This is a genomic window from Rhizobium sp. 18055 (assembly GCF_902706285.1).
Classification (GTDB): domain Bacteria; phylum Pseudomonadota; class Alphaproteobacteria; order Rhizobiales; family Rhizobiaceae; genus Rhizobium.
Genome location: NZ_CACSKD010000013.1, coordinates 113,669 through 171,137, shown reverse-complemented (window position 1 = coordinate 171,137; position 57,469 = coordinate 113,669). Strand labels below are relative to the sequence as shown.

Below are 57,469 nucleotides of genomic sequence, written 5' to 3'. Positions count from 1 at the left end.
CAACATGGCGCGGCGCTTCAATTCGCCGCCTAGCCTGTAGCGCGTGACCAGATCAACGACGAGACGGCGGGTTTCAGGGTAGCGGGGCGGCGTGGTTCCGTCGCTGTAGAACCGTACCTTATCCACGGCCAGCCACTCGCGGTTGTCGGCAGGAATGATGCGGACAACACCGGCCCCGCTGATCGAGCAGATTGCGCGGTATTCGCGATCAAACAAGATCATGTCACCGTTGGCGGGATCGCGGCCGAAACCGTACGGGAGCACGCGCCAGCCTGTCCTTGCCATGTCCTCATTTTCCCAAACCGTGCTCGTGTGCTTCTGTCGCATGACCGGTAAGGAAGTGATCAGGAAAGTTTCGCGCTCGCGGATCGTGTTGAACGCCTTCACAAGAACGAAATGTTCAGGGGTCGGGGTTCCGGCCTTCCATTTCCTAAAGGTGTATCGGTTCGTCATTCACTTGTGTCTTTCATGTTGCGGCCCTTGTCCCCGTCACTCGGGCCGGGTAGTCTTCGTTTGCTTTCGTGTTTGAAACGCCGGGTGTTCGCTAGCGCCCGGCGTTTCTTTTCGCGCGTCATGCAGCCGTCTTTGCTGCAATCATGGCTTCCACGTCCGCCACCCTAAAGCGCAGATCGCGGCCAATATTTACCGGCTTCAAGTCGCCCCTTTTAATCAGCTTAAAAACAGTCGATTTGCCGACGCCCAAAGCGTGCTGCAATTCGTTGCGGTCGATCAGGAGCTTAACCATTTTGGTTCCTTCCATCTGTGTTGGTCTGTTAGGGTCTGTTGAAGAACATATCGGCTTGGCGGGCGCTGAATGCAAACTCTAAAATTAGTGGTTTACCAATTAAATCAATATGTTGCGACAACCGCAACAACAGAGAGGGAGACGGAAGACCAACGCTTCGCCATCTGCTAGGAATTACGCCGACGCCTACCCGGCCAACATGACGGCCCAGCGGTTCACAACCGGGTCAGGACCGGCCACAGCGGCCGGGGACGGGGCAGGGGCAGCAATGAATGCTTCAATGTCGGAAGTCCGCCAGAACGTCAGGTTGCCGACTTTGAGCGGGGCGGGGAACCGCCCGGCCTTCACCCACCGCCAGATTGCGACGCGGGACACCGGCACCAGTTCAACGACGGCGTGGATATCGAGAAGTTTGGACATGAAAAAAGCCTTTCAGGGTTGCGGTCCCGAAAGGCTCTAAGGCTCGAAGGTTGTTTCAATCGATTACACGGCGTTGCTGGCCGTTGCTTCGTCATCCTGATCGGCCGCCGTGGCGGTCTGGTCGCCATTGCAATAGGCTTCCCAAGCGGTCATGAGGACGCGCCGACGCTCTAGGGCGGTGCCGCGCCGATAGGCTTGCTCGACCTTGTTGCCGACCGTGTGAGACAAGGCGGCCTCTGCGACTTCACGCGGCGTTTCCGTCTCGTCACCGCACCAATCGCGGAACGTGGAGCGGAACCCGTGCACTGTCACGCCGTAGCCAGCGCGCTTGACGGCGAGCAGCATGGACCTGTCAGAGAGCGGATGGCCACGCTTGCGACCGGGGAACACATATTCTCCCGGCAGGACGGCGAGAGCCTTGGCAGCTTCGAGGATTTCAATCGCCCTATCGCACAGCGGCACAGTATGTTCGCGGTTGGTCTTCCTCATCAGTTCGGCGGGTATCGTCCAAGTCTTGGTAGTCAGATCCATTTCCGACCATTTTGCCTCATACACCCGGCCAGATCGTGAGGCGGTCAGCACCGCAAATTCAAGGGCAAGCGATACCATTCCCGGCCTCTTGCGAAGCGCCGCCACAAATGCAGGAATATCAGTGTAATGCAGCGCGGCATGGTGTCGAGTTTCCGCCTTCTTTTCGCTGACGAAGCGTATGGACATGCCGTTGTGCCATTTCGCCGGATTATTGGACTGCCGATACTCCCGGTCAATCGCGACGGCCAAAACGTATTCAATGCGATTGCATAGCCGCCTAGCCGTCTCAGGGGTGCGCTCCCATATCGGCCTAAGAGTAGTTTCGATATCCGCCCGCGTGATTCCGTTTACCAGCTTCCTACGGAGCACCTTGCAATACTCATCGCCCAGAGTTGTGCGCCATTGTTTGATATGCTTATCATTTTTGAACCGCTTTCCAGCGAGTAGGTCAATCACTTCGTCAGCCAGCTTGCCGAATGTCGGAACCACTACAACGGAGCGCCGGGCCTCGATCGGGTTGACGCCGGAAGCCAGCACGGCGCGCGCGTCGGCGGCCTTCTGCCGAGCGTCGGCAAGTGAAACGATATCCAGCTTAACACCCTTGGGAACATCAACCGGGGCGAATGCGCCAAGCCCCATTTCCTTCGGCTTTCCCTGCCATCGGAACATGAACACCCATTGCCGCCGTCCGTCCTCAAGAACCTTGAGATACAGGCCGCCGCCGTCACTATGGCGGCCCTTCGTTGCGAGTGCTTCGACCGTCTTAGCCGCAAGCTTATTCAGTTGCTCTGCCACGTCATTTCCTTGCCGATTGATCCTAGCGCTGATCCTATCAGGGCGCGTGGTCTGTCGCAATCCGTGATAATCCGTGGCGATCAAAAAGACAGGAAATGTGTTGCGAAACAAGCAACAAGCAAGGATGAGGCAGACTGCCGCGAACCGTGTTGGACTATATGACGGCGGAGGGTTTCTCCGCCGTTATTGCGCTGCTTGTCACGATGTGCCTCCGTCGTTCTGGTGTCTTCGAATAGTATTGTTGCTCCAGTCCCGCTTTCGTGTTTTGGTCTCATTTCTTCGCAACTGGGCCAAGCTGCATGCAAGCGCCACAAAATCCGATAACAGCCGAGCTGGCCGAACGGCATGTCGAGCGATTGGCGGCGACCGAGGCTGCCGTCGAGCCGGTGTTTACGCTTCCCTCGCAATATCCGTCCGGTCACCATGTGGCGCTGCACCGGCATAGCCGCGCGCAGTTCGCCTATGCGCGCACCGGGGTCATCATGGTGTCGTCACGGCAGGGCCGCTGGATGGTGCCACCGGAGCATGCGCTGTGGATCCCGGCCGGGCTCGATCATTCGGTCGATATGCTCGGAGAGGTGACAATGCTGTCCGCCTATATCAGTTCGGAGGCGCTGACCACGCTGCCGCAGGTGATCCGGGTGGTGGCGCTGACCGAACTGGCACGTGCTCTGATCGTTGAGGCCGTGTCTCCGGCCGGCGACAGTGGCCATTCGAGACGGCGCAGGCTGATCGTGGCGCTGTTGCTGGAAGAAATCTCGCAGCTTCCGGATCGGCCGCTGGGGCTGCCGATCCCGTCGGACGTCAGGCTTGCGGCGCTGTGCCGTGCGTTTCTGGCGAACCCGACGGCACGCCTGTTGATCGACGACTGGGCGGCGCGGTTGAATATGAGCCGGCGTGCGTTCACCCGCGCCTTTCGTCGCGAAACGGGCATCAGCCTCTCGACATGGCGCCAGCAGGCGGCGCTGTTTACGGCACTGCCGCGGCTGGCGGCGGGCGAACCGGTCACAACAGTGGCCTTCGATCTCGGTTACGAAAGCGTCGCCGCCTTCACCACCATGTTCAAGCGCATGCTCGGCGCGGCCCCACGGGCCTATTTCCGTGCGCCGGATGCTGCCTGAAATCACTCGCTAATTTCAGTGTCTGAGCCCCTGCGGCAGGATCTTGCCGGGGTTGTCACACGCCCGACACCGCAGGGCTGCATAACTGTGCAAAACATTCGTTTGACATTCGTATTTGTTTCGCTTTAACTGAATCTACTTTCGCAATTGCGTTGTCTTGTTGCGTTGCGGCATGTCTAGGGGCTGGGGGATAACGTGAGCGGTCAGATTCACGATCTTTTCATTATCGGTGGTGGCATCAATGGCTGCGGGATTGCGCGTGACGCGATCGGTCGCGGCTATTCTGTTGCGCTGGCCGAGATGAATGATTTTGCCTCCGGCACGTCGTCAGGCGCGACCAAGCTCATTCACGGCGGCCTGCGCTATCTCGAGCATTACGAATTCCGGCTGGTGCGCGAATCGCTGATGGAGCGCGAGATTCTCTGGGCGATGGCGCCGCATATCATCTGGCCGATGCGGTTCGTGCTGCCTTACCACAAGGGCGGCATCCGGCCGGCCTGGATGATCCGGCTCGGACTGTTCCTCTACGACCATCTCGGCGGCCGCAAGCTACTGCCGGCGACCAAGGTGCTCGACATGCGCCGCGATCCGGCCGGAAAGCCGCTGAAGTCGCTATTTACCAAGGCATTCGAATATTCCGACGGCTGGGTCGATGATGCCCGCATGGTGGTGCTGAACGCACGCGACGCATCCGATCGCGGCGCGCTGATCATGCCGCGGACCAAAGTGGTTTCGGCGCGGCGCGACAATGGTGTCTGGTCGATCGAAACCGTCGATACGGTGACGGGGCAGGCGGGGCACTACCAGGCACGCATGCTTGTCAATGCTGCCGGTCCGTGGGTCGATCACGTCATCCGCGCTGCCTTCGGGCAGAACGAGGCGCGGCACGTGCGCCTCGTTCAGGGCAGTCACATCATCGTCCGCAAGAAGTTCAACGATCCCCGCGCGTATTTCTTCCAAAACCCCGACAATCGCATCATCTTCGCGATCCCCTACGAGCAGGATTTTACGCTGATCGGCACCACCGATCGCGACTACACCGCCGATCCGAAGGATGTGAAGATCTCCGACGAGGAGACCACCTATCTCTGCAAGGCGGCGAGCGAGTATTTCAAGGAACCGGTGGTTCCCCAGGATATCGTCTGGACCTATTCGGCAGTCCGGCCGCTGTTCGATGATGGCGCCTCGAAGGCGCAGGAAGCGACCCGCGACTACGTCTTGAAGATGGAAGGCGAGGGCGAAGGGGCTCCGCTGCTCAACGTCTTCGGCGGCAAGCTGACCACCTATCGCCGGCTTTCCGAGCATGCGCTGCAGAAGATCGGCGCTGCGATCGGCAACAAGGGTCCGGCATGGACGGCGAAGAGCCATCTGCCGGGCGGTGATTTCCCGGCGACGGGATACGAGGCCGAGGTCGGCAAGCTGAAGAGCAGCTATCCGTTCCTCGAAGAGACACATGCCCGTCGTCTGGTTCGCCGCTATGGCACCAGGGCTGCGGTGCTGCTGGGACAGGCGCGCAAGACAGAGGATCTTGGGCGCTGTTTCGGGAGCGATCTCCATGAGGTGGAGGTTCGCTATCTGATCGACCACGAATGGGCCAGGCACGCCGACGATGTGCTCTGGCGGAGAACGAAGGAGGGCTTGCGCCTGACCAAGGAGCAAGCAGCGCTATTGGAGGAGTACATGGCCGCACTACCGGCTCAGATGGCCGGATAGGATGCGGCATGTGGTCCCCGCTGTGAGGAGGCACGGGAACCGGAATGCTAGAATTGCTAGATGTCGCAAAGACGGTGGGCGGGGATGAACACATCCACGCGACCAATCTTGCGTTTGAACGAGGCACGCTGAATGTGCTGCTGGGGCCGACGCTCTCGGGCAAGACGTCGCTGATGCGACTGATGGCCGGGCTCGATCGTCCGACCAGCGGTTCCATCCATTTCGACGGCGTCGATGTCACCGGCATGCCGGTGCAGAAGCGCAATGTCGCGATGGTCTACCAGCAATTCATCAACTACCCTGCCTTTACCGTCTACGAGAACATTGCCTCGCCGATGCGGATTGCCGGCAAGGACGCGGCAACGATCGACCGCGAGGTGCGCAAGGCTGCCGAACTGCTGCGGCTGAGCCCCTATCTCGATCGCACACCACTCAATCTCTCCGGTGGACAGCAGCAGCGCACCGCACTTGCCCGCGCCCTGGTGAAGAACGCCAGCTTGGTACTGATGGACGAGCCGCTCGCCAATCTCGATTACAAACTGCGCGAGGAACTGCGCGCCGAGCTGCCGCGGATCTTTGCGCAATCAGGTGCCATCTTCGTCTATGCGACGACGGAGCCTTCGGAAGCGCTGCTGCTTGGCGGCAATACCGCGACGCTGTCGCAGGGCCGTATCACGCAGTTCGGGCCGACCATCGAGGTCTATCGCACGCCGCTCGATCTGACGACTGCCAAGACCTTTGCCGATCCGCCGCTTAATTTCATCGACGTCGTCAAGACCGGCAGCACCTTCCAGCGCCAAGGCGAGGCGGTCTTCGCGGTGCCGGCGCATCTTGGCAGCATGGCCGACGGACCGGTGACGGTTGCGTTTCACCCGCATCACCTCGGGCTTCAGGGGCAGACAGCGGGTGCGGCGAGGCTCAAGGCGCGCACGCAGCTGTCCGAAATCACCGGCTCGGAGAGCTTCGTCTATCTCGATTACGAGAGCACCCGCTGGGTGATGCTGGCGCATGGCATTCACGACATCGACCCGGATACCGACATCGAGATCTATCTCGATACCCGCCATCTGATGGCATTCGACACCGACGGGCGCGCCATTGCGTCCGGCGCCAAGGCTTGAGGGGCAGGGGCATGGCACGCATCACGCTAGACCACATCCGCCACGCCTACGGGCCGAACCCGACATCCGACAAGGACTACGCGCTGCGCGAAGTCGATCACGAATGGAACGATGGCGGCGCCTATGCGCTGCTCGGGCCATCGGGCTGCGGGAAGACGACGCTGCTGAATATCATCTCCGGGCTGCTGCAACCGTCGCATGGCCGCATCCTGTTTGACGGCAAGGATGTCACCAACCTTGCGACGCAGGCGCGCAATATCGCGCAGGTGTTCCAGTTTCCCGTCATCTACGACACGATGACCGTCTACGACAATCTGGCCTTCCCGCTGCGCAACCGCGGCGTGGCGGAGCCCGAGGTTGATCGGCGCGTTCGCGACATACTTGAGGTGATCGATCTTGCGCCGATGGCGCGGCGCAAGGCGCAGGGGTTGACCGCCGACCAGAAGCAGAAGATCTCGCTCGGCCGCGGGCTGGTGCGCAACGACGTCAACGCCATCCTGTTCGACGAGCCGTTGACGGTGATCGATCCGCATATGAAATGGGTGCTGCGCTCGCAGCTGAAGCGGCTGCACAAGCAGTTCGGTTTCACCATGGTCTATGTCACCCACGACCAGACCGAGGCGCTGACATTCGCCGACAAGGTGGTGGTGATGTACGAGGGCGAAATCGTGCAGATCGGCACGCCGGCCGAACTGTTCGAGCGGCCAAGCCACACCTTCGTCGGCTATTTCATCGGTTCGCCGGGGATGAACGTCATTCCGGCCAAGCTTGCCGGCAACAGCGTCACCGTCGGAACCGAGACGCTGGCGCTCGATTATGCGCCGAAAGCGGAAGCGGGTGCGAAGACCGAGCTCGGTATCCGGCCGGAATTCATCCGGATCGGGCGCGAGGGCATGCCTGTCACCATCAACCGGGTCGAGGATATCGGCCGGCAGAAGATCGTTCGCGCCACGTTTGCGGGTCAGCCGATCGCCATCGTGGTGACCGAGGATGCCGAAATCCCGTCAGATGCGCGCATTACGTTCGAGCCCGCAGCCATCAACATCTACGCCAATTCCTGGCGCGTCGGCAGGGAGGGCTGAGCCATGAACAAGACCTGGAACAACAAAGCCTGGTTTCTGGTGCTGCCGGTACTGGTGCTGGTCGCCTTCTCGGCGGTCATCCCGCTGATGACCGTCGTCAACTACTCGGTGCAGGACACTTTTGGAAACAACGAGTTCTTCTGGGCGGGTACCGACTGGTTCGTGCAGACGCTGCATTCCGACCGCTTCTGGTCAGCCTTGCAGCGGAACCTGGCCTTCTCGCTGATCATCCTGGCGATACAGATCCCGCTCGGTATCTTCATTGCGCTGAACATGCCGAAGAAGGGGCTCGGCGTGCCCGTCTGCCTGGTGCTGATGGCGCTGCCGCTGCTTATTCCGTGGAACGTCGTCGGCACCATCTGGCAGGTGTTCGGGCGTGTCGATATCGGGTTGCTCGGCCATACGCTGGAAGCGATCGGGCTCGACTACAACTATGTCCGCGATCCCCTCGATGCCTGGATCACGGTGATCGTCATGGACGTCTGGCACTGGACCAGCCTTGTCGTGCTGCTCTGCTATGCCGGCCTGGTGTCGATCCCCGACGCCTATTACCAGGCGGCGAAGATCGATGGGGCCTCGCGCTGGTCGGTGTTCCGCTACATCCAGCTGCCGAAGATGAAGCGGGTGCTGCTGATCGCCGTGCTGCTGCGCTTCATGGACAGCTTCATGATCTACACCGAACCCTTTGTCGTCACCGGCGGCGGGCCCGGCAATTCGACGACGTTCCTGTCGATCGACCTGGTGAAGATGGCCGTCGGCCAGTTCGACCTCGGTCCGGCGGCAGCGATGTCGATCATCTACTTCCTGATCATCCTGCTGCTCTCATGGATCTTCTACACCGTGATGACCATCGGCGACGAGAACGCGTGAGAAAGGAGAGGACAATGGCTCAATCGATGACACAAACGATGAAATACAAGCCGGCAGGCAACTTCTCCTGGGTGGTTTCGACCGTCTACATCATCTTCCTGCTGCTGCCGATCTATTGGCTTGTCAACATGAGCTTCAAGGAGAATGCCGAGATCACCGGGGCCTTCTCGCTCTGGCCGACCAACCCGACGCTCAGGAACTACACGATCATCTTCACCGATCCGTCGTGGTATAATGGCTATATCAACTCGATCACCTATGTGGCGATGAACACGGTGATCTCGGTGCTGGCGGCGCTGCCGGCTGCCTATGCCTTCTCGCGCTACCGGTTTCTCGGCGACAAACACCTGTTCTTCTGGCTGCTGACCAACCGGATGGCGCCGCCTGCGGTTTTCGCGCTGCCGTTCTTCCAGCTCTATTCGGCCTTCGGGCTGATCGACACGCATATCGCGGTGGCGCTTGCGCACTGCCTGTTCAACGTGCCGCTGGCGGTGTGGATACTCGAAGGCTTCATGTCCGGCGTGCCGAAGGAGATCGACGAGACGGCCTATATCGACGGCTACTCGTTCCCGCGCTTCTTCGTCCGCATCTTCATACCGCTGGTGGCATCCGGCGTCGGCGTCGCGGCCTTCTTCTGCTTCATGTTCTCATGGGTGGAGCTGCTGCTCGCCCGGACGCTGACGACGACGGCGGCCAAGCCGATCTCGGCGATCATGACGCGTACGGTATCAGCTTCGGGGATGGACTGGGGGGTGCTGGCGGCGGCCGGCGTGCTGACCATCATTCCGGGCGCGCTCGTCATCTATTTCGTCCGCAACTACATCGCCAAGGGCTTCGCGCTCGGTCGCGTCTGATAAGGGAGGATTACGCATGCATTTTTCCTGGATGGCGTGGACGCTGCCGACCGCATTGTTTTTCCTGACGATCCTCGTGCTTCTGATCGGCATGAGCGTCTGGGAGTATCTGGCGCCGGGCGGCTCCCCGCGTGTGGGGGTCTTGAGGTTCGAGACCACGCGCGGAGACCGTCTCTTCATATCGCTGCTGGGAGCAGCGTTCATTCATCTCGCATGGCTGGGTCTGATCGGACCCAACCTGTGGTGGGCTCTTGGCCTTGCCGTAGTCTACGCCATCGGCGTGTTCCGCTACGTCTAGGGTCAAGGAGATACAGATGGCCGGGGGTTACTGGCCGCCTGACGTGAAGACTGCAATCGCAAACCCTGGGAGGATATTATGCGAAGGCATCTACTAGCGACAACAGCAGGCATCCTGCTGGCCATGGCGGGTTCCGCCTATGCCGGCATGGACGAGGCTAAAACATTTCTGGACAAGGAAGTCGGCGAGCTCTCGACGCTTTCCCGTGCCGACCAGGAAAAGGAAATGCAGTGGTTCATCGATGCAGGCAAGCCTTTTGCCGGCATGGACATCAAGGTGGTTTCCGAAACGCTGACCACGCATGAATATGAATCGAAGGTTCTGGCACCGGCCTTCACGGCCATCACCGGCATCAAGATCACCCATGACCTGATCGGCGAAGGCGACGTCGTCGAAAAGCTGCAGACGCAGATGCAGTCCGGCGAGAACATCTACGACGCCTATGTCAACGATTCGGATCTGATCGGTACCCATTGGCGCTACCAGCAGGCCCGCTCGCTGACCGACTGGATGGAGAAGGAAGGCAAGGACGTCACCAATCCGGGCCTCGACATCAACGACTTCATCGGCACCAAGTTCACGACGGCACCGGACAAGAAGCTCTACCAGCTTCCCGACCAGCAGTTCGCGAACCTCTACTGGTTCCGGTACGACTGGTTCAATGATGAGAAGAACAAGGCCGACTTCAAGGCGAAGTACGGCTACGATCTTGGCGTCCCGGTCAACTGGTCGGCTTATGAGGATATCGCCGAATTCTTCACCGGCCGTGAAGTCAACGGCAAGAAGGTCTTCGGCCATATGGACTACGGCAAGAAGGACCCGTCACTCGGCTGGCGCTTCACCGACGCCTGGCTTTCGATGGCCGGCAATGGCGACAAGGGCCTGCCGAACGGTCTTCCCGTCGATGAGTGGGGCATCAAGGTCGACGAGAACTCGCGTCCCGTCGGCTCGTGCGTCGCGCGCGGCGGCGATACCAACGGCCCGGCTGCCGTCTATTCGATCCAGAAGTATCTGGATTGGTTGAAGGCCTATGCACCGCCGGCAGCACAAGGGATGAACTTCTCCGAATCCGGTCCGGTTCCGGCGCAGGGCGAAGTCGCCCAGCAGATCTTCTGGTACACCGCGTTTACGGCCGATGCCGTCAAGCCCGGCCTGCCAGTGGTCAACGAGGACGGCACGCCGAAGTGGCGCATGGCGCCAAGCCCGCATGGCGTCTACTGGAAGGACGGCATGAAGCTCGGCTATCAGGACGTCGGTTCCTGGACGCTGATGAAATCGACCCCTGACGACCGCGCCAAGGCTGCATGGCTCTATGCGCAGTTCGTGACGTCGAAGACGGTGGATGTGAAGAAGAGCCATGTCGGCCTGACCTTCATCCGCGAATCCACCATTCGCGACAAGAGCTTCACTGAGCGTGCTCCGAAGCTCGGCGGCCTCATCGAGTTCTATCGGTCGCCCGCCCGCGTTCAGTGGTCGCCGACCGGCACCAACGTTCCTGACTATCCGAAGCTGGCACAGCTCTGGTGGCAGGCCGTCGGCGATGCGTCGTCGGGGGCAAAGACCGCGCAGGAAGCCATGGATTCGCTTTGTGCCGAGCAGGAAAAGGTCCTGCAACGCCTGGAGCGCGCCAAGGTTCAGGGCGATATCGGCCCGAAGCTCGCCGAGGAGCATGATCTCGCCTATTGGAACGCTGATGCGGTGAAGAAGGGCAACCTTGCGCCGCAGCTGAAGATCGAGAACGAGAAGGAAAAGCCGGTCACCGTCAATTACGACGAACTGGTGAAGAGCTGGCAGTCCAAGTAACGGGCTGCTGCGGCTGGGGCTGATGTCCCGGCCGATCGCTATGCCGGCGGCGGCCAAGCGCTGTCGCCGGCTTCATCAAAATTTCAATTTCCTATCGTGTAACCTGCCATCGACCGGCGGGAAGGGTATTTCCATGCAGTCGGGGCAGGCAATGAGCGGCTTTATTCTGGCGATCGACCAGGGCACGACGTCATCGCGCGCGATCATTTTCGATGCCGGGATGACGATGGTGTCGTCGGCGCAGATGGAGATCAGGCAGCATTATCCCCATGCGGGCTGGGTCGAGCATGATGCCGATGAGATATGGGCGAGCGTCGTCGATACGGCGCGGGGGGCGATCGAGAAGGCCGGGATTGCATCTGGTGCCATTGCGGCGATCGGCATCACCAACCAGCGCGAGACGACGCTCGTCTGGGATCGGAAAACGGGAAAGGCGCTGCACAAGGCGATTGTCTGGCAGGACCGACGCACGGCCGAAATCTGCGAGAGCCTGAAGGCCGACGGCTACGAGAAGCTGGTGCGCGCCAAGACAGGCCTGCTTCTCGATCCGTATTTTTCCGGAACCAAACTGCGCTGGCTGCTCGACAATGTCGATGGATTGCGACAACGGGCCGAGATCGGCGATGTGTGTTTTGGGACGATCGACAGCTGGCTGATCTTCAACCTCACCGGTGGACGGGTTCATGCGATCGATGCCACCAATGCATCCCGCACCATGCTCTACAATATCGCTGAAGGCGTCTGGGACGAAGAGCTTCTCGGGGTGCTCCGGATACCGCCCTCGGTGCTTCCGGAGGTGAAGGATTGCGCCGACGAGTTCGGTGTGACGGACAGGGCCATCCTCGGGGCTGCAATCCCGATCCTCGGCGTTGCCGGCGACCAGCAGGCGGCGACGATCGGCAATGCCTGCTTCGATCCGGGGATGATGAAATCGACCTACGGAACCGGTTGCTTTGCGCTGCTGAACACCGGCCGCGACCGCGTCACCTCGTCGAACCGGATGCTGACGACGATTGCCTATCGGCTCGACGGCGAGACCACCTATGCGCTCGAGGGATCGATCTTCATTGCCGGGGCTGCGGTGCAGTGGCTGCGCGATGGTCTCGGCATCATCTCGCAGGCCTCGGAGAGTGGTGCATTGGCGCTGAAGGCCGATCCGGGGCAGCGGGTCTACATGGTGCCGGCGTTCACCGGCCTCGGCGCGCCTTACTGGGATCCGGAAGCGCGAGGGGCGATCTTTGGCCTCACGCGCAACAGCGGCCCGGCCGAACTGGCGCATGCAGCGCTTGAATCGGTCGCCTTCCAGACGCTCGACCTGCTGGTGGCGATGCGCAAGGACTGGGGCGGCCACCAGATCGAAACGGTGCTGCGCGTCGATGGCGGCATGGCGAGTTCCGACTGGACGATGCAGCGGCTCGCCGACATCGTCGCCAATCCGGTCGATCGTGCTGCAATGCAGGAAACAACGGCGCTGGGAGCAGCGTGGCTTGCCGGGTCGCGGGCCGGTGTCTGGCCGGGGCAGCGCGAGTTTGCCGGCGCATGGCATAGTAGCCGGCAGTTCCGCCCTGCGATGGCCGATATCGAGCGGCAAACGAAGATTGCCGGCTGGCGAGATGCCGTATCGCGCACACTGTCGGGAAAATCGGTCAGTCAAACTCAGTGAAGTCGGCTTGGCGCGCGGAGCTGCTTGGGCAAACCTTAACCTGCTCAGCCCGAGATTTTGACGTCCGATCCGGCCAGCAGCGACAGTTCGCCTGCGGCCTGCTGCAGCATGGAAATGGTCTGCTGGATATCGGGCGCGTCCGGTGCGTTGACGAGGCCGATATAGGGGCAGGTGAGGGCGGCGATGACGCGGCCGTCGGGGCCGAGGATCGGGGCGGAGAGATTGTGGACGCCTGCGGTCTGGGCGCTCGGCATCACCTCGTAGCCGCGTGAACGGATTTCGCCGAGGCGGTCGTAGAATTCTGGTCCGGGCGGAGCGCTGTCGCGGCTGCGGGCGTGTTCCGATATCATCATGTCGCGCTCCTCGTCGCTGCGAAATGCCAGCAGCACGTGGCCCGAGCCGGTTTCCAGGAGGCTCATATGCGAGCCGACGCGGATCGAGATGCCCCAGTAGTTGGGTGCCTCGTGCTGGGCGATGACAACAGCCGAGCCGCGGTCGAAGACGACGAGGTGGTTGGCCTGCCGGGTGCGCTGCGCCAGTTCGCGCATCAGTGGCATGGCGAAGGAGGCGAGGCGACGGGCGGGGGCATGGAGTTGCGACAGGCCGAACAGCTTCAGCGTCAGGGTGAAACGGTCGCCTTCAAGCTTGGTGACGTAGCCGCGGCGCACCAGCCGGTCCAGCATCCGGTAGAATTCGTTGGGGCTGCGGTCCAGCCGTTTGGCGATTTCCGCTTGGGTCAGCCCTTCCTCGACGCTGGCCAGAAGCTCAAGGATATCCAGCCCCTTGTCCAAAGCTGGCGCCCGGTACCGGTCGGCTTCATCCGCGTCCATGCTGTTCTCCTGTGAATAGATCGTTACATATACAAATACCGGTGTACCGAAAAGCAAAACTTCGCTGCAGCCATCGCCGGGGGCTTTCAATTGGCTATAGTGACGTCGAGCACGGCGCATCGACGGTGGAACTCAAGGGAATGCCATCTGCACCGCGCCATCAATGCGGATGATTTGCAGGACGAGCGGCGATGTTTCTGACACAGGAAGAGCTTACGCATATCAACGCGTTCAGGCGCGAGCTTCATCGCCACCCTGAAGTCTCCGGCGAGGAGGCGGAGACGGCTCGCCGTGTCCAGGAAGCGCTGCTGCTGGCCAAGCCCGACCGGATCGTTTCGAACCTGGGCGGGCATGGGGTGGCCGCGGTCTACGAAGGGGCTATCCCCGGGCCGACGGTGATGATCCGGGCGGAGCTCGATGGCCTGCCGATCGAGGAGCTATCCGATCTCGCCTATCGCTCGACGGTATCGGGCAAGGGGCATCTCTGCGGCCACGATGGCCACATGTCGATCCTGATGGCGCTGGCCACGGCGCTTGGTCAGAAGCGGCCGACCAAGGGCCGGGTCGTGCTGCTGTTCCAGCCGGCGGAGGAGAACGGGGCAGGCGCTGCAGCCGTTCTCGCCGATCCTGAATTCGCAACGCTCAAACCCGACATGGCGCTGTCGTTGCACAATTTCCCCGGCATCCCGCTGGGGCATGTGCTGTTGCGGGATGGGCCGGTCAATTGCGCGTCGCGGGGCATGAAGATCGTGCTCACCGGCAAGACTTCCCATGCCTCCTGCCCGGAAGATGGAATTGCGCCGACATTTGCTGTTGCGCGGCTTCTCGCCGCGCTGACCGATCTCGGTAGCCATGCGCCGATGGGGGCCGATTTCTCGCTGGTGACGGTCACGCATGCGCGGCTTGGCGAACCTGCCTTCGGGATCAGCCCGGGGCGGGCCGAAATATGGGCGACGCTGCGGACGCTGACGGATGAGCGGATGGCCGATCTGGTGCAGCGTGCGGAGACGCTTGCGGGTACAGAGGCCAGGGCGGCCGGGCTGCAGATTGAGGTCTCCTACGAGGACATCTTCCGGCAGTGCTGCAATTCGCCCGAGGCTGTCGACGCGTTACGCCGCGCACTGGATGATGAGGGTATCAGCCATCAGAGCGACAGTCCGCTGCTGCCGATGAAGGGTTCGGAGGATTTCGGCCTGTTCAGGACGGTCGCACCATCGGCGATGTTTTTCCTGGGATCGGGCGAGACGCATCCGCAATTGCACAATCCCGACTATGATTTCCCCGAGGCACTGATCCCGATCGGCGCGCGGGTGTTCCTGCGTGCGATCACCAACATCCTGGGCTGAGGTCAGCCACCGGGCCGAAATCTTCGGATGTGTCACAAGGTCGTGATCGACCGTGCGAAATTTCGAGCAGGGCTTCGTTTGCCCTTTCCTGTATGCCGCGATGGGCCTATTCACGATTCGATCGACCATTTCCGCTGCGCCGTTCGTGCTGCTGCCATTGGTCATTTGCTCCTATTTCGCATTGGCAGTTCGATGACAGCAGTTGAGACGGTCGAGAAGGATGGCGATGCGCAGAGCGCGCGCCGCTCGAAAATCGTGGCGCTGGTTGTCGCCGTATCCTTCTTCATGCAGATCCTCGACGGTACGATCGTCACCACCTCGCTGCCGCAGATGGCCGCGAGCTTCGGTGTCCCGACGGTGTCGATGAGTATCGGCATCACCGTCTACATGCTGACGATGGCGGCGTTCATTCCGCTGTCCGGCTGGCTTGGCGATCGTTATGGCGCGCGGCGGGTGTTCATGGCATCGATTGCCGTCTTCACTGTCGCCTCGCTGTTCTGCGGGCTCTCCGGCGGGCTGGTCGAGTTCGTGATCGCTCGCGCCATCCAGGGAGCTGGCAGTGCGCTGATGACGCCGGTCGGCCGGATCATCGTCCTGAAGAACGCCCGCAAATCCGAACTGGTGCAGGCGATTGCGCTGATCACCTGGCCTGCACTGACGGCGCCGGTGATCGGGCCGCTGCTCGGCAGCGTCATCACCACCTATGCGAGCTGGCACTGGAATTTCCTGATCAACCTGCCGATCGGGGCACTCGGCATGGTGCTGGTGTGGCGCTTCGTGCCAGAGCAGCGCGAGGAAGATGCCGGCAGGCTGGATATGCGCGGTTTCGTGCTGAGTGCTGCCGGGCTGACGCTTCTGCTTGCGGCACTCGAGTTGTCGGTGAAATGGCATGGTGGCTTGCTGCCGGTGCTGCTGATGCTGGCTGCCGGGATCGTCTTGTCGGTCATGGCCTACCGGCATTTTCTGCGCATCGACAATCCGCTGCTTGATCTCTCGTCGTTCAGGGTGCCGACCTTTGCAATTGCGACCCTGTCCGCCGGCACTGCGAGCCGCGTTGCCATCAATGCCACGCCGTTCCTGCTGCCGCTGTTGTTCCAGCTCGGCTTCGGCCTCAGTTCGATCGAGGCGGGTGCCTATCTGCTGGTCTATTTCCTCGGCAATCTCGGCATGAAGGCGGTGACCACGCCGCTGCTTGCCCGACTGGGGTTCCGTACGGTGCTTTGGTTCAACGGGCTGATTGCCGCGCTTTCGATCGCGGCTTGCGGGTTTCTGGCACCGGAGACGCCGCGCTTGGTGATCTATGCATTGCTGTTCATTGCCGGCCTGTCGCGGTCGATGGAGTTTACCGCGCTGAACACGCTTGCCTTCGCCGATATCAGCGGCGCACAGAGAAGTTCGGCTTCGACGCTGTCGAGCATGCTGCAACAGGTGTCGATGCTGCTTGGCGTGGCGATTGCGGCCGCAGTTCTCAACGTGTCGGCAGCGGTCCGGGGTCTGGGAGATCCGGGGCTCATCGATTTCCGCTGGGCTTTCGTGGTCATCGGGATCATCGGGGTTGTCTCGTCCCTGCGCTTCCTGCAGCTTGAGCACGATGCGGGTGCCGAGGTTTCCGGGCACAAGTTTGAGCGCTAAGCTGCAGGCTTGAGGCGCCGCAACGGGCCGATTTCCAACGGCAGGCGGCGGATTTCCGCGTCGCGTTGTTGGCGGCTCCGTGGTATCGACGGTCGTTGCGTTGGTAAGAAGTCGCGTGGCTTCCGATCGCGTCGCCTTTCTGTCGCCTTTCTTTCCTATGAAAAGCAGGCGCTAATTCTCATAATCGAACCCCAGCGGGGATATTTTGCGGCTGACTCGTATTCTGCTTCGGAGCTTTCTGTTTCTCTCGCTGGCCATGGCCGGCGCTGATGTCACCTATGCGCAGTCGCCAACGCCGGCTGCACAGGTCCAGGATCCGCAACCTGCGGCCCGGACCGCGAACCAGACCGCGACCGAGGAGGCTGTGCCTGCACCCAGCGCGCCAGCCGAGCAGGCTGCCAAGCATATGGCGAAGGCGAAAGCGGATTTTGTCTCGCTGCAGGACGGCGTGAAGCAGAACCGCGATGACGACGACGGGCTGGTCGCGCTTGCGGGAAGGGCCGATGAGCTCAACCGCGGGGTTGCCGATATCTCGGCGCGTTTTGCGCCGCGCCTCGACCAGATCAAGGCTCGTTTGGCCGAGCTTGGCGAACCGCCGAAGGAGGGGCAGCCGCCCGAGGCTGACATTGTCGCCAACGAGCGCAGCGCGCTGACGGCCGAACGGGCGCAGCTCAATGCGGTTCAAGGCGATGCCGAGAACCTGACGGGTATGATCGGCAGACTGAGCAACGAGATCGCCGAACTCCGCCGCCAGCTTTTTGCGGCGACACTGCTGCGCCGTACCGACATTTCCGCGTCGGTCTTCGGTGACGCTGCATCTGCATTCGTGCAGGAGGTCGGGGCGTTTCATCAGGCACTGACGAGCTGGCTCGGTTTCGTGTTGAAGTTCAAGGCGTTTGCGTTTGCTGCGGCGATATTCATGTCGCTGGCGACCGCGCTGATCCTGCTTTCCGGCAGCTACCGCCTTTTCGGGCATTATCTGCAGCGTAAGGAGAGCGAAGAACAACCCTCCTATATCAGCCGGTTGTCGATCGCCTTCTGGTCGATGCTGATCAGGACGCTGTCGCTGGCGACGCTGCTGGTCACCTCGTTCTTCTTCCTCACCAGCTTCAATGTCTTGAGACCGGATATCGCACCTGTCGTCGCTGCGCTGTTCGGCACGATCGGGCTCATCTACTTTGTCCGTCGCTTCACCAATGCCGTGTTTGCTCCACGCGATCCGCAGTGGCGCCTGGTCAGATTGTCCAACCGCGGTGCAAGCTCGATCAGTGCCTGCCTGCTGGCGATGGCCGTCGTTCATGCTCTCGACTATTTCCTGGGAAGCATCAGTGAATCGATGGGCTCACCACTGGTCCTGACCGTTGTCAGGAGCTGGATTGCGGCGCTGATCATCGGCCTGATCCTCATAGCCGCGTCGTTTGGACGGCCGATGATGGCAAAGAGCCGCGATCCGGATGCGCCGGGACGGCATTGGCCGAAGGGGCTGGCGATCATCCTGCGGATTTTGGGTGCGCTACTGATCATCGCTGCCCTGAGCGGCTATGTCGGCCTGGCGCGCTTCATCGCCTCGCAGCTCATCTTTACCGGTGCCATCGGGGTGACGACCTATATCGGTCTGCTCTCGGGCAAGGCAATTTCGCGCAACGAGACGTTTGGCGATACTGCGCCCGGCAAGTATCTGGCCACACGCTTCAACCTCGGGCCGGTGGTGATCGATCAGGTCGGGCTGTTGGTCGGTTTCTGCATCTACGGCGTCGCCTTGGCTGCCGGTATTCCGCTCATTCTGCTCCTGTGGGGGTTCCATGTGCAGGACCTGCAGCTGATTGCCTATCGGCTGCTGACCGAGGTTCGGCTTGGCGGCATCAGCATCTCGCTGATCGGGATATTGACCGGCATCCTTCTGTTTGCCGGTTGCTATCTGCTGACCCGCTGGGTGCAGCGCTGGCTGGACAACAATGTCATGGCCCGCAGCCATGTCGATCTCGGGGTTCGCAATTCGGTCAAGACGGGTATCGGCTATCTCGGCGTCGGCATAGCGGCGCTGATCGGCGTTTCTGCTGCAGGGATCGATCTTTCGAGCTTTGCACTTGTCGCGTCCGCTTTGTCGGTCGGTATCGGTTTCGGTCTGCAGAACATCGTCTCCAACTTCGTGTCCGGCCTGATCCTGCTGGTCGAGCGGCCGTTCAAGGTCGGTGACCATGTGGTCTCCGGCACGGCCGAAGGCATCGTCAAGCGCATCTCCGTGCGGGCGACGGAAATCGAGACCTTCCGCAAGCAGTCGATCATCGTCCCGAACTCGGAACTCATCAACGCCAATGTCGGCAACTGGACCCATCGCAACAAGATGGGCCGTTCGGAAATTCCGGTGTCGGTGAGCTATGATTCCGATCCGCAGAAGGTCATGGACATCCTGCTGGAACTGGTGAACGCCGTGCCGCTGGTGCTGCGCAATCCGGAGCCGCATGTCGAGTTCCTGCGCTTCGGCCCCTACTCTCTGGATTTCGAGCTGCGCTTCATGCTCGGCGACATGGGCGACGGGCTCAAGGTACGCAACGACCTGCGCATCGCGATCCTGAAGCGTTTCCGACAGGAGGCGATCGAGATACCGCTGCCGCAAAGCGATGTGGTGTTCCATCGTCAGCCGGATACGGTGAAACCCGATGTCGCCGTTCTTGCGCCGGAGCGTGCTGCAGATGAGCCGGCTGATAACCACGATATCGATGAGGACGACGGACGCGTGCGTCGCCTGCGTGGCAAGTCTATCGAAGGCTAAATGTCTGCTCGGAGGGCGTCCTTCGGTTTCATTGCTGTTTTGCCCGGTGCGCCGTCTTCGGCGCGTCACTAGGCTATCGGATATAGTGCGGAGAATATTTCCTTTAATCATGTTTCGAACAATGCCGCGCCGGTTGGGGCAGAAGCTATTTTGCCGATCAAAGAATGATTGGGTTTAATACTTATTCAAACACCGTGATGTATCGATTTGAACCAGGGAGACACGTTCTTTTTGGGGATTTGAAATGGCGTTTTTGGGTATTTCCGGGATGCAATATTCCGGTGGCATGTTTGACGATGTTCGTATTGTTCTGGCGGAAGATTCCAATGTCTTTACGTCGATGATCAGTAAGCGATTGAAGGAACTTTTCGACATCGATGTCGAGATATGCAGGAACTTCGAAGAGCTTCAACTTTGCTACGACAAGTCATCCCAGGAAATTACGCTGGCCATTTCCAACATCAACCTGCCGGGTGCCGAAAATGGCGAGGCGCTGGAATATCTGGTTGATCTCAGCATTCCGACGATCGTCTTCACTGGCACCTTCCAGGAAGGCATGCGCGACAAGTTGATGGCCAAGGATATCGTCGACTATATCCTCAAGGACAATGTCTTCGCCGTCGATCTGCTGGCCGAATCGATCTGCCGCTTCCTGACCAATCATCGTCATCACGTGCTGATCGTCGATGACAGCCCGACGGCGCGTGCGCTGCTGTCGAGCCGCCTGAAACGCTATAATTTCCGTGTCAGCACGGCCGATAGCGGTGCCAAGGCGCTTGAGCTCCTCAAGGCCAACCGCGACATCGGCCTGATGATCACCGACTACAACATGCCCGATATCGACGGCTTCGAACTGACGCGACGCATCCGCTCCAGCATCGGCTCTCACCAGCTGCGGATCATCGGCGTCTCGTCGTCGTCCAATCGATTGCTGTCTGCCCGCTTTCTCAAGGCCGGTGGCAACGACTTCATGCTGCGGCCGTTCATCGACGAAGAGTTCTACTGCCGCGTCAACCAGAACCTCGACACGCTGCTGCAGATCCAATCCATGCAGCCGGCGCGCAAGAGCGCATAAGGCGCACACCAGCACATTGCTTGACGAAGGCCATGGAGCGTCACTGACGCCCCATGGCCTGTCCATCGGCTCGTTGTTTTCCGCATGCTGGTTGCCTGCGGGCACGCCTTTGTGTGCGAGGAAGGTGGCTGTTGGAACGACGATGCTGCATAGGGGCATGACACCGACATGATGAAAACAGACATCCTGCGTGAGCGGCAGACATCGCCGATGGAAGGACGTACCATCCTTCTTGTCGAGGATTCGCGAATGTTCTCTTCGGTTCTTTCGCATCGCTTCGAGACGGAACTCGGCCTCACCGTGACGCATTGCCCATCGCAAGATGCACTTGATGCCGCGCTTGCCGATGCGCAGCATCGGTTCACCATGGCAGTGGTCGGTCTCAATCTGCCCGGCTCGGCAGATGGCAAGGCGCTGGATCAGGTGATTGCGCATGATATTCCGGCCATCGTCTTTACCGGAACGTTCAACGCCGAGGTTCGCAATCGGATTACGGCGCGCAATGTCGTGGACTACGTGTTGAAGGACAACGAGTTCGCGCTCGACAGTCTTTTGGCGAGCGTGCGCCGCGCGATCTCAAACCGGAGAACGCGCGTTCTGGTCGTGGATGACGTTGTCTCTGCCCGACACGCGCTGGCGGATCTTCTGGAAGCGCAGCAGTTCATGGTGTGCCAGGCGGGTACCGGGGTGGAAGCGCTCGATGTGCTGGAAAAGCATCCCGACATCGAGCTGGTCCTCACCGATCACCACATGCCCGACATGGACGGATACGAGCTGACCAGACGAATCCGCAACCGCTACAGTTCGGACCGCATGCGGGTCATCGGCATATCGTCTTCGGGCGATCGACTGCTGTCGGCGAGCTTCCTCAAGGCTGGAGCCAGCGACTTCGTGTACCGCCCCTTCGTGCCGGAAGAGCTGCAATGTCGGATTTCGCACAATGTCGAGACCTTGGCGCAGCTCAAGCAATTGCGGGCGGCGGCGGCCAGCGACTATCTCACCGGGCTTTACAACAGGCGCTACTTCTACGACCAGGGACCGCGCATCGTGACGGAATGCTTGCGTGGCTCCCGGCCGGCATCGGTTGCCATTCTTGATATCGACCACTTCAAGCGCCTGAACGATACCTATGGGCATGAGATTGGCGACAGGGTTCTGAAGGCCGTCGCCTCGCGGTTGCAGCACTTGTTCAACGGCAGCGACAACTTGTTGTCGCGGGTGGGGGGCGAGGAGTTTTCCATGTTGTTCGCAGGCATGGATTCGGCGGCGGCGACCGAGCTTTGCGACATGGTGAGAGAGGATATCCAGTCCCTCAAGGTCGTGGCCGAGGAAGACGAAATCTCTGTCACCGTTTCGATCGGCGTTGCCGAAATCGGCGGCTACGAAACGTTCGAAAACTACCTCAATGCCGCCGACCAGTATCTCTACATGGCCAAGAATCATGGACGAAATCAGGTTTATTCGGATGCGCGCGTGGTCGGTATAGCGGCGCAATGACCGCTATGCCGGGCTGAGGCAATCGAGGGGCGGCAAGATAACCGCCACCAACGGTCAGGCGGCGATTGCCTGGCGCGCTGTTGCCATCGTCATCTTGCGCTCCGCACGCTCCTGCTGGGGCGAGCGGTGGTAAAGTTCGCGATAACACTTGGAAAAATGCGATGCGGAGACGAAACCGCAGGCAACGGCGACCTCGACGACCGGCATGGATGACTGCACCAGCAGGTGGCGAGCGCGGTCGAGCCTGATCTCGAGATAGTAGCGGGCCGGCGAGCGGCCCATTTCCTGGCGGAAAAGGCGTTCGATCTGGCGCCGCGACAGGCCGGCGCCATCGGCGATTTCGAGCAGCGACAGCGGTTCGGCCAGATTGCCTTCCATCAGTTCGATGATCGACAGCACCTTGCCGTTCTGGACGCCGAGGCGCGCGCGCAGCGGCAGGCGCTGGCGGTCATGCGGGCTGCGGACGCGGTCGGTCAGATGCTGTTCGCAGACGCGATTGACCAGCGTTTCGCCAAAATCCTCGCCAATCAGATTGAGCATCATGTCGAGCGAGGCCGTGCCACCGGCGCAGGTGTAGAGATTGCTGTCCACTTCGTAGAGATCGGCATAGACCTCCGCCTGCGGGAAGGCTTCAGAGAAGCCCGGCAGGTTTTCCCAGTGGATCGCACAGCGCTTGCCGTTCAGGAGACCGGCCTGGGCAAGCACATGTGCGCCCGTACAGAGACTGCCGACGGCGACGCCGCGATTGTAGGATTCGCGCAACCACGCATTGACCGATTTGTTGTTGAATTCCTCGACGTCGATGCCCGAACAGACCAGCACCATGCTCGGGCGATTTTCACCGCCGAGATTGCGACGTTCATCGGCCAGCGAGCTGTTGGCCTCGATGCCGATATCGCAAGAGGAATGGACCTTTTCGCCATCGACGGATGCCAGGCGCCATGTGTAGGCCTGGTAACCCAGCATGCGGTTGGCGATGCGCAGCGTGTCGATCGCTGCCGAAAACGGCAGCATGGTAAACTGCGGAACCATGAAAAAGACGATAGAGCGTTTCTTATGCGACATCTTGTTCATGAGACAAATCCGTGATGGAGGGCCAATGCGCTATTGGTGCTTGGATTGCGCCGCATAGATAGTCCGAAAGCGACATTCTCATGGAAAAATGCGGCCGCAAAGAGCAAAATTGCGACATTGTTATAATTGATCTCGGTCAATTGGCTGGCGCCAAGAACAAATGTCCGCGGAGACACCACTCGAAAATACATGTTCCTGATATTCAAGATTAAATTTGGTCCGGCCTAAAACGACGAAAGCGGCGCTGCCGGCAAGCAGGCGCCGCTTTCAGGCGGGGAGGTATGTCGCATCCATTACATGGCCTTGTGTTCGTCTACATTGTCTGCGGATGGCCAGCCGAAATCCTTGCGCATGTCGATCGGCATGGACTCGATTTCGCGGGCTGCCTGCCACTGATGCCATGCGCGGGTAAGCTTGCGGGCATAGGCGGAAAGCGACGGATAGTGTTCGCCTGAATGGGATAGCTTGGTATCTCTGTAGCTGATCGTGGTCATCTCGATGTCCTTTTCTCGTATCGACCGACTGCTTCCGGTTGTGAATTCGTTGTTCCTGATATGGTCCGATGCGGCCCATCAATCAAACGAATAGAGTTTATGGATATCATCAATGTTTTTGAATGATTGGCTGATGTGTCGGATAGGGCAGCCGATCGCACTGATGATGACGATGGTGATGCCCGGACGGGCACCCAGCGCGGGGATGTTCAGGTCTGCGGCGAGGTGCTCGGGCTGCCTCGCAATCTGATCCATGGCCAATCGCCTCGTTGCCAGAATACGGCGACGGTCGATGAATGCGCGCAGGCCTTTCATGAGTGTTTCAATGGTCATCTGCCCGTCTCCATTCATCGAATTGCTCTGATGCTGACCAGATTGCGCTCACGTTGACTTTCAGACAAACAAAATGATATGGTGTTATGTATCAGAAAAATTGAAAGATGAGACGATGACAACTCCGCTTCGCCGTCCCATTCCGCTGCTCGACAACGATGTTCTGCGGACCTTCGTGGCGATTGCCGAAACGGGCAATTTTTCGACTGCTGCCGAAGCGGTTTTCCGCACGCCGTCGGCGGTCTCGATGCAGATCAAGAAGCTGGAGGAACAGCTTGGTACCACGTTGTTTCTGCGCGATGCCCGCTCCGTATCGCTGACCCAGCATGGCGAAACGCTGCTCTCCTACGCGCGCAACATGCTCGCTCTGTCAAACGAAGCGGTGTCACGTTTCATCATGCCCGAGCTCAGCGGCGTCGTTCGCCTCGGTGCGCCTGAGGATATCGGCGAGCGGGTGCTGCCTTCCATCCTCAAGAGCTTCAGCGAGAGCTTTCCGGGGATCATGGTCGATGTGACCATCGACATGAGCATGGGGATCAGAAAGCGGATGGAAGAGCAGCGGCTCGATCTGGCGTTGATCAACTGCGCCACGCGTCCGCTGCCCACCGATGGCGAGATCGTCTATCGCGAGAGGCTGGTCTGGGCGGGGGCGAAGTGTGGCACGGCGCATCGGCGCGAGCCGCTGCCGATCTCGATATGGGAAGAGGGCTGCATCTGGCGGCTTGAGGCACTGGCGCAGTTGGAACGGATGAAGCGTGATTTCCGGGTGGCGTTCCTCAGCGGTCACACGATGGCCCAGCGCGCCGCTGTGGTGTCGGATCTGGCCATCGCGCCATTGCCGCGGTCTTATGTCGGTGATGACATGGTCATCCTCGGCGCGCAGGAAGGTCTTCCCGAGCTTGGCTCTTTCGACATTCGCCTGCTGACGGTCTCACAGCTGACGCCGCCGATGCAGACGGTTGCCGAGAGCATCCGGCTTGCCTTCAGCGAAAAAGCCAAGGCGCTGGCCGCCTGACGGCCATTTGCCTGTCGTCATCGAGATGCGGAAATGCCATCTCGTCAAAAATGAAATTCCTGTGAAACCTTTTTGGGTTCAGTGCGTTATCAGCGCGCAGCAGTCACGCGACTGCCTGCGAAGAGCGATTTCAAACAAGGGATTTCCCATAATGACGACCACGGTTAAAATTGGTGCTGCCATCATGCTTATGTTTTCACTGGCCTCCTGCGCCAATACCATCCGTGGTGTCGGCCGCGATGCGGCGAACACCGTCAACGCTACGCAGGACGCCGGTCGTACGGTCGACCACGCGGCCAAGCGCTAAACGCGAAGGCCGTTAGATTTGAGCCGGTGGATAGGCTTTATCCAGACCACCGGATGCTGTCAGGCCTTTGCGAAAGGCGATATAGGCGGGATGCTGGCTCGACTTCGAGGCCTCCATCAAACGGATCTGGAGACGTGGCGGCGCTGCGTCTCCGATCCATTTTCCAAGATTTTCGAGTTTCAGCGAATTGAGGAACGGCGCGCGCGACGCGTTGTGCAGATGGCGATGTAGCCCATCGATCAGGCTGTCGTCCTGCTTGGGGTTTTCCAGCAGCAGCTTGACGTAGGCCTGGTCCTGATCACCAAGCGAAGACAGTTTCGTGGCGATCGTTTCAGGATCGGGAAACGGGGCTGAGGTCATCAGGATACTCCATGTCGTTTGTCGGCATTGGCTGCGAGTCGCATTCGACGCCTTATAGTCGATGCGCCGTCGATGGAAAACCTGCGTTGGTGCCGCCGCCATATCGACGTGCCATGAAGTGCCTGGACCGTTGCCGAAACAAAATTTCCAAAAGTGCCGAAATTTATCTTTGGTTAAGTGCTCACTAACCATCCGGTAAGAATGTGCCGCTAAGAATGGCTGCGTGGCGGGGGACAACCGCTGCTTCTCCGGATCAGGTATTGCGTCCCGGAGAAAGTGAGCCTTGCCGTGTATGGGCCAGGCGCCAGCGTATTTCGGCAAGCCGCGCGACCTTCGGGTCGGCGCGGCTTTCGCATTTGTGGCGGCTGTGATCGCGGGGGTGATTGACCGGGGCGGAAACGCCGTTGTACGTCCTTGCCAGTTTCCCGGAGTGCTGCGCCAATGACCAAAGCCATCATGCTGCAAGGAACAGGCTCCGATGTCGGCAAGACAGTGCTGGTGGCGGGGCTTTGCCGGCTGGCGGCCAATCGCGGCATCTCCGTGCGTCCCTTCAAACCGCAGAACATGTCGAACAACGCGGCCGTTGCCGACGATGGCGGCGAGATCGGCCGGGCGCAATGGCTGCAGTCGATGGCGGCAAGGGTGCCATCGTCCGTGCACATGAACCCGGTGCTGCTAAAGCCGCAGTCGGATGTCGGCAGCCAGATCATTGTCCAGGGCAAGGTATGGGGGCAGGCCAAGGGGCGCGACTACCAGCGGCTGAAGCCGCAATTGCTCGGCTATGTGCTCCAGAGCTTTTCCGAGGTCTCGAAGGGCGCCGATCTCGTCATCGTCGAGGGGGCGGGGTCTCCGGCCGAGATCAATCTCAGGCCCGGCGATATCGCCAATATGGGGTTTGCGACGCGTGCCGACGTGCCGGTGGTGCTGGTCGGCGACATCGATCGCGGCGGCGTCATCGCGTCGCTTGTCGGCACGCATACCATTCTTTCGGCCGAAGACCGGGCGGTGATTTCAGGCTATATCATCAACAAGTTCCGTGGCGACGTGTCGCTGTTCGACGACGGTATTGCTGCCGTCGAGCGCTTTACCGGCTGGCCATGCTTCGGTGTGGTGCCGTGGCTGAAAGCGGCTGGGTGCCTGCCGGCCGAGGATTCGGTGGCATTGGAGCGGTTGGCGCGCGGGCAGGCGGGGGCGCTGAAGATCGCCGTGCCGGTGCTGCCGCGGATTGCGAATTTCGACGATCTCGATCCGTTGCTTGCAGAGCCGGATGTCGAACTGGTTTTTGTTCGATCTGGCGAGCCATTGCCCGTTGATGCGCAGCTGGTGATCCTGCCGGGTTCCAAATCGACGATCGCCGATCTCGCCGATCTGCGGGCTCAGGGCTGGGATGCCGATCTGGCGTCGCATGTCCGGCGCGGCGGGTGGGTGATCGGCATTTGCGGCGGCTATCAGATGCTGGGGCGGACGGTGCGCGATCCGCTCGGCATCGAGGGCAGCGTGCTTGAGACCGAGGGGCTCGGGCTGCTCGACATTACCACCGTCATGGACGCCGAGAAAACGGTGCGCAACAGCACGGCGACGTCAGTAAACCACGGCGATGCATTGTCAGGCTACCAGATCCACCTCGGCATCACCGAGGGTGCTGATTGCGGGCGGCCGTTCGCGATCGTCGATGGCACACCTGATGGCGCCATGTCGGGCGACGGGCGTATCATGGGGACCTATCTGCACGGGCTGTTTTCGAGCGACGGCTACCGCTCGCGGCTGCTGCGGGGTTTCGGACTGGTGGGCGAAAGCCGCAACTACCGGGCTGGCGTCGAGGCGGCGCTCGATGAGGTTGCCGCCGATCTTGAGACCTGTCTCGACAAAGGCTGGCTCGACAGCCTGCTGGGCTAGATCTCGCCCGAGACCTCGCGCCTGCGGCGGTCCAGTTCTTCGCTGTAGCGGCGCAGCGTGTGGGCTTCGCTGAGCTGGCCGACCACGGTGCGCTCGACCAGATTGTTGACGACGGCGAGCGCTTCGCTTTCTGTCTTGTCGAAGATCGCGGCGGCCTGCTTGGCGTTCATCTGTGGCTGCAGGAAGTCGTTGCGGTAGCGCACGAACTCGTCGAGGCCCTGGCCCTCGTCGCCGGTGTCGGTGAGATTTGCGTAGATATCGGGGACCAGCACGAGACCGGCATATTTGCCGCTCTCTTCGACGAGGATGACGCGCTGCGCCGAGCCGATCGGGAATTTCTCCTTGAATTCTCCGATGGTGATGCCCGTTTTCGCCGTCTTGACGTCGGCACGCATCAGCTTGTCGACCGTCAGATTGCGGATCCAGCCGACATCGTGGGCGCTGCGGATACTCTCGCCGCGCAGGTGGAAGCGCCAGGTGGCGAAGGAGTAGCCGAATGTGCTGCGCACGACCAGCGACGAGGTGATGACGGCCGCCAGCACCAGGGCTGTGATCGGGAAGTCGCCGGTGATCTCAAGCGCCAGGAAGGTCATCGTCAGCGGGCCACCGATGACGGCGACTGCCAGCGAGCTCATGCCGACGACGGCGTAGATGATCGGTGTGAGCGTTGCGTGGGCGAAATAGGGGGCGGAGTAGGCGAAGAATTTTCCGAGCAGCGCCCCCATGAACAGCGACGCGAAAAAGAGACCGCCGCGAAAACCGGAGCCGATGGAGATGGCCGATGCGAAGGATTTCAGCAGGAACAGGCCGACCAGCACCGGGATTGCGACTTCGCGGTCGAGATTGAGATGCAGGGCACCGTGGCCGGCCGACAGCACCTGCGGCGTGATCAGCGCCAGCAGGCCGACGACGATGCCGCCGAGCGCCGGGCGCAGCGGCAAGGGGATGGAGCTGCGGCGTGCCAGTTCCTCGATAAAGGCGACGCCCTGCATGATCAGGATGCCGATGCCAGCGCAAAAGGCGCCGAGCAGGATTGCCGGCACGTAATCTGCCGGCATGACGGTGCCGAAATCGCCGACATCGATGATGAAATCGCTGCCGGCGAGCAGCCGGGCGACCAGGGTGGAGATCAGGGCCGAGACGACGACGGGCGTCAGCGAGACGATCGTGTAGGTGCCGATGATCAGCTCGAAAGCGTAGAAAGCGCCGGTCAGCGGCGCGTTGAAGGCGGCTGCGATTGCGCCAGCCGCGCCGCAGCCGACGAGCACGCGCAGGTCCGAGCGGCGCAGCTGCAGCTTGAAGCCGAGCTTCGAGGCAATGCCCGATGCCAGCTGCGTATAGCCGGCCTCGAGCCCGACCGAGGCGCCGAAGCCGTTGGAAATCAGGTTCTGTATGGCGACGATGATGCTGTCGGTCAGCGACAGGCGGCCACCGTGCAGCGCGTTTGCCTCGATCGGGTCGACCATCGGCTTTTTGCGGGTCTTCGCCAGGATGAACATCAGCAGGCCGAGCAGAATGCCGCCGCAGACCGGGGCCGCCAGCAACAGGAACTTGTTTTCGATCTGCGACGAACTCAGGCGCTCGACCTCGCTGATCCCGAAGATCAGGGAGTGCATCTCGCGCGAGATCAGGCTCATGCCGGTGACGGCGAGGCCCGAGGTGACGCCGATCAGCGCACCCGCAAGGACCATGCCCAATTCGCTGCGGCGCAGGAGCGCACGCATGCGCCCGGCATCCAACAAAGTGTGAAGCGGGCCGAGGCGGCGGAGTTTTATTTTCAGGAGCATGATAAGGGAAACTAGGCGGGCAACAGCCCGTTCAAGGGTCGGTGGTGGCGGGGATATCAGCGGTGCTGATCCGCTTGGCGCTCAAATGCGGCAAAAGGCCGGCAAGTGCAACAAGTTTTTATGACATAAGTGTCTGATAAAAGACGATAAATCTGGTAGAGATTGTCGTCTTGAGTGAGCGTACATGTCGTTTTCGCGCGATTGCGCGACTGGCCAAGCCGATTGACTTCGCGGCCGTGCTTGCCTAACCATCATGACATAACGAATGGTTCCGGATTGCCTAAAGCCTTCCGGATGAAAAGGGAATGTGACGGGGTGGACCCAACCAGGGCGCCTTCATCACAGCCGACCCCGCGACTGTAGAGCGGTCAGGGTCTTCCATCCGGTGTTTTGTGCGCTTTGCTGGCTGCCTGTGTGGTGCAGGCGAGCAGATCGTACAAGACAGCGGAAAAGCCACTGGTAGTGCAAGCATGATCAACCGGGGTTGGACGCCTCCTTATCTACGAATCGTCCGCTCTTTCATGATTGCAGCCGGGAAGGCGAGGAAGATCTGCTGGCGCGATCAGGGCGACCGATTTTCGGTTTGCCCTGATCGCAGCCGGGACCCGCGAGCCAGGAGACCTGCCAATCGTGCCGGGCGAAAAGCCCAACCCTGGGCATTTCGCCCAATGCCAGCACGGAGGTTGTCATGGCAGACAGAGACGTTTTTGTGCCGACTGTGTTGGCGTTGCGGACTATGGCCTTCCCATGTTCCCTCATTCCTGTGCTTTTCACAGGAAACCAGCCACCGCGCGTCGGCGCGGTGAAGGACCTTGCCAGTTTCGATGCGTGTCCTGCGCCCAAGGACTTGGGCGCAGTGGATTGCCGTGACAGGCACGGGAATGAGGGTGGATATCGCGGGCGCGCCTCGCACTCGGAAGCATTGTGCGGATGACGATGTCGTCCTCGACGCTGATTCTCGGTGGTGCTCGTTCCGGCAAGTCGCGCTTTGCCGAAAACATTGTTATCGCCAGCGGGTTCGATCGCCACTATATCGCGACCGGCCGGGCCTGGGACGAGGAAATGCGGGATCGCATCGACCAGCACAAGGCCGATCGCGGCGATCTCTGGACCACCCATGAAGAGCCGCTCGATCTGGTCGGCTGCCTTGCTGCCAATGATGGCGAGGGGCGGGCGATCCTGGTCGATTGCCTGACGCTGTGGGTCACAAACCTGATGATGGAGGAGCGCGACGTGGCGGCGGAATTTGCGGCTCTGGCCGCTTATCTGCCGCTGGCGAAAGCGCGGCTTGTCATCGTTTCCAATGAAGTCGGCCTCGGCATCGTGCCCGAGAACCGCATGGCGCGGGACTTTCGCGATCACGCCGGCCGACTGCACCAGATGATCGCGGCTGACGTCGCGGATGTGTATTTTATCGCGGCAGGCCTGCCGCTGAAGATGAAGGGTTGAGTACCATGAACCAGCAGAAAATCCCGGCAACCGTGATCACCGGTTTTCTCGGCGCCGGCAAGACGACGATGATCCGCAACCTGTTGACCAATGCCGGTGGCAAGAAGATCGCATTGATCATCAACGAGTTCGGCGATCTCGGCGTCGATGGCGACGTGCTGAAGGGCTGCGGCGCGGAGAACTGCACCGAGGACGATATCATCGAGCTGACCAACGGTTGCATCTGCTGCACCGTCGCCGACGATTTCATTCCGACGATGACCAAGCTTCTGGAGCGCGAGAACCGCCCTGACCATATCATCATCGAGACCTCGGGCCTGGCGCTGCCGCAGCCGCTGGTCGCCGCGTTCAACTGGCCTGACATTCGCACCCAGGTGACCGTCGATGGCGTGATCACCGTGGTCGATAGCGCTGCCGTTGCTGCCGGTCGGTTCGCCGACGATCACGACGCCGTCGATGCGCTGCGGGCCGAGGACGAGTCTCTCGATCACGAGAGCCCCATCGAGGAGCTGTTCGAGGATCAGCTGACCTGCGCCGACCTGATCGTGCTCAACAAGACCGATCTGCTCGACAGCGCAGGTCTTGCCCGGGTACGCGACGAGGTTGCCTCGCGTACAGCCCGCAAGCCTGTGATGATCGAGGCGAAGAACGGCGATGTGCCGGCGAGCGTGTTGCTCGGCCTCGGCATCGGCACGGAAGGCGATATCGGCAATCGCAAGTCCCATCACGAACTCGAGCATGAAGACGGTGCGCCGCATGATCACGACGAATTCGACAGCTTTGTCGTCGAACTCGGCGGCATTGCCGATCCGCTTGCTTTCGTCGACAGCCTGAAGGGGATCATCGGCGCGCATGACGTTTTGCGCGTCAAGGGTTTCGTTGATGTGCCCGGCAAGCCGATGCGCCTGCAGTTGCAGGCTGTCGGCAGCCGGATCGACCATTATTTCGACCGCGCCTGGGCGGCGGGCGAAGCACGCGGCACGCGGCTGGTGGTGATCGGCCTGCACGAGATGGACGAGAGCGCGGTGCGCAAGGCGATTGCGGCGCTCGCATAAGGCAAGAAGATGCATCTGCTTCTGGCACAGCAGGGAACGATCAGCGATGGCGAGGAGGCGATCGATCTCGGTCAGTCTTCCGGCGATATCCTGTTCCTTTCCGCCGCCGACACCGAGTTGGCGGCGATCGCTGCCGCGCATGGCCAACGTGGCCCGGCGCGGTCGCTGCGTATCGCCAGTCTGATGAGCCTCAAGCATCCGATGTCTGTCGATGCCTATATCGAGCGCACGGCGCGGCATGCGAAGCTGATCATCGTTCGTGCTTTGGGCGGTGCGAGCTACTTCCAGTATGCGCTGGAGGCTTTGCACGCGGTGGCTGCGCGCCACGGCGCGTTGGTGGCGGTGCTGCCGGGGGATTCCAAGCCGGATGCGGGTTTGACGCCGTTTTCGAATGTGCCGCTTGAGGATCTGAATGCGCTCTGGGCCTATCTGATCGAGGGCGGGGATGCGAATTCGCATGCGTTTCTGGCCTATGCCGAAGCGATGCTGTCGGGGGCCGAGAAGCCGGAGGCGGCGTCGCCGTTGATGAAGGCCGGGATCTGGTGGCCGGGGCGCGGAGTGATCGGGGTGGAGGAGTGGCGGCTGGTGTCGGCGGGTGGCGTACTGGCGCTGACGGAAGTGGTAGCCAAACCCACCGTTGCCATCTCCTTCTACCGCGCCCTCGTTCAGAGCGGCGAAACCCGCCCGGTCGAAGCGCTGATCGAAGCGCTGATGGCGGAAGGCATCCGGCCGCTGCCTGTGTTTGCCTACAGCCTCAAGGACCCCGTCTCGAAGGGTATCCTTGAGAGTGTCTTCGCCGCCACCAAGCCCGATGTCGTCATCAACACCACCGGATTTGCCGTTTCGGCACCGGGTGCTGCCCGGCAGCCGACAGTGCTGGAAGCGAGCGATGCGGTGGTGCTGCAGGCGATCTTCTCGGCGTCGTCGAAAGATGCGTGGGAGGCGTCGTCGCAGGGGCTTTCCGCTCGCGATCTCGGCATGAACGTGGCGCTGCCCGAAGTCGATGGCCGGGTTCTTGCGCGTGCCGTGTCGTTCAAGTCGGCAGCACGCTACGATGCGCTTGTCGAAGCCAATATCGTCGCCAGCGAGCCGGATGCCGGTCGCATGCAGTATACCGCGCGGCTGGCTGCCAACTGGGCGCGACTGCGCAATGCCAAGCCGCAGGAAAGGCGCGTGGCGCTTGTCATGGCGAATTATCCGAACCGCGATGGGCGGCTCGGCAACGGCGTCGGGCTGGATACGCCGGCGGGGACGATCGAGGTGTTGTCGGCGATCAAGGCGGCGGGTTATCCGGTGGCCGATATCCCTAATGATGGCGATGCGCTGATCCGGCATCTGATGGAGGGGCCGACCAATTCCGGGCACGACGGCAAGGTGGTGCGCGAAATGCTTTCATTGAGTCGTTACAGGGCTTTCTTCGAAACTCTTCCGAAAAAGATTCAAGACGAGATCGTCGATCGCTGGGGTGCTCCCGAGGCGGATGCCTATGTCAGGGACGGCGCTTTCGCGCTGCCGTTCACCCGCTTCGGCGCGGTGCTGGTCGGCATCCAGCCGGCGCGTGGCTACAACATCGATCCGAAGGAAAGCTACCATTCACCGGACCTGGTGCCGCCGCATGGCTATCTCGCCTTCTATGCGTTTCTGCGCCATGAGTTCGGCGCGCATGCCGTCATCCACATGGGCAAGCACGGCAATCTCGAATGGCTGCCGGGCAAGGCGCTGGCGCTGTCGGAGAGCTGCTATCCCGAAGCCATCCTCGGGCCGCTGCCGCATCTCTATCCTTTTATCGTCAACGATCCCGGCGAAGGTACGCAGGCCAAGCGCCGCACCGCCGCCGTGATCATCGATCACCTGACGCCGCCGCTGACGCGGGCCGAGAGCTATGGGCCGCTGAAGGATCTGGAGGCGCTGGTCGATGAGTATTACGAGGCGTCGGGCAGCGATCCCCGTCGCATCCGGCTGCTGAGCAAGCAGATCCTCGAACTGGTCGTGGATATCGGTCTCGACCGCGATGTCGGGATTGCCAAGGACGAGAGCGAGATCGAGGCGCTGAAGAAGCTGGACGCCTACCTCTGCGATCTCAAGGAGATGCAGATCCGCGATGGGCTGCATGTCTTCGGCGTATCGCCGGAGGGGCGGTTGCTGACGGATCTGACGGTGGCGCTGGCGCGGGTGCCGCGTGGGCTCGGCGAGGGTGGAGACCGGAGTTTGCAGCGGGCCATTGCTGGGGATGCGCGGCTGGCGGGTGGCACCACAGCCCCCAACAGAAAATTCGACCCTCTCGACTGCGACATGGCCGCCGACTTGACCGGCCCACGCCCGGGTATACTGGCCGCTGTCTCGACCGACCCATGGCGCACCCAGGGCGATACCGTCGAGCGCATCGAGTTGCTGGCGGCAAAGTTCGTCTCCGGCGAGATCGCTTGCCCTGAAGACTGGCAGGCCACCCGCGCCGTCCTTACCGAGATCGAAACCCGTCTCAAGCCCGCCATCCTCGCCTGCGGTCCGGCCGAGATCGGTGGCTTGCTGCGCGGTCTCGATGGCCGCTTCGTGCCACCCGGTCCCTCCGGTGCGCCGACGCGTGGCCGGCCTGACGTGCTGCCGACGGGGCGGAATTTCTACTCCGTCGATAGCCGCGCGGTGCCGACGCCGGCGGCCTATGAACTCGGCAAGAAGTCGGCCGAGCTGCTGGTCCGCCGCTATGTGCAGGATCACGGCGAGTGGCCGGTTTCCTTCGGGCTGACGGCGTGGGGCACGTCGAACATGCGTACCGGTGGCGACGATATTGCCCAGGCGCTGGCACTGATCGGGGTCAAGCCGGTGTGGGACATGACCTCGCGGCGGGTCACCGGCTACGAGATCATTCCGCCGGCGATGCTGCGGCGTCCGAGGGTGGATGTGACGCTGCGGATATCGGGTTTTTTCCGCGATGCGTTTCCGGAGCAGATTGCTTTGTTCGACAAGGCAATCCGCGCGGTCGGTGCGCTGGAGGAGGATGCCGGGGACAATCCGATTGCCGAGCGGATGCGCGGCGAGGCGGCGCGGCTTGCGGCTGCAGGGCTCGATGGGGTTCAGGCGAAGCGTCGGGCAGGATATCGGATCTTCGGTTCTAAGCCGGGTGCTTATGGCGCGGGATTGCAGGCGCTGATCGACGAGAAGGGCTGGGAGCGTCGGGCGGATCTGGCCGAGGCCTATCTGGTCTGGGGCAGCTATGCCTATGGCGCCGGCGAAGAGGGACGCGCCGAGCGTGGCGTGTTCGAGGAGCGGCTGCGGTCGATCCAGGCGGTGGTGCAGAACCAGGACAATCGCGAGCACGACCTGCTCGACAGCGACGACTATTACCAGTTCGAGGGCGGCATGGCGGCGGCGGCCGAACAATTGGCCGGGGCGCGGCCATCGATTTATCACAACGACCACTCTATGCCGGAAAAGCCGGTGATCCGCTCGCTGGAGGAAGAAATCGGCCGGGTGGTGCGTGGCCGCGTCGTCAATCCGAAATGGATCGATGGCGTGATGCGCCATGGCTACAAGGGCGCTTTCGAGATTGCCGCGACGGTCGATTATCTCTTCGCGTTTGCGGCGACGACAGGTGCCGTCGGCAATCATCATTTCGAGGCGGTGTATCAGGCGTTCGTCGCCGATCCGAAGGTTCGCGATTTCATGATCGAGAAGAACCCGGCGGCCTTCGAGGAGATGAAGGCGCGGCTCCTGGAGGCGATCGATCGGCAATTATGGACGCCGCGCAGCAATTCGGCGCAGTTCGATCTCGCCGGTACCAACCACGACATATCCAGCGGTCGCGAGGCCGAGGACAAATTCAAGCTTGCATCCGGGGAATGACGACATGACTGAGGAAACCACCGAAACACCAGGCCATGACGACGCGCGCCATGCCGACAAGATGGCGAAGAAAAAAGCTGCACGCGACAAGATCATGGCGACCAAGGTCGGCGAGAAGGGGCTCGTCATCGTTCACACCGGCAAGGGCAAGGGCAAGTCGTCCTCTGCCTTCGGGATGATCTTCCGGCATATCGCCCATGGCAAGCCGAGTGCGGTGGTGCAGTTCATCAAGGGGGCGATGTGGACGGGCGAGCGTGACCTGATCGAGAAGCACTTCTCCGACATCTGCCAGTTCCACACGATGGGCGAGGGCTTTACCTGGGAAACGCAGGACCGCGCCCGCGACGTGGCGGCGGCAGGGGCTGCATGGGAGAAGGCCAAGGAGTTGATTCGCGACGAGCGCAACTCGATGGTCCTTCTCGACGAGATCAACATTGCTCTGCGCTACGACTACATCGATATCGCCGAGGTGGTGGCGTTCCTGAAGGCCGAGAAGCCTTATATGACCCATGTCGTGCTGACAGGTCGCAATGCCAAGGACGAACTGATCGAGATTGCCGATCTGGTGACCGAGATGGAGCTGATCAAACATCCGTTCCGCTCCGGCATCAAGGGACAGGCGGGCGTGGAATACTGATGACACAGAGCTGGATTTTCTGGGCAATTCTTTCTGCCGGCTTTGCAGCCCTGACGGCGATCTTTGCCAAGGTCGGGGTGGCGGGCGTCAATTCCGATTTCGCGACGCTGATCCGCACCGTCGTCATCCTGTGTATCATCAGCGCCATCGTTGCGGCGACGGGGCAGTGGCAGCCGTTTTCCAGCATCTCGTCGAAGACATGGCTGTTTCTATGTCTCTCGGGGGCTGCGACCGGGGCGTCGTGGCTTGCCTATTTCAGGGCGCTGAAGATCGGGGATGCAGCGCGGGTGGCGCCGATCGACAAGCTGTCGATCGTTCTCGTCGCTATTTTCGGGGTCATTTTTCTCGGCGAGAAGCTGAACATGATCAACTGGCTTGGCGTCAGCCTGATTGCCGGTGGGGCGTTGCTGCTGGCGCTGTTCTAGCGTTTTCGGCCAAGCCGGGCATGCGGGCCGGCATATCCCATGTCGGCTCGACGCTGGTGCTGACCTCAGATGCCGAGCCAGACTCGGATCGGGTTGGCTGAATCCGACAGCAGCTTGATGGTGAAGGCGATGCAGACAACGACCAGCAGCGGCTTGATCAGCCTGGCGCCGGTGCGCATGGCAAGCCTTGAGCCAAGCTGGGCGCCGAGAAACTGGCAGACGCCCATCATCAGGCCGATCTGCCACAAGGTCGCGCCGAACGACGCGAAGACAATGAGGGCGCCGATATTGGAGCCGAGGTTGAGCAGCTTGGTGTGGGCCGTCGCCTTCAGCATGCCGAAGCCGGCGAGCGACACGAAGGACAGCATGAAGAACGAGCCGGTGCCAGGGCCGAAAACGCCGTCGTAGAAGCCGATGGCCGGCACCAGCGTCAGGCCGAAGACGAAGGGCGTGATGCGGCGGTGGCTATCGACGTCGTTGAGATTGGGCTTCAGTGCAAAATAGAGCGCGATGGTCACCAGCAGGACAGGCATGATCGCCCGCAGCACGTCGCCGGGCACGATGGTTGCAAGGGCCGCGCCGACAGCGCCGCCGAAGACCGCCATCAATGCCATCGGCAGCTGTTCGCGCAGATTGACATGCCCCTTGCGGGCATAGGCGATGGTGGCAGAGGCCGACCCGAACATCGCCTGGACCTTGTTGGTGCCCAGTGTCTGCAGTGGCGGAATGCCTGCGATCAGCATGGCTGGAACGGTGATCAGGCCGCCGCCGCCAGCAATGGCATCGACAAAGCCGGCGAAGAACCCAGCTGCGGCAAGAAGAAAGATGAGATGGGGGGCGAGATCGGACAATGCGGGAACCTGTAGGACTGCTGAGATGCCGGAGTGCTGAAATGTTGAAATTCCCGGCAACGGCGGGCATGTTGCATTTACCGGCTGTTGCTGCAATGGCTGGTGGGACACAGGCAACAGGCTTTCGCATGCCGCATGAATGAACTCTCCCTGGACACCAAGCGCTGCTACGTGCTCGGGCTCGGCTGCGAGCGCGCGACGCCGACCGAAGAGGTGCTGGCGCTTGTGCGACAGGCGCTTGATCTGACCGGCATAGAACCAGGCCAACTTGCGGGTCTCGCTTCCATCGACAGTCGTAACGGCGAGCCGGCGCTGCAGGCGGTCGCGGCATTGTTCGACATCCCAGCCATATTCTTCGATCCCGCAACGCTGGAGCGGGAAACGCCCAGGATCAGCAATCCTTCGGCCGTCGTCTTTGCGCGGGTCGGCTGCCACGGCGTTGCCGAGTCTGCGGCGATGGCGGCAATTGGGGTCGATGCCGAACTGGTGCTGCCGAAGATCAAATCGGCGCATGCGACAGCTGCGATCGCTTGCGCCCTGTTGCAGAAAGACTAGCGCTCGCTATGGTGGCCGCCGATCTCGCGACGGTCATTCCGGCTGGCCGCGATTGTGCTGATATCATGAAAGAGGGACGATCTATGCAGAAGGTTATCTACGATACGGATCCGGGCGTCGATGATGCGATGGCGCTGCTTTTCCTGCACCGTCATCCCGAGATCGACCTTATCGGCATCACCACCGTGTTCGGCAATGCATCGATCGAGACGACCACCCGCAACGCGCTGTTCCTGAAGCGCGAATGGGATATTCCGGCACCTGTCGCCAAGGGCGCTGACATAACCATCGATCCATCCCGCAAGGGTGGTGCATGGCCGACCTTCGTGCATGGTGATGATGGCCTCGGCAATATCGATGTGCCCGAGACCGTCGATGTGCCGCTCGATCCGCGTCCGGCCTACAAGTTCATCATCGACACGGTGCGGGCCAATCCGGGCGAGGTGACGCTGGTCGCCGTCGGGCGGATGACCAACCTTGCGCTGGCGCTGAAGGAAGACCCGGAGATTGCCGGCCTGGTGAAGCAGGTGGTGATCATGGGCGGCAATTTCTATGTGCCGGGCAATGTGACGCCGGTTGCGGAAGCCAATATCCACGGCGATCCGGAAGCTGCCGACATCATCATGACGGCGCCCTGGCAGGTCGTCGTCATCGGTCTCGACGTGACGGCGATCACGACGATGAGCCGCGGCTATCTCGGCGAGATGGCGGCAAAAGGCGACAAGGCGGTGCAACTGCTCAACGACCTGTCGCAGTTCTATATCGATTTCTACAAGCACGCCGTCGAAGACGGGATGATGGTGCATGACAGCTGCGCCTGCGTCTACGTTGTGGCGCCGGAGCTGTTCACCACCATCACCGGCAGCGTGCGCGTGGTCTGCGGTGGCATTGCCGATGGGCAGACGATCGTCAAGCAGGACGGTCGCCGCTTTCCGCCGGGCAATTGGGACGGCCTGCCGAGCCAGATCGTCTGCACCGGCATCGAATCGCAGACGGTGGTCGATATGATCCGCGATACGCTGCTCAGCGCTTAACCAGCCTCAACCTCCAGTCGGAAATCGTTCAATCAGGTCTCGGTGCAAGCGCATTGGCGAATCTGTTCAGCCGTTTGCGCCGATCTCCTCATGTTTCGAATCCGGTTGTTGATACGACGATTCAAGCGATGCAGCCGGACCGGATTCGTCGTTCCGGCAGCGTTGACCTTGCCAGCCGCGGGGCATAGATCATCTTCATGATCGAAACGGCACTTTCCCATCTTCCGGCCATGGAACCCGGTAGCGTCTGGCTCGCGGGGGCGGGGCCCGGCGACCCTGGTTTGCTGACGCTACTTGCCGTCAAGGGGCTGATGGAGGCCGATGTGGTCGTGCATGATGCGCTTGTCGATGCCGACTGCCTGAAGCTGGCTCGGCCGGATGCATTGCTCGAATATGCCGGCAAGCGCGGCGGAAAGCCGTCTGCCAAACAGCTGGACATTTCTCTGCGGCTCGTCGAGCTGGCAAAGGCCGGCAAGCGTGTGCTGCGGTTGAAGGGTGGCGATCCGTTCGTCTTCGGGCGCGGCGGCGAAGAGGCGCTGACGCTGGTCGAGCACAATATTCCGTTCCGCATCGTGCCTGGGATTTCGGCCGGGATCGGCGGGCTTGCCTATGCCGGGATTCCGGTCACGCATCGCGACATCAATCATGCCGTGACATTTCTCACCGGCCACAATTCCTCGGGGCTGGTGCCTGACGCGATAAACTGGGATGCTATCGGCAAAGGCTCACCCGTTATCGTCATGTATATGGCGATGAAGCATATCGCCGAGATCAGTGCCAGGCTGATTGCCGCTGGACGCTCCCGCGAGGAGCCCGTAGCCTTCGTCTGCAATGCGACGACGTCCGCGCAGCAGGTTCTGGAAACGACGCTCGGAGAAGCGCCGGCTGCGGTTCTGGCGTCTGGTCTCGAGCCGCCGGCCATCGTCGTGGTCGGCGAGGTGGTGCGGCTGAGAGGGTCTCTGGATTGGCTGGGCGCGCTCGCCGGGCGGCGGTTGCATCCCGATCCATTCCGGCAGCCTGATAGCAAGGAGACGGCATGAGTGGCCTGTTGATTGCAGCCCCGTCCTCCGGGTCTGGGAAAACCACGGTAACGTTGGGGTTGCTGAGGGCGCTGCGCAAGCGTGGGGTCGAGGTCGCGCCTGGCAAGGCCGGGCCCGATTACATCGATCCTGCCTTTCATGCTGCCGCCAGCGGTGCAGCCTGTCTCAACTTCGATCCCTGGGGGATGCGGCCTGATCTGATCGCGGCGAATGCGACGCTGCACCGCTCCGGCGATCGGCTGCTTGTCATCGAGGCGATGATGGGCCTGTTCGATGGGGCGGCAGACGGCAAGGGCACGGCAGCCGATCTTGCGGCGATGCTCGGCCTGTCCGTCATTCTCGTCGTCGATGCCTCGCACATGTCGCAATCGGTGGCGGCACTGGTGGCCGGGTTTGCAGGCTTTCGCGCCGACGTCAGGATCGCCGGGGTCATCCTCAACAAGGTCGGCGGTGATCGTCACGAGATGATGCTGCGGCAGGCGCTGGATGCGATCCGCATGCCTGTTCTTGCAGTCGTCCGGCGCGACAGCGAAATCGCGCTGCCGGAACGACATCTCGGGCTGGTGCAGGCGGGCGAACACGAGGCGCTGGAGACGTTCATCGAGCATGCGGCGCAGGCAGTGTCGCAGGACTGTAATTTCGATTTCCTGATGCGTGTTGCAAGGCAGGGGCTGGCGAAGCCATCGACTGCAAACATCGACCGGTTACCGCCGCTCGGTAGCCGGATCGCCGTTGCCCGCGATGTCGCCTTTGCGTTCTGCTACGAGCACATGCTGCTCGGCTGGCGGCGGCGCGGCGCCGATATCTCGTTCTTCTCGCCGCTCGCCGATGAGGCGCCGGAGCGCACCGCCGATGCCATCTATCTGCCCGGCGGTTATCCGGAGCTGCATGCCGGACGGATTGCGGCGGCTTCGACATTCCGGGCGGGACTGCGGCAGGCGGCAGAGGGTGGCGTGCGTGTTTATGGCGAGTGCGGCGGCTATATGGTGATGGGTGACGGGTTGATCGATGCCAGCGGCGAGCAACATGCGATGCTCGGATTGCTGCCCCTGGTCACGACCTACGAGGAACGCCAGCGTCATCTCGGCTACCGCAGGGTTTCGCCTCTCAACGGCTCGTTCTTCACGCAGCCGATGACGGCGCATGAGTTTCACTATTCGTCCGTCGTTTCGGAAGGCGAGGCGGACCGCCTGTTCAAGGTCACCGATGCATTGAACAACGACCTCGGCAGCGCCGGGCTGCAGCGCTGGCAGGTGGCCGGATCCTACATGCATCTGATCGATCTTGCCGCCGAGACATCAGGACAAGCGACTGGCCCGGTGACCAGTCAAGTAACCGGTCAAGCAAGCGGGTTGGCAAAATGAATGCTCCGATCGTCCATGGCGGCGGCATCACGGCTGCCGCGGCGCTCTATGGTGGCAAGCCCGAGGATTGGCTCGACCTTTCCACCGGGATCAGCCCGTTTCCGGCCGACCTGCCCGATATTCCGACCCGTGCCTGGCACAGGTTGCCGGATGATCATCTCGTCAGCGCGGCGCGACAGGCGGCACGCGGCTACTACCGGAGCGGCGAAAGTCTGCCTTTGCCCGTGCCCGGCACGCAGTCGGTCATCCAGCTTCTGCCGAGGTTGCTCGGTGGGCCCCGGCGCATTGCCATTCTCGGGCCGACCTACGGCGAGTACGAGCGGGCTTTTCGTGTGGCCGGCTGTCATGTCGATATGCTGGAGGGGATCGAGGGGATCACCGATGATCATGCGCTTGTCGTGATCGTCAATCCCAACAACCCGGATGGTCGCATTTATGCGCCGGACAGTCTGATCGGCCTTAGCCAACGCATGGCGGCGAGGGGCGCGCTGCTTGTGGTCGATGAGGCATTCGGGGATACTGTGCCGGTGGCCAGCGTCGCTGCCGATGTGGCGGGCCAGGCCAATCTGATCGTCTTGCGGTCTTTCGGCAAATTCTTCGGCCTTGCCGGCTTGCGGCTCGGATTTGTGATTGCGGTGCGGCCAATCCTCGATCAGTTCGAGAGCCTGCTGGGGCCGTGGGCCGTGTCCGGCCCTGCTCTGTCGATTGCCGCCTCATTGCTGAATTCCGATACGGAGCGGATGCGGCTGGCCATCACGGAGCGAAGCGATGCGCTGCGTGGCGTACTGGAGCGGTGTGGTCTTTCCGTTCGCGGCGGTACCGCGCTGTTTTCGCTAGTCGATCACCACGCAGCCGATGCGTTGCATGCACATTTGTGTGTCCACCACATTCTGGTCCGCAAGTTCGATTATGCCCCTCGTTGGCTTCGTTTCGGGGTCACCGCGGATATGGAAGGCGACCGTCGGCTCGCCGATGCCTTGTTGAGTTTTGACGCATGATTTTTGAACTGAATCTTCTCGTGCTGGTGCTTGCCCTGACGCTCGACAGGATTGTCGGCGACCCCGATGTGCTGTGGGCGCGGTTGCCGCATCCGATCGTGCTGTTCGGCAAGGCGATCTCGCGGATGGATGGGTGGTTCAATCGCGCCGAGTTCACCAAGGAAAAGCGGCGTCGGAACGGCGTGCTGGCGATCGTCGTCTTGCTGCTGCTCTCCGTGGCGGCCGGTCTGGTGCTGCACTGGTTCTTCGCACTGTTCGGTCTTGCCGGCATTCTGCTCGAAGTGATCTGCGTCACGGTGTTCCTCGCGCAGAAGAGCCTCGCCGATCACGTCGAAGCCGTTGCCGCGGGTCTGAAGGAGAACGGCGTTGCCGGTGGCCGCAAGGCCGTGGCGATGATCGTCGGTCGCGATCCCGAGACGCTTGACGAACCGGCGGTCTGCCGCGCGGCGATCGAGAGCCTCGCCGAAAACTTTTCCGATGGCGTGGTGGCACCGGCGCTCTGGTATGTCGTGTTCGGCCTGCCGGGGCTGCTTGCCTACAAGATGCTGAATACGGCCGATTCGATGATTGGCCACAAGTCGGAGCGCTATCTCGATTTCGGCTGGGCCTCGGCGCGCCTCGATGACCTTGCCAACTGGCCTGCGGCGCGGCTGTCGATCGCACTGATCGCTGCCGGGGCCTGGCTGAAGCGCGGCAGTGCTGCGTGCCGCGAGGCGTTCCGGATCGCGATGCGCGATGGCGGCATGCACCGGTCTCCGAATTCCGGACGGCCGGAGGCGGCGATGGCGGGTGCGCTGAACGTCCAGCTTGCGGGGCCGCGGGTTTATTCAGGCGTCGTCGTGATGGAGCCGATGATCAATGGCAGCGGGCGCGAGACGGCGGTGGTCGAGGATATCGAGACCGGCGTGTCGGTGTTCTACGCCAGTTGTTCGGTTCTCACCTTCGTTGTTCTGGCGATTTTCCTGTTTCTTTTATAAGCCGCCACGGATAGTTTTATCGTCTTGATTACCATGATCCTTAAATCAATATAATCCGTCCATGCGTACGTTCTTTCTGCTACACCAAGGACAGAAGAACGAGGCGACGATGAGGACTATACTTGCGGGCGCTGCAGCGATCCTGATGCTGCAATTTTCGGCCGTTGCGGCGGAAGCTTCGACCTTGGTCGCCAAGATCAGCATCGGGTCGCAGACGATGACGGTGACTGAAAATGGCTTTGTCATATATCGCTGGAAGGTATCGACGGCACGTCGGGGGTATGTGACGCCTGTGGGCTCCTGGAGCGCCAAGTGGCTGTCTCGCGATCACCGCTCTAAGAAATATGACGATGCGCCGATGCCCTATGCAGTGTTCTTCAATGGCGGCTATGCCGTGCATGCGACCTTCGATCTTAAACGTCTCGGCCGGCCCGCCTCGCATGGCTGCATTCGCCTTCATCCCAACAATGCCGCACAGTTCTTCGACCTGACCAGACAGGCCGGATTGGCCAATACGCGGGTTGTCGTCACCAACTGATGCTGCCGCATAGGCATCCGAATTTTCGGCCAATGGCTTCATCGTTCATGCTGTTTGAGCAACAGTGCTGTCGCAAATTGCGCATGAGGGCAGACGAAAGCATTGGCTTTTGAAATGGATTTGCCTATGAGGGGAAAACTATAATTTCCAAGAGGTACAGGCGTGACCGCTACATTCGATAAAGTTGCCGACATCATTGCAGAAACCAGCGAGATCGATCGTGACACGATCACGCCGGAAAGCCATACGATCGACGACCTCGGTATCGACAGCCTCGACTTCCTCGATATCGTTTTCGCGATCGACAAGGAGTTCGGCATCAAGATTCCGCTCGAAAAGTGGACGCAGGAAGTCAACGAAGGCAAGGTCTCCACGTCGGAGTATTTCGTGCTGAAGAACCTCTGCGCGAAGATCGACGAACTGCGCGCCGCCAAGGCCTGATCGATCCGCTCAAAATTTTTTGTCCGCCCTGCCGCCGTTCACCATGGCGGCCGGGCGGTTTTGTTATTAAGTAGGCCTAGCCGGCGGCATGTTGCCCGCTCGGCCGGAGGATACGATGCTCCTGGAATACTTCCAGATGATCGACCGTGTAGAGTCGGTCGACCTTCAGACCAAGATACTCAAGGCGCGCTCCGTCGTGCCGGCCAAGAGCCCGGTGTTCGAAGGTCATTTTCCCGGCATGCCCCTTGTTCCGGGCGTGCTCCTCATCGAAACCATGGCACAGGCCTCAGGTATGCTGGTGCTTGCCGCGACCAATTTTGCGGCGATGCCGTTCCTGATGACGGTCGATGGTGCGAAGATGCGTACCTTCGTGGAGCCGGAGGCGGTTCTCGATATCGAGGCGTTCCTCGAACATGACGGTTCCGGATTTGCCGTGACCAAGGCCAAGATCACCAGCGGCGGCAAGAAGGTCTGCGATGCACAGCTGAAGCTGCGCACCATGCCGTTCAGCGAAGTGCCGCTCGGCGATATCGTCAAGAAGCGCGCAAGTGAGATCGGCCTTATGGATGCGATCGCTGCGCAGGGAGTGAATGGATGAGCAAGGCTCAGAATGATGTCGTCATCACGGGCGTCGGTATCGTGACCTGCCAGGGCGTCGGAAAGGAGCCGCATATTGCGCTGCTCACCGCCGCCGAAGCACCGAAGACGGTCGTCGAGACCGAGAAGTTCAAGCCGTATCCGATCCACCCGCTCCCCGAGGTGGATTGGTCGCAGCAGATCACCAAGCGTGGCGACCAGCGGCAGATGGAAAACTGGCAGCGTATCGGCGTGTTCGCAGCCGGCCTGGCGCTCGACGATGCCGGCCTGAAAGAGGATCTCGAAGCCTGCGGCACGATGGACATGATCGTGGCAGCCGGCGGCGGCGAGCGCGACATCAATGTCGATACGCTGATCGTCGATGAAGGCCTGAAGCGCAACGACCGCGAAGTTCTCCTGAACGAGAAGCTGACCACCGAGCTTCGCCCGACGCTGTTCCTGGCGCAGCTCTCCAACCTGCTCGCCGGCAACATCTCGATCGTCCACAAGGTCACCGGTTCCTCGCGCACCTTCATGGGCGAAGAGTCGGCGGGTATTTCGGCGGTCGAAACCGCATTCCACCGTATCAAGTCGGGCGAATCCTCGCATGCGCTGGTTGGCGGTGCGTTTTCGGCCGAGCGGCTCGACATGGTGTTGCTGTTCGAAGCGATCGGCTCGCACTCGCGTGGCGACTGGCAGCCTTTGTGGTCGCGCGATGTCGGCGGCATTACCAGCGGTTCGCTCGGTGCATTCCTCGTGCTGGAATCGCGTGCCCATGCCGAAGCCCGCGGCGCGCATATCTATTCGACGATGTCGTCGATCGAAGGCGACCGCGGCAATCGTGGTGCCGGCAATCTCGAAAAGCGTCTGGAGCGGCTGCTCGAGCCGGCGCATGGGCTGCCAGCCGAGAGCACGGCGATCTTCTCCGGCTCGACCGGCATGCCTGATCTTGCCGCACGCGAAAAGGCTGTGCTGGACCATCAGTTCCCGGGCGCTGCGATCCGCGGCTTCGGTGGCGTTACCGGTCACGGCTTGGAGGCACACTTCACGCTTGGTCTGGCGCTGGCGGCGCTTGCCATCGACAGCGAAGCCAAGGTGCCGCCATTCGATGGCGGCCATGAAAAATCCATGAGCACCGGCACCAAGGCTGCTGTCGTCACGACAGTCGGCCATCAGCGTGGCGAAGGCGTCGCAGTTCTGTCTGCGGACGCGTGAGGAGTAGGCACATGACGGATTCAGCTTACAAGGATCATCTCGGACGCCCGATCGTGGCGGTCACGGGTGTCGGCATTCTCACTTCGCTCGGCCAGGGTCTGAAGGACAACTGGGCGGCGCTGACCTCGGGCAAGTCGGGCATCCACGACATCAACCGTTTCCCGACGGACGGGCTCTCGACGCGGATCGCCGGTACGGTTGATTTCATCGATATTCCGACACCGAATGCGGTCGAGCGCTCCTACGCCTTTGCACGCGAGACGACCATCGAGGCGCTTGCCGATGCCGACATCTCCGGCGATTTCAATGGGCCGCTGTTTCTGGCGGCACCGCCAATCGAGCCCGAGTGGAGCGCACGCTTCGAACTCGGCGACCGTTCGCCGCCAGCTTCCCATCCCGGCGATGCCTATGATCGTTTCCTGGCGGCGATGCGCGAGCGTCCCGATCCTTCGTTCCACGAAGCGGCGCTATTCGGCTCCATTTCAGAGCGGCTTGCCGACCGGTTCGGCACGCGCGGCCTGCCGGTGACGCTGTCGACGGCCTGTGCATCCGGCGCCACCGCGATCCAGCTTGGCATCGAAGCGATCCGCCAGGGCCGCACGACGCGGGCGCTTGCGGTCGCGACGGACGGTTCGGTCAGTGCCGAAGCGCTGATCCGCTTCTCGCTGCTGTCGGCGCTGTCGACGCAGAACGACAATCCGACCAAGGCTTCCAAGCCGTTCAGCAAGGATCGCGATGGCTTCGTCATCGCCGAAGGTGCTGCGACGCTGGTGCTGGAATCGCTGGAGTCTGCGATTGCCCGCGGCGCCAAGGTGCTCGGCATCATGAAGGGTGCCGGCGAAAAGGCCGATTCCTTCCACCGCACGCGCTCCTCGCCGGATGGCGGTCCCGCGATCGCGACGATCCGCGCGGCCCTTGCGGATGCCGGCATGGACGAGAGCGGCATCGGCTACATCAACGCCCATGGCACCTCGACGCCTGAAAACGACAAGATGGAATATGGATCGATGCTGGCCGTGTTCGGTGAGCGCCTTGCCTCCATTCCGCTGTCGTCGAACAAGTCGATGATCGGCCATACGCTGACGGCAGCAGGCGCTGTCGAAGCCGTGTTCTCGCTGCAGACGATGCTGACCGGCACGCTGCCGCCGACCATCAACTACAACAACCCGGATCCGACGATCGCCGTCGATGTGGTGCCGAATGTGAAGCGCGATGCACAGGTGAATGCCGTGCTTTCCAACTCCTTCGGCTTCGGCGGTCAGAACGCCAGCCTTGTCATGGCGCTCGAACCGGCTTAATCGGTTCCCCGACCTCACATTGCTGCGCCCGCACCCGGACAGGGTGCGCTGGCGCAGCGGCACTCACAAACTGCGCATAGGCTTCAGGGCCGGTGCGCCCGCGAAGGATTTTGCCATGCGCGCTTTGCAACTGATCGACGACCGCAAGCTTGAGATCACCGATCTGCCCGAACCCGATGCGCCGGGCCCCGGCGAAGTGACGCTGCGCGTCAAGGCTGTCGCGCTCAACCATATCGACGTCTGGGGCTGGCGCGGCATGGCGTTTGCCAAGCGCAAGATGCCTCTGGTCATCGGCGCGGAAGCATCAGGCGTGGTGGAAGCGATCGGTCCGGGTGTGGCCAATGTGCTGCCGGGCCAGCTTGTCGCCATCTACGGCGCGCGCACATGCGGCCTCTGCCGTCCGTGCCGCGAGGGGCGCGACAATCTCTGTGAGAACGTGTCCGGCGTTCATGGCTTCCATCTCGACGGCTTTGCGCAGGAGAAGGTCAACCTCCCGGCCCGCCTGCTGGTGCCTGCACCTCCGGGTGTCGATGCTGTTGCCGCTGCCGTTGCCCCGGTGACGTTCGGCACCGTCGAGCACATGCTGTTCGACAACGCCAAGCTGGAACCCGGTGAAACCATCCTTGTTCATGCCGGCGGCTCCGGTATTGGTTCGGCGGCGATCCAGCTGGCCAAGAAGATCGGCTGCACCGTGATCACCACCGTCGGTTCCGACGACAAGATCGAGAAGGCCAAGGCGCTCGGCGCCGACCACGTCATCAACTACCGCACCGACCGCTTCGAGGGCGTGGTGCGCAAGCTGACCAAGAAGAAGGGCGTCGATGTCGTTTTCGAACATGTCGGCAAGGATACCTGGGCCGGTTCGATGCTCTGCATGAAGCGCGGGGGTCGCCTGGTCACCTGTGGCTCCACTTCCGGCGTTTCGACCGACATGAACCTGATGATGCTGTTCCAGCAGCAACTGAAGCTGCTTGGTTCGTTCGGCTGCCGGATGGAAAACATGGCGGACGCCATGCAGAAGATGGCGCGTGGCCTGGTGCATCCTGTCATCGACACGGAAGTCAGCTTCGATGAGATTGATCGGGCACTGGAGCGGATGGAATCGCGCCAGATCTTCGGCAAGATCATCCTGAAGATGGATTGATCTGTTGGAGCTCTTCATCACGCGTATCGTCCTGAAGCTGGACCATTTCCGCCAGTGGCTGATCGCGCAGGTGATGTTCGGCTTCCTGAATTTCCTGAAGATTTTTCCGGCCGACGGGGCGATCAACTTCATCGACTGGCTGATGCGCAAGCTCGGCCCGAAGATGAAGCGCCACAAGCTGATGCTTGCCAATCTGCGCAATGCATTTCCGGAGAAGAGCGACGAGGAAATCCAGCAGATCGCGCTTGGCAGCTGGGCGAACATGGGCCGACTTGCCGCCGAGTACGTGTTTCTCGACCAGTTGTTCGATTTCGATCCGGAACAGAGCGAGCCGGGCAGGGTGGAGGTGTCGGGGATACCGATTTTCCTCGACCTTCTTGAGAATCCACGGCCGTTCATGGTCTTCACCGGCCATACCGGCAATTTCGAGCTGCTTCCCGTCGCTGGTGCCGCCTTTGGCCTTTATGTCAGCGTGCTGTTCCGGCCGCCAAACAATCCCTATGTGGCGCAGAAGGTGTTCGATTTCCGTAGTGCCCGCATGGGCAAGCTGGTGCCGTCGCATGCCGGCTCCTCGTTTGCGCTGGCGCGCCAGCTGGAAGCAGGGCAGGGCGTCGGCGTTCTGGTCGATCAGAAGTTCGGCAAAGGTTTGAAGACGCAATTCTTCGGTCAACCGGTCAAGACCAATCCACTGCTCGGCAAGCTTGTCCGCCAGTTCAACTGCGATGTCTATCCGGCGCGGTGCATCCGGCTACCTGGAAATCGCTATCGTCTCGAGATCGAACCGCGCATGGATATCCCACGCGATGCCAACGGCAATCTCGACATGACGGCGACGGCGCAATTGTTGAACGACAAGGTTGAGAGCTGGGTGCGGGAGTACCCGGAACAGTGGCTTTGGTATCATGATCGATGGGAAATAAAGCGCCAGGTTATGTAAATATCGGCGGCCCCTACATCTTGTCATTGAAAAACAAGGTTTCTTCGTCATTGAACATGAAGTGACGTCATGTTACCGATTTCTGACAAGGCGAGTGATGTTCGGTGAGAATTGCCGCACGCATACTCGGTATCTCAAAGGAATTCCTTAGGGAATCGGCATGGGAGGTGTCGTGCTCGGGCTTTTTCAGGCATTCTCGTTGCGATGTTCGCAGATTGACGAAGCCATTCGGCTTGGTGATGACGCGCGCGTGAGCAGCCTTGATGGCTCGATCGATGCGCTGATCGAGACGATTCTCGGTTACCGTGCCACCAATCTTTTCTACGCCCATATGCAGATGCAGTTCGTCGGGTGCCTGATTGATCAGTATGCCGAAGATAGCGAATCCGTGCGTGAGCATGTGAAGCTGCTATCCTACATGATGGAGCAGTATCTGGGGTCGACCGTCCCGCGCTGGCAGATGCCGCCGCTGGAGCGTCTGGACCGCGAACGCGTCTCGGCGCCAGCGGCCTATGTCCCCAATACCGATAACGGCAATTTCCTGAATGCCGCCATTCTGGAAGCCATGCCCGATCGCGTCTCGGTGGTGACGAAAGATTATCGCTATCTCTATGCCAATGCCGCGTGTTCTGCCCGTGTCGGAAAGAAGCCGATGGAGATGATTGGCCGTCACATCATGGAGTTTGTCGGCGAAAAGCGGTTTCGAGACTGTATGAAGGGCTTGCTCGATGCCTGCTTTGCAGGCCAGTCGTGTGACCATATGTATGATCGCACGGACGATGCGATGGTGCAGCCGACGCGCTACCGCATGTCGCCGCTGCGCGATTCCGCCGGTTACATCATCGGCGCGCTGATTATGGCGCAGGAAACCGGTTCATCGGCAGCAACGCTTGCTGCTTGATTACGACTTCGTCCAGAGCCAATTCGTAGCTGGAGCCTTTCCGGGTGATATTGAAGCATTCTGCCGGAGCACGGTGACGTTGAATTCGACATAGTCGATGCGGAGGTCTTCGGTTGTTGATGTCATCGGCATCTCCTAACTTTCCATCAGTTTTTTCAGAGCATCGAGATCGCGCGCAACGTGAGCAGCGTCCGCTTCGAACTGCTGGTCGGTCATGCCAGGCAGCCTCAGCAAGGTGAACATGATCTCGCAGCCGTCGCCATTCGGCACGATCCGGAGTGCGTTGTAGACCCGCAGGCCATTCGCGATGGTTACGGTATGATCGAGGACGCCAAACTCATTGTGAGGGGCGAAGCTGACCGTGACGGTTCCGAGGACACCTCGGGCAATCCAGTCATCACCGCTCCTTTCGAGGCCTGATGCGAGGCCCGACGCCCAGAGCGGCATGTTTTCCGGTGTGCCGGCAAACGAGCAGACATCCCGCCAGTTCTTGTCGATGGATCGATGAATTATCCGTGCAGGCATCGTCGCCATAGTGTCCTCCTTCTTCACTCCAAAGCGGGCGGCGTAACGTCGCAGGTGCGGCGTGCGTCGTTTCCGGTTGCCGTGCTTTCGTCACCAGACCCACCTTCCCAGGAGCTTCCTGAGCAATATGGTTCACTTCACGCCAACCGCAATACGACGCCAATGTGAAGCCGAATCGAACTTGCCGTTTCGGCCAGACAGTGCCACAACACCGGTCCAAATCGACGAACCGGAGAACTATCGTGGAAAAGGCAGAAATCGGGCTGATCGGCCTTGCGGTCATGGGTTCCAACCTCGCGCTCAACATCGCGGAAAAGGGCAACAAGATTGCGGTGTTCAACCGTACGCCTGAGAAGACCGATGAGTTCTACGAGAGCGCCGGCGATCTGAAGAAGCAGATCATTCCCTGCAAGACGATCGAGGAATTCGTCGAGGCGATCCGTCCGCCGCGTCCGATCATCATCATGATCAAGGCCGGCGAGCCTGTCGATCAGCAGATGGAACTGCTGCGCCCGCACCTGTCGAAGGGCGACATCATGATCGATGCCGGCAATGCCAATTTCCGCGACACGATCGCCCGCTTCGACCGCCTCAAGGACACCGACCTGACCTTCATCGGCATGGGCGTGTCGGGTGGCGAAGAAGGTGCACGCCATGGTCCGTCGATCATGGTCGGCGGCACCGAAGACAGCTACAAGCGCGTCGAGAAGGTACTGACCTCGATCGCTGCCAAGTACAAGGGTGACCCTTGCGTCGCATGGCTCGGCAATGACGGTGCCGGCCACTTCGTCAAGACCATCCACAACGGCATCGAATATGCCGACATGCAGATGATCGCCGAAATCTACGGCATCCTGCGCGACGGTCTCGGCAAGAGCGCGAGTGATGTCAGCGGCATCTTCGGCGAGTGGAACAAGGGGCGCCTGAATTCCTACCTGATCGAGATCTCCGAGAAGGTCCTGGCTGCGACCGACCCGATCTCCGGCGGCGCGATGGTCGACATGATCCTCGACAAGGCCGGACAGAAGGGCACCGGCAAGTGGTCGGCGATCGAGGCGCAGAACATGGGCATCCCGGCAACCGCGATCGAAGCCGCCGTTGCCGCCCGCAGCCTGTCGTCGATGAAGACGGAGCGCGAGGCGGCCGAGAAGATCTTCGGCAAGCCTGAGTACAACTTCCCGATCGCCTACAGCGCCGACCTCAACAAGGATCTGGAACTGGCGCTGTTTGCGGCCAAGATCGGCGCTTACGCGCAGGGCTTTGCGGTGATGGCGGAAGCGTCGCGCGAGTTCAACTGGTCGCTGCCGATGCCTGTAATCGCCAAGATCTGGCGCGATGGCTGCATCATCCGCTCGCAGTTCCTCGACGAGATCACGTCGGCCTTCACCAAGGCACCGGATGCGGCCAACCTGATCGTCACGCCTGCCTTCTCCGACATGGTCAAGGAATCGCTGCCGGCACTGCGCCGCGTCGTCGGTGCGGCGCTCGCAGCCGGCCTGCCGGTTCCCGCACTCACCTCGGCGCTGACCTATTTCGACGCCTACCGTCAGGGCCGCGGCACAGCCAACCTGATCCAGGCGCAGCGCGACTTCTTCGGCGCCCACGGCTTCGATCGCCTCGACGGCAAGGACTTCCACCACGGCCCATGGGGCAGCGGTGCATCAAGCTTCTAAGATCGTCTGCATTTAAAACGAAAACAGCCGGGCAATCGCCCGGCTGTTTTGTTAGGTGGTGAAGCGTCGCGTGCAGGCGCATGAGCGCATTCCAGAATACTGATGCCTACTTGTCCTGCTTTGCCCAGATCGGCTGGCTGACGCTCTGCAGCAACTGCGGCTCGACCCCGTCGATCCGCGCGATCACGGCCTTCGCCATCTCGCGGCCGGCATGGCGGACGTCTTCATAGGCGGTGATGATCTCGGGGCGTATCCAGTTGAGGATCGGCGCCGATTCCTTCGAGGCCATGTCGACGTCGTGGCCCAGTCGCTTGCCTGCTGCCTCGATGCCGGCGTTGACGGCGATGGCGGCACTTCCGGCCAGACAGACGATACCGTCAGGCGCGTTCGATGAGCGCATCATCGCCTCGACGGCGTTGCGGATCTCCTCGAGCGGCGTGTCGATGGTGACGCGCAGCGGCACTTCCTCGGCACCGTGGTCATGGAGTGCGGTCTGGAAGCCGATGCGGGTGTGGGTGTAATAGGTGAGCTTGCTCGGCGGCTGCAGGAGGGCGATGCGTTTGCGGCCACGGGCGACGAGTTTCTGCACCGCCTGGTGGGCAAAGGCCTCGTTGTCGAAGTCATGGAACGGGTGGACCTGGCCGGCATCGGTTCGCCCATGCGTGGCGAAGGGCATGTTACGCTCGATCAGCAACCGCACGCGCGGATCGTCGGGCTCGATGCGTGAGATGATGACGCCATCGGCGGAGCCGGTGTCGAGAATATAGCGCACCGGCAGCATCGGATCCTTGCTGTGCGAATGCGGGGTGACGACGATGTGGTAGGGCGTGCCGGTCAGTACCTCGGAGATGCCGAACACCAGCTGGCTGCTGAAGCCCATGATCTCTTCATCGATGCTCAGCACAAGGGCGATGACGTTGGTCTTGCCCGTCCGCAAGCGCACCCCGGCACGGTTCGGCTGGTAGCCGAGCTGTCGCGCCACCATGCGCACGCGCTCCTTGGTCTCGGCGCCAATATCGGGCGCATCCTTCAAGGCACGCGATACGGTGGTGATACCGAGCCCGGTCATGAAGGCAATCGTCTTCAGCGTCGGTCGCTCCCGGGGTTCCCCGGTTGCCGTGCCCCCGAAATTCGCTTTGTTTTCCATCCCTTTAGGTCGTCCTATGCGATTTTGTTTCGCTTATAGATGCTTTTGCTAGTGCTGTAAGCATGAAGACAATAAATGACGCTCCCTCCACGGAAAGGAAAATCTGTAACGATACAGCAGAAATGTCGAGGCCTTTTTATAGGTGCAGCGCAACATATGCGCGCATTGGTTGAAATCAACAATATCGCCCGTTATTTTTGCGTTAGCGAAGAGAGAAAACGTCAATAATCATGACGTTTGTCATGATACACTAATAATAACAGTGGTTTATGAAATCTTCGCATGAGCGAAAACAGTTGCCTGGGTTTGGTGCTTGATGCTGAAAAATTGTTCGATCGGACAGTCATCGGTAGCAAAGCACAGTCGGAAACAATTTTTTTGAGCAAGGCTGTTGCGCCAAAATATCGATTGAACTAAGTTTTTCCTGCAACGTTTCAGTGAGGGAGGAGAACTCATGAATATCCGTTTGATGACGGCAGCGCTGTGCGCTTCCGTCGTGCTGCCGCTGTGTGCGGCAAATGCCACAGATCTCGAAGTCACCCATTGGTGGACGTCCGGCGGCGAAGCTGCTGCCGTGGCCGAGCTTGCCAAGGCATTCGATGCCACCGGCAACCATTGGGTTGACGGTGCGATCGCCGGTTCCGGCGGTACTGCACGTCCGATCATGGTCAGCCGCATCACCGGTGGCGATCCGATGGGCGCCACGCAGTTCAACCATGGCCGTCAGGCCGAAGAGCTTGTCCAGTCCGGCCTGATGCGCGACCTGACCGACGTCGCGACACAGGAGCACTGGAAGGACGTCATTCGTCCGGCCAGCCTGCTCGATAGCTGCACGATCGACGGCAAGATCTATTGCGCGCCTGTCAACATCCACTCCTGGCAGTGGCTGTGGCTCTCGAATGCTGCCTTCAAGAAGGCCGGCGTCGAAGTGCCTAAGAACTGGGATGAATTCGTCGCGGCTGCTCCGGCGCTCGAAAAGGCCGGTATCGTGCCGCTCGCCGTTGGTGGTCAGCCGTGGCAGGCAACCGGCGCGTTCGACACGTTGATGGTGGCGATTGCCGGCAAGGACGTGTTCCAGAAGGTGTTCGGCGACAAGGATGCCGAAGTTGCCGCCGGTCCCGAGATCGCCAAGGTGTTCAAGGCTGCCGATGATGCACGCAAGATGGCAAAGGGTTCCAACGTTCAGGATTGGAACCAGGCAACCAACCTCGTCATCACCGGCAAGGCCGGCGGTCAGATCATGGGCGACTGGGCGCAGGGCGAGTTCGCTCTGGCAGGCCAGACGGCCGGAACCGACTACACCTGCCTTCCTGGCCTTGGCGTCAACGAAGTCATCTCGACAGGCGGCGACGCTTTCTACTTCCCGCTGCTGAAGGATGCCGAAAAGTCGAAGGCCCAGGAAGTCCTTGCCAAGACGATTCTCGATCCGAAGACCCAGGTTGCCTTCAACCTGAAGAAGGGCTCGCTGCCGGTTCGCGGCGACGTCGATCTGGCTTCGGCCAATGACTGCATGAAGAAGGGCCTGGAAATCCTGAAGAAGGGCAATGTCGTTGCCAGCGCCGACCAACTGCTTTCGGCCGACAGCCAGAAGCAGAAGGAAGACCTTTTCTCGGAATTCTTCGCCAATGCCTCGATGACGCCAGCCGATGCGCAGAAGCGCTTCGCTGAAATCATCGCTTCTGCTGACTGATCGTCTAGACCTGCTGTTGCAGTCCGGCTCTCCGCCCAGGAACGGTGAGCCGGATCCACGCCTGAGATGATCGGGAGGGGACAGCATTCTTCTGGTGAAGCCGCAGCCGCAGAGGAGCGTGCGGCGGCTGATCCTGAGGATGACGAGACACGAGGGGCGCTCTTTTTCGATCGCCGCTCGACATCACAGAAGCAATTGCGTTTCAGGAGGAAACACAATGACGGGTCAAGCGAAAGCCGGCCGGCCAAATCAGTTGCTGCGCAATCTGAATTCCAAAATTGCATCCATCCCGATGATACTGACAGCCATCGTCATCTTTCTCGGCGGGACAGTCTGGACGGTATTTTATTCCTTTACCAACTCGAAGCTGCTGCCAAGAATGAGCTTCGTTGGCTTCGATCAATACAAGCGCCTGTGGGCCGCGCCGCGGTGGATCGTCTCCATCGAAAACCTGGCCGTTTACGGCGTTCTCTCGTTGATATTCAGCCTTGTGATCGGCTTTACGCTGGCCGCGCTGATGGATCAGAAGATCCGCTTCGAGAACGCATTCCGAACGATTTTCCTTTACCCGTTTGCTCTGTCGTTCATCGTCACTGGCCTTGTCTGGCAGTGGGTGCTCAATCCGGAGTTCGGCATCCAGTCGGTGGTGCGCTCGCTGGGTTGGACGAGCTTCACCTTCGATCCGCTCTACACGCCGAGCATCGTCATTTACGGCGTGCTGATCGCAGCGCTCTGGCAGGGAACGGGCCTCGTCATGTGCCTGATGCTCGCCGGCCTGCGCGGGATCGACGAGGACATCTGGAAAGCGTCGCGGGTCGATGGCATCCCGATGTGGAAGACCTATCTGTTCATCGTCATTCCGATGATGCGGCCGGTGTTCATCACCACGCTGGTGATCATCGCCAGCGGTATCGTCAAGGTCTACGACCTGGTGGTGGCGCAGACATCAGGCGGCCCCGGCATCTCGTCGGAAGTGCCCGCCAAGTATGTCTACGACTACATGTTCCAGGCGCAGAACCTCGGCCAGGGCTTTGCCGCCTCGACGATGATGCTGCTGACCGTCGCAATCATCATCGTGCCCTGGGCTTATCTCGAATTCGGGGGAGGGCGTAAGCGTGCCTGATGCCATCGCTCTCAAGAACACGGATACCGCAATCGTGACGGACAAGACATTCTCCGGGCCGAACGGTCCGAAGCCGAGGCGGGTGATCTCGCCGCGCAATATCATGCTGTACGGCACGCTGTTCGTTGCCGCAGCCTACTACCTGCTGCCGCTCTACGTGATGATCGTGACGTCGCTGAAGGGCATGCCCGAAATCCGCATGGGCAACATCTTTTCGCCGCCGATGGAGATCACCTTCGAGCCCTGGGTGAAGGCCTGGGCGACGGCCTGCACCGGCCTCAACTGCGACGGTCTTTCGCGCGGTTTCTGGAACTCGGTGCGGATCACCATCCCGTCCGTCGTGGTGTCGATCGCCATTGCCTCTGTCAACGGCTATGCGCTGGCCAACTGGCGCTTCAAGGGATCGGAACTGTTCTTCTCGATTCTGGTCATCGGTGCGTTCATTCCCTACCAGGTGATGATCTATCCGATCGTCATCGTGCTCCGCGAACTCGGCATCTACGGCACACTGACCGGCCTGATCATCGTCCACTCGATCTTCGGCATGCCGATCCTGACGTTGTTGTTCCGCAACTACTTCGCGTCGCTGCCGCAGGAATTG

At 61.0% G+C, this 57,469-nt stretch carries 54 protein-coding genes and 1 riboswitch (2 of these 55 cut by a window edge); of the genes, 40 read left to right on the top strand and 14 right to left on the bottom strand.

The features are described from left to right. The 4 genes from GVL52_RS20945 to GVL52_RS20930 all read right to left on the bottom strand — a co-directional run. Positions 1-453, bottom strand: partial view of a hypothetical protein gene (locus tag GVL52_RS20945; RefSeq protein ID WP_160010703.1) — the 5' portion only. It extends 312 nt beyond the left edge of the window; 453 of the gene's 765 nt are visible here — the first part of the coding sequence; the start codon lies at positions 451-453; its stop codon lies off the left edge, out of view. A 118-nt stretch (positions 454-571) separates the two neighbouring features. Continuing rightward, a complete protein-coding gene (locus GVL52_RS20940; protein ID WP_160010701.1) occupies positions 572-745 on the bottom strand; it encodes an AlpA family transcriptional regulator in 174 nt (57 codons plus the stop codon). Positions 746-931: 186 nt separating this feature from the next. After that, positions 932-1,165, bottom strand: coding sequence for an AlpA family transcriptional regulator (locus GVL52_RS20935; protein WP_160010699.1), 234 nt, complete (start codon positions 1,163-1,165; stop codon positions 932-934). 63 nt (positions 1,166-1,228) lie between these two features. Further along, positions 1,229-2,491, bottom strand: coding sequence for a site-specific integrase (locus tag GVL52_RS20930; RefSeq protein ID WP_244619244.1), 1,263 nt, complete (start codon positions 2,489-2,491; stop codon positions 1,229-1,231). A gap of 299 nt (positions 2,492-2,790) precedes the next feature. Between GVL52_RS20930 and GVL52_RS20925 the strand changes: the two genes are divergently transcribed. The 9 genes from GVL52_RS20925 (at position 2,791) to glpK (ending at position 13,016) form a co-directional block, all read left to right on the top strand. After that, on the top strand, positions 2,791-3,612 hold the full coding sequence (locus GVL52_RS20925; RefSeq protein ID WP_160010697.1) for a helix-turn-helix domain-containing protein: 822 nt from the start codon (positions 2,791-2,793) through the stop codon (positions 3,610-3,612). Between the two features lie 195 nt (positions 3,613-3,807). Next, a complete protein-coding gene (gene glpD / locus GVL52_RS20920) occupies positions 3,808-5,325 on the top strand; it encodes a glycerol-3-phosphate dehydrogenase (protein WP_160010695.1) in 1,518 nt (505 codons plus the stop codon). A 44-nt stretch (positions 5,326-5,369) separates the two neighbouring features. Continuing rightward, the gene (locus GVL52_RS20915; RefSeq protein WP_160010693.1) at positions 5,370-6,446 is read left to right on the top strand and encodes an ABC transporter ATP-binding protein; all 1,077 of its coding nucleotides are present in this window, start codon (positions 5,370-5,372) and stop codon (positions 6,444-6,446) included. Positions 6,447-6,457: 11 nt separating this feature from the next. Further along, positions 6,458-7,528, top strand: coding sequence for an ABC transporter ATP-binding protein (locus tag GVL52_RS20910; protein ID WP_160010691.1), 1,071 nt, complete (start codon positions 6,458-6,460; stop codon positions 7,526-7,528). A gap of 3 nt (positions 7,529-7,531) precedes the next feature. Continuing rightward, a complete protein-coding gene (locus GVL52_RS20905) occupies positions 7,532-8,398 on the top strand; it encodes a carbohydrate ABC transporter permease (RefSeq protein ID WP_160010689.1) in 867 nt (288 codons plus the stop codon). A gap of 26 nt (positions 8,399-8,424) precedes the next feature. Further along, the gene (locus tag GVL52_RS20900; protein ID WP_160010730.1) at positions 8,425-9,252 is read left to right on the top strand and encodes a carbohydrate ABC transporter permease; all 828 of its coding nucleotides are present in this window, start codon (positions 8,425-8,427) and stop codon (positions 9,250-9,252) included. Positions 9,253-9,268: 16 nt separating this feature from the next. Beyond that, positions 9,269-9,550, top strand: a complete 282-nt coding sequence (locus GVL52_RS20895) for a DUF2160 domain-containing protein (protein ID WP_160010687.1) — start codon at positions 9,269-9,271, stop codon at positions 9,548-9,550. Between the two features lie 78 nt (positions 9,551-9,628). Further along, positions 9,629-11,353 carry an ABC transporter substrate-binding protein gene (locus tag GVL52_RS20890; protein ID WP_160010685.1) on the top strand — a complete coding sequence of 575 codons (1,725 nt, stop codon included), beginning with the start codon at positions 9,629-9,631 and terminating at the stop codon, positions 11,351-11,353. A 151-nt stretch (positions 11,354-11,504) separates the two neighbouring features. After that, a complete protein-coding gene (gene glpK / locus GVL52_RS20885) occupies positions 11,505-13,016 on the top strand; it encodes a glycerol kinase GlpK (RefSeq protein ID WP_160010683.1) in 1,512 nt (503 codons plus the stop codon). Positions 13,017-13,060: 44 nt separating this feature from the next. Here glpK and GVL52_RS20880 read toward each other — a convergent pair whose 3' ends face one another. Further along, positions 13,061-13,846, bottom strand: coding sequence for an IclR family transcriptional regulator (locus tag GVL52_RS20880; RefSeq protein ID WP_160010681.1), 786 nt, complete (start codon positions 13,844-13,846; stop codon positions 13,061-13,063). A 191-nt stretch (positions 13,847-14,037) separates the two neighbouring features. Here GVL52_RS20880 and GVL52_RS20875 point away from each other — a divergent pair, with 191 nt between their 5' ends. The 5 genes from GVL52_RS20875 to GVL52_RS20855 all read left to right on the top strand — a co-directional run bounded on the left by GVL52_RS20875 (position 14,038) and on the right by GVL52_RS20855 (position 22,169). Beyond that, the gene (locus tag GVL52_RS20875; protein ID WP_160010679.1) at positions 14,038-15,192 is read left to right on the top strand and encodes an amidohydrolase; all 1,155 of its coding nucleotides are present in this window, start codon (positions 14,038-14,040) and stop codon (positions 15,190-15,192) included. 192 nt (positions 15,193-15,384) lie between these two features. Beyond that, positions 15,385-16,824: an MFS transporter gene (locus tag GVL52_RS20870; RefSeq protein WP_160010677.1), complete on the top strand. Its 1,440-nt coding sequence runs from the start codon at positions 15,385-15,387 to the stop codon at positions 16,822-16,824. A 205-nt stretch (positions 16,825-17,029) separates the two neighbouring features. Continuing rightward, entirely contained in the window at positions 17,030-19,597 is a 2,568-nt protein-coding gene (locus tag GVL52_RS20865) for a mechanosensitive ion channel family protein (RefSeq protein ID WP_160010675.1), read from the top strand. A gap of 244 nt (positions 19,598-19,841) precedes the next feature. Beyond that, positions 19,842-20,672, top strand: coding sequence for a response regulator (locus GVL52_RS20860; protein WP_160010673.1), 831 nt, complete (start codon positions 19,842-19,844; stop codon positions 20,670-20,672). A gap of 171 nt (positions 20,673-20,843) precedes the next feature. Next, entirely contained in the window at positions 20,844-22,169 is a 1,326-nt protein-coding gene (locus GVL52_RS20855) for a diguanylate cyclase (protein ID WP_200847873.1), read from the top strand. A gap of 54 nt (positions 22,170-22,223) precedes the next feature. Here GVL52_RS20855 and GVL52_RS20850 read toward each other — a convergent pair whose 3' ends face one another. The 3 genes from GVL52_RS20850 to GVL52_RS20840 all read right to left on the bottom strand — a co-directional run bounded on the left by GVL52_RS20850 (position 22,224) and on the right by GVL52_RS20840 (position 24,070). After that, on the bottom strand, positions 22,224-23,243 hold the full coding sequence (locus tag GVL52_RS20850; protein ID WP_160010671.1) for a GlxA family transcriptional regulator: 1,020 nt from the start codon (positions 23,241-23,243) through the stop codon (positions 22,224-22,226). 293 nt (positions 23,244-23,536) lie between these two features. After that, positions 23,537-23,737 carry a hypothetical protein gene (locus tag GVL52_RS20845; protein ID WP_160010669.1) on the bottom strand — a complete coding sequence of 67 codons (201 nt, stop codon included), beginning with the start codon at positions 23,735-23,737 and terminating at the stop codon, positions 23,537-23,539. 78 nt (positions 23,738-23,815) lie between these two features. Continuing rightward, entirely contained in the window at positions 23,816-24,070 is a 255-nt protein-coding gene (locus tag GVL52_RS20840) for a hypothetical protein (protein WP_160010667.1), read from the bottom strand. A 73-nt stretch (positions 24,071-24,143) separates the two neighbouring features. Between GVL52_RS20840 and GVL52_RS20835 the strand changes: the two genes are divergently transcribed. Both GVL52_RS20835 and GVL52_RS20830 read left to right on the top strand, forming a co-directional pair. Next, positions 24,144-25,085 (top strand): LysR family transcriptional regulator, encoded by a 942-nt coding sequence (locus tag GVL52_RS20835; protein WP_200847869.1) that lies wholly within the window; start codon positions 24,144-24,146, stop codon positions 25,083-25,085. 151 nt (positions 25,086-25,236) lie between these two features. Further along, entirely contained in the window at positions 25,237-25,392 is a 156-nt protein-coding gene (locus GVL52_RS20830; RefSeq protein ID WP_160010663.1) for an entericidin, read from the top strand. Between the two features lie 12 nt (positions 25,393-25,404). On the opposite strand, the gene GVL52_RS20825 is transcribed toward GVL52_RS20830, so the two are convergent. Beyond that, positions 25,405-25,752 (bottom strand): hypothetical protein, encoded by a 348-nt coding sequence (locus tag GVL52_RS20825; RefSeq protein WP_200847872.1) that lies wholly within the window; start codon positions 25,750-25,752, stop codon positions 25,405-25,407. A gap of 441 nt (positions 25,753-26,193) precedes the next feature. On the opposite strand from GVL52_RS20825, the gene GVL52_RS20820 reads away from it, so the two are divergent. After that, positions 26,194-27,648 carry a cobyric acid synthase gene (locus GVL52_RS20820; protein WP_160010661.1) on the top strand — a complete coding sequence of 485 codons (1,455 nt, stop codon included), beginning with the start codon at positions 26,194-26,196 and terminating at the stop codon, positions 27,646-27,648. Here the strand turns inward: GVL52_RS20820 and GVL52_RS20815 are convergent. Continuing rightward, entirely contained in the window at positions 27,645-29,435 is a 1,791-nt protein-coding gene (locus GVL52_RS20815) for a chloride channel protein (protein ID WP_160010659.1), read from the bottom strand. The genes GVL52_RS20820 and GVL52_RS20815 overlap by 4 nt on opposite strands. 249 nt (positions 29,436-29,684) lie before the next feature. Further along, positions 29,685-30,079, top strand: a riboswitch (cobalamin riboswitch). Positions 30,080-30,365: 286 nt separating this feature from the next. Between GVL52_RS20815 and cobU the strand changes: the two genes are divergently transcribed. The 5 genes from cobU to GVL52_RS20790 are packed head-to-tail and all read left to right on the top strand — an operon-like array spanning position 30,366 to position 36,841. Continuing rightward, complete coding sequence (gene cobU / locus GVL52_RS20810; RefSeq protein WP_160010657.1) at positions 30,366-30,884, top strand: bifunctional adenosylcobinamide kinase/adenosylcobinamide-phosphate guanylyltransferase; 519 nt, start codon at positions 30,366-30,368, stop codon at positions 30,882-30,884. 5 nt (positions 30,885-30,889) lie between these two features. Beyond that, the gene (gene cobW / locus GVL52_RS20805; protein ID WP_160010655.1) at positions 30,890-31,939 is read left to right on the top strand and encodes a cobalamin biosynthesis protein CobW; all 1,050 of its coding nucleotides are present in this window, start codon (positions 30,890-30,892) and stop codon (positions 31,937-31,939) included. Between the two features lie 9 nt (positions 31,940-31,948). After that, a complete protein-coding gene (gene cobN, locus GVL52_RS20800; RefSeq protein WP_160010653.1) occupies positions 31,949-35,779 on the top strand; it encodes a cobaltochelatase subunit CobN in 3,831 nt (1,276 codons plus the stop codon). A gap of 4 nt (positions 35,780-35,783) precedes the next feature. Then, the gene (gene cobO / locus GVL52_RS20795) at positions 35,784-36,416 is read left to right on the top strand and encodes a cob(I)yrinic acid a,c-diamide adenosyltransferase (protein ID WP_160010651.1); all 633 of its coding nucleotides are present in this window, start codon (positions 35,784-35,786) and stop codon (positions 36,414-36,416) included. Continuing rightward, a complete protein-coding gene (locus GVL52_RS20790) occupies positions 36,416-36,841 on the top strand; it encodes an EamA family transporter (protein WP_160010649.1) in 426 nt (141 codons plus the stop codon). Before cobO ends, GVL52_RS20790 begins: the two co-directional genes overlap by 1 nt. 65 nt (positions 36,842-36,906) lie before the next feature. Here the strand turns inward: GVL52_RS20790 and GVL52_RS20785 are convergent, their stop codons facing one another. Beyond that, positions 36,907-37,692 carry a TSUP family transporter gene (locus tag GVL52_RS20785; RefSeq protein ID WP_160010647.1) on the bottom strand — a complete coding sequence of 262 codons (786 nt, stop codon included), beginning with the start codon at positions 37,690-37,692 and terminating at the stop codon, positions 36,907-36,909. Between the two features lie 135 nt (positions 37,693-37,827). Between GVL52_RS20785 and GVL52_RS20780 the strand changes: the two genes are divergently transcribed. From GVL52_RS20780 to GVL52_RS20715, 14 genes are all read left to right on the top strand, one after another. Then, entirely contained in the window at positions 37,828-38,247 is a 420-nt protein-coding gene (locus tag GVL52_RS20780; RefSeq protein ID WP_160010646.1) for a cobalamin biosynthesis protein, read from the top strand. 83 nt (positions 38,248-38,330) lie between these two features. After that, positions 38,331-39,281 (top strand): nucleoside hydrolase, encoded by a 951-nt coding sequence (locus GVL52_RS20775; protein WP_160010644.1) that lies wholly within the window; start codon positions 38,331-38,333, stop codon positions 39,279-39,281. Between the two features lie 197 nt (positions 39,282-39,478). Then, the gene (gene cobA / locus GVL52_RS20770) at positions 39,479-40,321 is read left to right on the top strand and encodes a uroporphyrinogen-III C-methyltransferase (RefSeq protein WP_160010642.1); all 843 of its coding nucleotides are present in this window, start codon (positions 39,479-39,481) and stop codon (positions 40,319-40,321) included. Then, the gene (locus GVL52_RS20765; RefSeq protein WP_160010640.1) at positions 40,318-41,685 is read left to right on the top strand and encodes a cobyrinate a,c-diamide synthase; all 1,368 of its coding nucleotides are present in this window, start codon (positions 40,318-40,320) and stop codon (positions 41,683-41,685) included. Before cobA ends, GVL52_RS20765 begins: the two co-directional genes overlap by 4 nt. Next, on the top strand, positions 41,682-42,683 hold the full coding sequence (gene cobD, locus GVL52_RS20760; RefSeq protein ID WP_160010638.1) for a threonine-phosphate decarboxylase CobD: 1,002 nt from the start codon (positions 41,682-41,684) through the stop codon (positions 42,681-42,683). The genes GVL52_RS20765 and cobD overlap by 4 nt, the downstream gene beginning before the upstream one ends. Beyond that, a complete protein-coding gene (cbiB, locus tag GVL52_RS20755; RefSeq protein ID WP_160010636.1) occupies positions 42,680-43,660 on the top strand; it encodes an adenosylcobinamide-phosphate synthase CbiB in 981 nt (326 codons plus the stop codon). Before cobD ends, cbiB begins: the two co-directional genes overlap by 4 nt. A gap of 109 nt (positions 43,661-43,769) precedes the next feature. Beyond that, positions 43,770-44,198, top strand: a complete 429-nt coding sequence (locus tag GVL52_RS20750; protein WP_160010634.1) for a L,D-transpeptidase — start codon at positions 43,770-43,772, stop codon at positions 44,196-44,198. Positions 44,199-44,360: 162 nt separating this feature from the next. Further along, positions 44,361-44,639, top strand: a complete 279-nt coding sequence (locus tag GVL52_RS20745) for an acyl carrier protein (protein WP_018900650.1) — start codon at positions 44,361-44,363, stop codon at positions 44,637-44,639. A gap of 115 nt (positions 44,640-44,754) precedes the next feature. Next, on the top strand, positions 44,755-45,237 hold the full coding sequence (locus tag GVL52_RS20740; RefSeq protein ID WP_160010632.1) for a 3-hydroxyacyl-ACP dehydratase FabZ family protein: 483 nt from the start codon (positions 44,755-44,757) through the stop codon (positions 45,235-45,237). After that, complete coding sequence (locus tag GVL52_RS20735; protein ID WP_160010630.1) at positions 45,234-46,430, top strand: beta-ketoacyl-ACP synthase; 1,197 nt, start codon at positions 45,234-45,236, stop codon at positions 46,428-46,430. Before GVL52_RS20740 ends, GVL52_RS20735 begins: the two co-directional genes overlap by 4 nt. Before the next feature lie 11 nt (positions 46,431-46,441). Then, entirely contained in the window at positions 46,442-47,728 is a 1,287-nt protein-coding gene (locus GVL52_RS20730) for a beta-ketoacyl-ACP synthase (protein WP_160010628.1), read from the top strand. Positions 47,729-47,843: 115 nt separating this feature from the next. Continuing rightward, the gene (locus GVL52_RS20725) at positions 47,844-48,872 is read left to right on the top strand and encodes a zinc-binding dehydrogenase (RefSeq protein WP_160010626.1); all 1,029 of its coding nucleotides are present in this window, start codon (positions 47,844-47,846) and stop codon (positions 48,870-48,872) included. A gap of 4 nt (positions 48,873-48,876) precedes the next feature. Then, complete coding sequence (locus tag GVL52_RS20720) at positions 48,877-49,809, top strand: lipid A biosynthesis lauroyl acyltransferase (RefSeq protein WP_160010624.1); 933 nt, start codon at positions 48,877-48,879, stop codon at positions 49,807-49,809. Positions 49,810-49,981: 172 nt separating this feature from the next. Continuing rightward, positions 49,982-50,710, top strand: a complete 729-nt coding sequence (locus GVL52_RS20715; RefSeq protein ID WP_200847871.1) for a PAS domain-containing protein — start codon at positions 49,982-49,984, stop codon at positions 50,708-50,710. Here the strand turns inward: GVL52_RS20715 and GVL52_RS31205 are convergent, their stop codons facing one another. Together GVL52_RS31205 and GVL52_RS20710 are read right to left on the bottom strand one after the other, a co-directional pair. Then, positions 50,711-50,836 carry a hypothetical protein gene (locus tag GVL52_RS31205; protein WP_280179113.1) on the bottom strand — a complete coding sequence of 42 codons (126 nt, stop codon included), beginning with the start codon at positions 50,834-50,836 and terminating at the stop codon, positions 50,711-50,713. It abuts the gene before it with no gap. 9 nt (positions 50,837-50,845) lie between these two features. Then, a complete protein-coding gene (locus GVL52_RS20710) occupies positions 50,846-51,244 on the bottom strand; it encodes an SRPBCC family protein (protein ID WP_160010620.1) in 399 nt (132 codons plus the stop codon). Between the two features lie 233 nt (positions 51,245-51,477). Here GVL52_RS20710 and gndA point away from each other — a divergent pair, with 233 nt between their 5' ends. Further along, the gene (gene gndA / locus GVL52_RS20705) at positions 51,478-52,908 is read left to right on the top strand and encodes an NADP-dependent phosphogluconate dehydrogenase (RefSeq protein ID WP_160010618.1); all 1,431 of its coding nucleotides are present in this window, start codon (positions 51,478-51,480) and stop codon (positions 52,906-52,908) included. Positions 52,909-53,014: 106 nt separating this feature from the next. Here the strand turns inward: gndA and GVL52_RS20700 are convergent, their stop codons facing one another. Then, on the bottom strand, positions 53,015-54,055 hold the full coding sequence (locus tag GVL52_RS20700; protein WP_160010616.1) for a LacI family transcriptional regulator: 1,041 nt from the start codon (positions 54,053-54,055) through the stop codon (positions 53,015-53,017). A 454-nt stretch (positions 54,056-54,509) separates the two neighbouring features. On the opposite strand from GVL52_RS20700, the gene GVL52_RS20695 reads away from it, so the two are divergent. From GVL52_RS20695 to GVL52_RS20685, 3 genes are all read left to right on the top strand, one after another. Further along, positions 54,510-55,745 carry an ABC transporter substrate-binding protein gene (locus GVL52_RS20695; protein ID WP_160010614.1) on the top strand — a complete coding sequence of 412 codons (1,236 nt, stop codon included), beginning with the start codon at positions 54,510-54,512 and terminating at the stop codon, positions 55,743-55,745. A gap of 217 nt (positions 55,746-55,962) precedes the next feature. Continuing rightward, positions 55,963-56,868 carry a carbohydrate ABC transporter permease gene (locus GVL52_RS20690; RefSeq protein WP_160010613.1) on the top strand — a complete coding sequence of 302 codons (906 nt, stop codon included), beginning with the start codon at positions 55,963-55,965 and terminating at the stop codon, positions 56,866-56,868. A 4-nt stretch (positions 56,869-56,872) separates the two neighbouring features. Continuing rightward, positions 56,873-57,469 carry the 5' portion of a carbohydrate ABC transporter permease gene (locus GVL52_RS20685; protein WP_244619247.1) on the top strand. Its footprint extends 330 nt past the window's final position, so 597 of the gene's 927 nt are visible here — the first part of the coding sequence; the start codon lies at positions 56,873-56,875; its stop codon lies off the right edge, out of view.

Bases quoted from the DNA above. Each gene is read 5' to 3' on its own strand.
- GVL52_RS20940 (WP_160010701.1), bottom strand. From the start codon at position 745: ATGGTTAAGCTCCTGATCGACCGCAACGAATTGCAGCACGCTTTGGGC.
- GVL52_RS20935 (WP_160010699.1), bottom strand. From the start codon at position 1,165: ATGTCCAAACTTCTCGATATCCACGCCGTCGTTGAACTGGTGCCGGTG.
- GVL52_RS20925 (WP_160010697.1), top strand. From the start codon at position 2,791: ATGCAAGCGCCACAAAATCCGATAACAGCCGAGCTGGCCGAACGGCAT.
- GVL52_RS20915 (WP_160010693.1), top strand. From the start codon at position 5,370: ATGCTAGAATTGCTAGATGTCGCAAAGACGGTGGGCGGGGATGAACAC.
- GVL52_RS20910 (WP_160010691.1), top strand. From the start codon at position 6,458: ATGGCACGCATCACGCTAGACCACATCCGCCACGCCTACGGGCCGAAC.
- GVL52_RS20905 (WP_160010689.1), top strand. From the start codon at position 7,532: ATGAACAAGACCTGGAACAACAAAGCCTGGTTTCTGGTGCTGCCGGTA.
- GVL52_RS20900 (WP_160010730.1), top strand. From the start codon at position 8,425: ATGACACAAACGATGAAATACAAGCCGGCAGGCAACTTCTCCTGGGTG.
- GVL52_RS20895 (WP_160010687.1), top strand. From the start codon at position 9,269: ATGCATTTTTCCTGGATGGCGTGGACGCTGCCGACCGCATTGTTTTTC.
- GVL52_RS20890 (WP_160010685.1), top strand. From the start codon at position 9,629: ATGCGAAGGCATCTACTAGCGACAACAGCAGGCATCCTGCTGGCCATG.
- glpK (WP_160010683.1), top strand. From the start codon at position 11,505: ATGAGCGGCTTTATTCTGGCGATCGACCAGGGCACGACGTCATCGCGC.
- GVL52_RS20880 (WP_160010681.1), bottom strand. From the start codon at position 13,846: ATGGACGCGGATGAAGCCGACCGGTACCGGGCGCCAGCTTTGGACAAG.
- GVL52_RS20875 (WP_160010679.1), top strand. From the start codon at position 14,038: ATGTTTCTGACACAGGAAGAGCTTACGCATATCAACGCGTTCAGGCGC.
- GVL52_RS20870 (WP_160010677.1), top strand. From the start codon at position 15,385: ATGACAGCAGTTGAGACGGTCGAGAAGGATGGCGATGCGCAGAGCGCG.
- GVL52_RS20860 (WP_160010673.1), top strand. From the start codon at position 19,842: ATGGCGTTTTTGGGTATTTCCGGGATGCAATATTCCGGTGGCATGTTT.
- GVL52_RS20855 (WP_200847873.1), top strand. From the start codon at position 20,844: ATGAAAACAGACATCCTGCGTGAGCGGCAGACATCGCCGATGGAAGGA.
- GVL52_RS20850 (WP_160010671.1), bottom strand. From the start codon at position 23,243: ATGAACAAGATGTCGCATAAGAAACGCTCTATCGTCTTTTTCATGGTT.
- GVL52_RS20845 (WP_160010669.1), bottom strand. From the start codon at position 23,737: ATGACCACGATCAGCTACAGAGATACCAAGCTATCCCATTCAGGCGAA.
- GVL52_RS20840 (WP_160010667.1), bottom strand. From the start codon at position 24,070: ATGACCATTGAAACACTCATGAAAGGCCTGCGCGCATTCATCGACCGT.
- GVL52_RS20835 (WP_200847869.1), top strand. From the start codon at position 24,144: ATGATATGGTGTTATGTATCAGAAAAATTGAAAGATGAGACGATGACA.
- GVL52_RS20830 (WP_160010663.1), top strand. From the start codon at position 25,237: ATGACGACCACGGTTAAAATTGGTGCTGCCATCATGCTTATGTTTTCA.
- GVL52_RS20825 (WP_200847872.1), bottom strand. From the start codon at position 25,752: ATGACCTCAGCCCCGTTTCCCGATCCTGAAACGATCGCCACGAAACTG.
- GVL52_RS20820 (WP_160010661.1), top strand. From the start codon at position 26,194: ATGACCAAAGCCATCATGCTGCAAGGAACAGGCTCCGATGTCGGCAAG.
- GVL52_RS20815 (WP_160010659.1), bottom strand. From the start codon at position 29,435: ATGCTCCTGAAAATAAAACTCCGCCGCCTCGGCCCGCTTCACACTTTG.
- cobU (WP_160010657.1), top strand. From the start codon at position 30,366: ATGACGATGTCGTCCTCGACGCTGATTCTCGGTGGTGCTCGTTCCGGC.
- cobW (WP_160010655.1), top strand. From the start codon at position 30,890: ATGAACCAGCAGAAAATCCCGGCAACCGTGATCACCGGTTTTCTCGGC.
- cobN (WP_160010653.1), top strand. From the start codon at position 31,949: ATGCATCTGCTTCTGGCACAGCAGGGAACGATCAGCGATGGCGAGGAG.
- cobO (WP_160010651.1), top strand. From the start codon at position 35,784: ATGACTGAGGAAACCACCGAAACACCAGGCCATGACGACGCGCGCCAT.
- GVL52_RS20790 (WP_160010649.1), top strand. From the start codon at position 36,416: ATGACACAGAGCTGGATTTTCTGGGCAATTCTTTCTGCCGGCTTTGCA.
- GVL52_RS20780 (WP_160010646.1), top strand. From the start codon at position 37,828: ATGAATGAACTCTCCCTGGACACCAAGCGCTGCTACGTGCTCGGGCTC.
- GVL52_RS20775 (WP_160010644.1), top strand. From the start codon at position 38,331: ATGCAGAAGGTTATCTACGATACGGATCCGGGCGTCGATGATGCGATG.
- cobA (WP_160010642.1), top strand. From the start codon at position 39,479: ATGATCGAAACGGCACTTTCCCATCTTCCGGCCATGGAACCCGGTAGC.
- GVL52_RS20765 (WP_160010640.1), top strand. From the start codon at position 40,318: ATGAGTGGCCTGTTGATTGCAGCCCCGTCCTCCGGGTCTGGGAAAACC.
- cobD (WP_160010638.1), top strand. From the start codon at position 41,682: ATGAATGCTCCGATCGTCCATGGCGGCGGCATCACGGCTGCCGCGGCG.
- cbiB (WP_160010636.1), top strand. From the start codon at position 42,680: ATGATTTTTGAACTGAATCTTCTCGTGCTGGTGCTTGCCCTGACGCTC.
- GVL52_RS20750 (WP_160010634.1), top strand. From the start codon at position 43,770: ATGAGGACTATACTTGCGGGCGCTGCAGCGATCCTGATGCTGCAATTT.
- GVL52_RS20740 (WP_160010632.1), top strand. From the start codon at position 44,755: ATGCTCCTGGAATACTTCCAGATGATCGACCGTGTAGAGTCGGTCGAC.
- GVL52_RS20735 (WP_160010630.1), top strand. From the start codon at position 45,234: ATGAGCAAGGCTCAGAATGATGTCGTCATCACGGGCGTCGGTATCGTG.
- GVL52_RS20730 (WP_160010628.1), top strand. From the start codon at position 46,442: ATGACGGATTCAGCTTACAAGGATCATCTCGGACGCCCGATCGTGGCG.
- GVL52_RS20725 (WP_160010626.1), top strand. From the start codon at position 47,844: ATGCGCGCTTTGCAACTGATCGACGACCGCAAGCTTGAGATCACCGAT.
- GVL52_RS31205 (WP_280179113.1), bottom strand. From the start codon at position 50,836: ATGACATCAACAACCGAAGACCTCCGCATCGACTATGTCGAATTCAAC.
- GVL52_RS20710 (WP_160010620.1), bottom strand. From the start codon at position 51,244: ATGGCGACGATGCCTGCACGGATAATTCATCGATCCATCGACAAGAAC.
- GVL52_RS20700 (WP_160010616.1), bottom strand. From the start codon at position 54,055: ATGGAAAACAAAGCGAATTTCGGGGGCACGGCAACCGGGGAACCCCGG.
- GVL52_RS20695 (WP_160010614.1), top strand. From the start codon at position 54,510: ATGAATATCCGTTTGATGACGGCAGCGCTGTGCGCTTCCGTCGTGCTG.
- GVL52_RS20690 (WP_160010613.1), top strand. From the start codon at position 55,963: ATGACGGGTCAAGCGAAAGCCGGCCGGCCAAATCAGTTGCTGCGCAAT.